General features: G+C 71.0%; 52 protein-coding genes (1 of these 52 running past the window's edge). 14 read left to right on the forward strand and 38 right to left on the reverse strand.

The annotated features are described in order from the left end of the window. Positions 1–17 precede the first annotated feature (17 nt). Positions 18–1,253: a sugar ABC transporter substrate-binding protein gene (locus QSV35_RS19665; protein ID WP_286290695.1), complete on the reverse strand. Its 1,236-nt coding sequence runs from the start codon at positions 1,251–1,253 to the stop codon at positions 18–20. A 408-nt stretch (positions 1,254–1,661) separates the two neighbouring features. On the opposite strand from QSV35_RS19665, the gene QSV35_RS19670 reads away from it, so the two are divergent. Further along, positions 1,662–2,150 (forward strand): YajQ family cyclic di-GMP-binding protein, encoded by a 489-nt coding sequence (locus QSV35_RS19670; protein ID WP_286290696.1) that lies wholly within the window; start codon positions 1,662–1,664, stop codon positions 2,148–2,150. A gap of 45 nt (positions 2,151–2,195) precedes the next feature. Then, positions 2,196–2,639 (forward strand): SRPBCC family protein, encoded by a 444-nt coding sequence (locus QSV35_RS19675; RefSeq protein ID WP_286290697.1) that lies wholly within the window; start codon positions 2,196–2,198, stop codon positions 2,637–2,639. 6 nt (positions 2,640–2,645) lie between these two features. Here QSV35_RS19675 and QSV35_RS19680 read toward each other — a convergent pair whose 3' ends face one another. After that, a complete protein-coding gene (locus tag QSV35_RS19680; RefSeq protein WP_286290698.1) occupies positions 2,646–3,503 on the reverse strand; it encodes a transposase in 858 nt (285 codons plus the stop codon). Positions 3,504–3,602: 99 nt separating this feature from the next. Beyond that, positions 3,603–4,094 (reverse strand): MarR family winged helix-turn-helix transcriptional regulator, encoded by a 492-nt coding sequence (locus tag QSV35_RS19685; protein WP_286290699.1) that lies wholly within the window; start codon positions 4,092–4,094, stop codon positions 3,603–3,605. 40 nt (positions 4,095–4,134) lie between these two features. Here QSV35_RS19685 and QSV35_RS19690 point away from each other — a divergent pair, with 40 nt between their 5' ends. From QSV35_RS19690 to QSV35_RS19700, 3 genes are all read left to right on the forward strand, one after another. Then, on the forward strand, positions 4,135–5,070 hold the full coding sequence (locus QSV35_RS19690) for a DMT family transporter (RefSeq protein ID WP_286290700.1): 936 nt from the start codon (positions 4,135–4,137) through the stop codon (positions 5,068–5,070). Between the two features lie 31 nt (positions 5,071–5,101). Beyond that, positions 5,102–5,860: a patatin-like phospholipase family protein gene (locus QSV35_RS19695; protein ID WP_286290701.1), complete on the forward strand. Its 759-nt coding sequence runs from the start codon at positions 5,102–5,104 to the stop codon at positions 5,858–5,860. 288 nt (positions 5,861–6,148) lie between these two features. Continuing rightward, entirely contained in the window at positions 6,149–7,549 is a 1,401-nt protein-coding gene (locus tag QSV35_RS19700) for an MFS transporter (RefSeq protein WP_286290786.1), read from the forward strand. Positions 7,550–7,900: 351 nt separating this feature from the next. Here the strand turns inward: QSV35_RS19700 and QSV35_RS19705 are convergent, their stop codons facing one another. The 7 genes from QSV35_RS19705 to QSV35_RS19735 form a co-directional block, all read right to left on the reverse strand. Then, complete coding sequence (locus tag QSV35_RS19705; RefSeq protein WP_286290702.1) at positions 7,901–11,026, reverse strand: alpha-mannosidase; 3,126 nt, start codon at positions 11,024–11,026, stop codon at positions 7,901–7,903. Positions 11,027–11,217: 191 nt separating this feature from the next. Further along, entirely contained in the window at positions 11,218–12,435 is a 1,218-nt protein-coding gene (locus QSV35_RS19710) for an ROK family transcriptional regulator (protein ID WP_286290703.1), read from the reverse strand. 26 nt (positions 12,436–12,461) lie between these two features. Continuing rightward, positions 12,462–13,442 (reverse strand): alpha/beta hydrolase, encoded by a 981-nt coding sequence (locus QSV35_RS19715; protein ID WP_286290704.1) that lies wholly within the window; start codon positions 13,440–13,442, stop codon positions 12,462–12,464. 6 nt (positions 13,443–13,448) lie between these two features. Beyond that, positions 13,449–14,822 carry an FAD-dependent oxidoreductase gene (locus QSV35_RS19720; protein WP_286290706.1) on the reverse strand — a complete coding sequence of 458 codons (1,374 nt, stop codon included), beginning with the start codon at positions 14,820–14,822 and terminating at the stop codon, positions 13,449–13,451. A 15-nt stretch (positions 14,823–14,837) separates the two neighbouring features. Beyond that, positions 14,838–15,899, reverse strand: coding sequence for a polyprenyl synthetase family protein (locus QSV35_RS19725; protein WP_286290707.1), 1,062 nt, complete (start codon positions 15,897–15,899; stop codon positions 14,838–14,840). Positions 15,900–15,908: 9 nt separating this feature from the next. Next, a complete protein-coding gene (locus tag QSV35_RS19730) occupies positions 15,909–16,652 on the reverse strand; it encodes a demethylmenaquinone methyltransferase (protein ID WP_286290708.1) in 744 nt (247 codons plus the stop codon). 61 nt (positions 16,653–16,713) lie between these two features. Then, a complete protein-coding gene (locus QSV35_RS19735) occupies positions 16,714–17,403 on the reverse strand; it encodes a TetR/AcrR family transcriptional regulator (RefSeq protein WP_286290710.1) in 690 nt (229 codons plus the stop codon). A gap of 196 nt (positions 17,404–17,599) precedes the next feature. Between QSV35_RS19735 and QSV35_RS19740 the strand changes: the two genes are divergently transcribed. After that, positions 17,600–18,976 carry a flavin monoamine oxidase family protein gene (locus tag QSV35_RS19740; RefSeq protein ID WP_286290712.1) on the forward strand — a complete coding sequence of 459 codons (1,377 nt, stop codon included), beginning with the start codon at positions 17,600–17,602 and terminating at the stop codon, positions 18,974–18,976. A 12-nt stretch (positions 18,977–18,988) separates the two neighbouring features. On the opposite strand, the gene QSV35_RS19745 is transcribed toward QSV35_RS19740, so the two are convergent. The 8 genes from QSV35_RS19745 to QSV35_RS19780 form a co-directional block, all read right to left on the reverse strand. Next, positions 18,989–19,486, reverse strand: coding sequence for a tetratricopeptide repeat protein (locus QSV35_RS19745; RefSeq protein WP_286290713.1), 498 nt, complete (start codon positions 19,484–19,486; stop codon positions 18,989–18,991). A 42-nt stretch (positions 19,487–19,528) separates the two neighbouring features. Then, positions 19,529–20,029, reverse strand: coding sequence for a 2'-5' RNA ligase family protein (locus QSV35_RS19750; RefSeq protein WP_286290715.1), 501 nt, complete (start codon positions 20,027–20,029; stop codon positions 19,529–19,531). Between the two features lie 9 nt (positions 20,030–20,038). After that, positions 20,039–20,602 carry a hypothetical protein gene (locus QSV35_RS19755; RefSeq protein WP_286290716.1) on the reverse strand — a complete coding sequence of 188 codons (564 nt, stop codon included), beginning with the start codon at positions 20,600–20,602 and terminating at the stop codon, positions 20,039–20,041. Continuing rightward, on the reverse strand, positions 20,599–21,996 hold the full coding sequence (locus QSV35_RS19760; RefSeq protein ID WP_286290717.1) for a DUF58 domain-containing protein: 1,398 nt from the start codon (positions 21,994–21,996) through the stop codon (positions 20,599–20,601). The genes QSV35_RS19755 and QSV35_RS19760 overlap by 4 nt, the downstream gene beginning before the upstream one ends. 8 nt (positions 21,997–22,004) lie before the next feature. After that, positions 22,005–22,928 carry an AAA family ATPase gene (locus tag QSV35_RS19765; protein ID WP_286290787.1) on the reverse strand — a complete coding sequence of 308 codons (924 nt, stop codon included), beginning with the start codon at positions 22,926–22,928 and terminating at the stop codon, positions 22,005–22,007. Positions 22,929–23,065: 137 nt separating this feature from the next. After that, positions 23,066–23,638 carry a hypothetical protein gene (locus tag QSV35_RS19770; RefSeq protein ID WP_286290718.1) on the reverse strand — a complete coding sequence of 191 codons (573 nt, stop codon included), beginning with the start codon at positions 23,636–23,638 and terminating at the stop codon, positions 23,066–23,068. Next, positions 23,635–24,348, reverse strand: coding sequence for a DUF4129 domain-containing protein (locus tag QSV35_RS19775; RefSeq protein WP_286290719.1), 714 nt, complete (start codon positions 24,346–24,348; stop codon positions 23,635–23,637). The genes QSV35_RS19770 and QSV35_RS19775 overlap by 4 nt, the downstream gene beginning before the upstream one ends. A 17-nt stretch (positions 24,349–24,365) precedes the next feature. Further along, on the reverse strand, positions 24,366–24,986 hold the full coding sequence (locus tag QSV35_RS19780; RefSeq protein WP_286290720.1) for a DUF402 domain-containing protein: 621 nt from the start codon (positions 24,984–24,986) through the stop codon (positions 24,366–24,368). Positions 24,987–25,010: 24 nt separating this feature from the next. Here QSV35_RS19780 and QSV35_RS19785 point away from each other — a divergent pair, with 24 nt between their 5' ends. Further along, the gene (locus QSV35_RS19785; protein ID WP_286290721.1) at positions 25,011–26,285 is read left to right on the forward strand and encodes an isochorismate synthase; all 1,275 of its coding nucleotides are present in this window, start codon (positions 25,011–25,013) and stop codon (positions 26,283–26,285) included. 54 nt (positions 26,286–26,339) lie between these two features. Here the strand turns inward: QSV35_RS19785 and QSV35_RS19790 are convergent, their stop codons facing one another. Together QSV35_RS19790 and QSV35_RS19795 are read right to left on the reverse strand one after the other, a co-directional pair. Next, complete coding sequence (locus QSV35_RS19790; RefSeq protein WP_286290722.1) at positions 26,340–27,659, reverse strand: cytosine permease; 1,320 nt, start codon at positions 27,657–27,659, stop codon at positions 26,340–26,342. Between the two features lie 183 nt (positions 27,660–27,842). Continuing rightward, on the reverse strand, positions 27,843–28,517 hold the full coding sequence (locus QSV35_RS19795; RefSeq protein ID WP_286290723.1) for a GntR family transcriptional regulator: 675 nt from the start codon (positions 28,515–28,517) through the stop codon (positions 27,843–27,845). 149 nt (positions 28,518–28,666) lie between these two features. Here QSV35_RS19795 and QSV35_RS19800 point away from each other — a divergent pair, with 149 nt between their 5' ends. After that, positions 28,667–29,455: an ankyrin repeat domain-containing protein gene (locus QSV35_RS19800; RefSeq protein WP_286290724.1), complete on the forward strand. Its 789-nt coding sequence runs from the start codon at positions 28,667–28,669 to the stop codon at positions 29,453–29,455. Between the two features lie 103 nt (positions 29,456–29,558). Here the strand turns inward: QSV35_RS19800 and QSV35_RS19805 are convergent, their stop codons facing one another. The 7 genes from QSV35_RS19805 to QSV35_RS19835 all read right to left on the reverse strand — a co-directional run bounded on the left by QSV35_RS19805 (position 29,559) and on the right by QSV35_RS19835 (position 36,379). Next, positions 29,559–30,371, reverse strand: a complete 813-nt coding sequence (locus QSV35_RS19805) for an ABC transporter permease (protein WP_286290725.1) — start codon at positions 30,369–30,371, stop codon at positions 29,559–29,561. Then, the gene (locus QSV35_RS19810) at positions 30,368–31,411 is read right to left on the reverse strand and encodes an ABC transporter ATP-binding protein (RefSeq protein ID WP_286290726.1); all 1,044 of its coding nucleotides are present in this window, start codon (positions 31,409–31,411) and stop codon (positions 30,368–30,370) included. Before QSV35_RS19810 ends, QSV35_RS19805 begins: the two co-directional genes overlap by 4 nt. Before the next feature lie 52 nt (positions 31,412–31,463). Next, positions 31,464–32,468 carry a permease prefix domain 1-containing protein gene (locus QSV35_RS19815; RefSeq protein WP_286290727.1) on the reverse strand — a complete coding sequence of 335 codons (1,005 nt, stop codon included), beginning with the start codon at positions 32,466–32,468 and terminating at the stop codon, positions 31,464–31,466. Then, positions 32,465–32,818, reverse strand: a complete 354-nt coding sequence (locus QSV35_RS19820) for a PadR family transcriptional regulator (protein ID WP_286290729.1) — start codon at positions 32,816–32,818, stop codon at positions 32,465–32,467. The genes QSV35_RS19815 and QSV35_RS19820 overlap by 4 nt, the downstream gene beginning before the upstream one ends. 135 nt (positions 32,819–32,953) lie before the next feature. Then, positions 32,954–33,811, reverse strand: coding sequence for a polyphosphate kinase 2 family protein (locus tag QSV35_RS19825; RefSeq protein WP_286290730.1), 858 nt, complete (start codon positions 33,809–33,811; stop codon positions 32,954–32,956). Between the two features lie 188 nt (positions 33,812–33,999). Beyond that, a complete protein-coding gene (menD, locus tag QSV35_RS19830; protein WP_419956877.1) occupies positions 34,000–35,808 on the reverse strand; it encodes a 2-succinyl-5-enolpyruvyl-6-hydroxy-3-cyclohexene-1-carboxylic-acid synthase in 1,809 nt (602 codons plus the stop codon). 112 nt (positions 35,809–35,920) lie between these two features. Then, the gene (locus tag QSV35_RS19835; protein ID WP_286290733.1) at positions 35,921–36,379 is read right to left on the reverse strand and encodes a PLD nuclease N-terminal domain-containing protein; all 459 of its coding nucleotides are present in this window, start codon (positions 36,377–36,379) and stop codon (positions 35,921–35,923) included. A gap of 87 nt (positions 36,380–36,466) precedes the next feature. On the opposite strand from QSV35_RS19835, the gene QSV35_RS19840 reads away from it, so the two are divergent. Together QSV35_RS19840 and QSV35_RS19845 are read left to right on the forward strand one after the other, a co-directional pair. After that, complete coding sequence (locus tag QSV35_RS19840) at positions 36,467–37,345, forward strand: LLM class flavin-dependent oxidoreductase (protein WP_286290735.1); 879 nt, start codon at positions 36,467–36,469, stop codon at positions 37,343–37,345. A 19-nt stretch (positions 37,346–37,364) separates the two neighbouring features. Then, positions 37,365–37,712: a DUF4229 domain-containing protein gene (locus tag QSV35_RS19845; protein ID WP_286290736.1), complete on the forward strand. Its 348-nt coding sequence runs from the start codon at positions 37,365–37,367 to the stop codon at positions 37,710–37,712. Between the two features lie 70 nt (positions 37,713–37,782). Here the strand turns inward: QSV35_RS19845 and QSV35_RS19850 are convergent, their stop codons facing one another. The 8 genes from QSV35_RS19850 to QSV35_RS19885 all read right to left on the reverse strand — a co-directional run bounded on the left by QSV35_RS19850 (position 37,783) and on the right by QSV35_RS19885 (position 47,843). Continuing rightward, positions 37,783–38,739: a 1,4-dihydroxy-2-naphthoate polyprenyltransferase gene (locus QSV35_RS19850; RefSeq protein WP_286290738.1), complete on the reverse strand. Its 957-nt coding sequence runs from the start codon at positions 38,737–38,739 to the stop codon at positions 37,783–37,785. 55 nt (positions 38,740–38,794) lie between these two features. Continuing rightward, on the reverse strand, positions 38,795–39,934 hold the full coding sequence (locus QSV35_RS19855; RefSeq protein ID WP_286290739.1) for an AMP-binding protein: 1,140 nt from the start codon (positions 39,932–39,934) through the stop codon (positions 38,795–38,797). After that, positions 39,934–40,833 (reverse strand): 1,4-dihydroxy-2-naphthoyl-CoA synthase, encoded by a 900-nt coding sequence (locus tag QSV35_RS19860; RefSeq protein ID WP_419956878.1) that lies wholly within the window; start codon positions 40,831–40,833, stop codon positions 39,934–39,936. Before QSV35_RS19860 ends, QSV35_RS19855 begins: the two co-directional genes overlap by 1 nt. 139 nt (positions 40,834–40,972) lie before the next feature. Then, positions 40,973–42,652 (reverse strand): dipeptide ABC transporter ATP-binding protein, encoded by a 1,680-nt coding sequence (locus QSV35_RS19865; RefSeq protein ID WP_286290742.1) that lies wholly within the window; start codon positions 42,650–42,652, stop codon positions 40,973–40,975. Next, on the reverse strand, positions 42,649–43,512 hold the full coding sequence (locus QSV35_RS19870; RefSeq protein WP_286290743.1) for an ABC transporter permease: 864 nt from the start codon (positions 43,510–43,512) through the stop codon (positions 42,649–42,651). The genes QSV35_RS19865 and QSV35_RS19870 overlap by 4 nt, the downstream gene beginning before the upstream one ends. Further along, positions 43,509–44,519, reverse strand: a complete 1,011-nt coding sequence (locus tag QSV35_RS19875) for an ABC transporter permease (protein ID WP_286290744.1) — start codon at positions 44,517–44,519, stop codon at positions 43,509–43,511. The genes QSV35_RS19870 and QSV35_RS19875 overlap by 4 nt, the downstream gene beginning before the upstream one ends. Then, on the reverse strand, positions 44,506–46,149 hold the full coding sequence (locus QSV35_RS19880; RefSeq protein ID WP_286290745.1) for an ABC transporter substrate-binding protein: 1,644 nt from the start codon (positions 46,147–46,149) through the stop codon (positions 44,506–44,508). Before QSV35_RS19880 ends, QSV35_RS19875 begins: the two co-directional genes overlap by 14 nt. Positions 46,150–46,184: 35 nt before the next feature. Then, positions 46,185–47,843 carry an amidohydrolase gene (locus QSV35_RS19885; RefSeq protein ID WP_286290747.1) on the reverse strand — a complete coding sequence of 553 codons (1,659 nt, stop codon included), beginning with the start codon at positions 47,841–47,843 and terminating at the stop codon, positions 46,185–46,187. 144 nt (positions 47,844–47,987) lie between these two features. Between QSV35_RS19885 and QSV35_RS19890 the strand changes: the two genes are divergently transcribed. The 3 genes from QSV35_RS19890 (at position 47,988) to QSV35_RS19900 (ending at position 52,385) form a co-directional block, all read left to right on the forward strand. Further along, entirely contained in the window at positions 47,988–48,683 is a 696-nt protein-coding gene (locus QSV35_RS19890; RefSeq protein ID WP_286290748.1) for a TetR/AcrR family transcriptional regulator, read from the forward strand. Between the two features lie 76 nt (positions 48,684–48,759). Next, a complete protein-coding gene (locus QSV35_RS19895; protein ID WP_286290749.1) occupies positions 48,760–49,299 on the forward strand; it encodes a hypothetical protein in 540 nt (179 codons plus the stop codon). Next, positions 49,296–52,385 (forward strand): ATP-binding cassette domain-containing protein, encoded by a 3,090-nt coding sequence (locus QSV35_RS19900; protein ID WP_286290750.1) that lies wholly within the window; start codon positions 49,296–49,298, stop codon positions 52,383–52,385. Before QSV35_RS19895 ends, QSV35_RS19900 begins: the two co-directional genes overlap by 4 nt. Positions 52,386–52,399: 14 nt before the next feature. Here QSV35_RS19900 and QSV35_RS19905 read toward each other — a convergent pair whose 3' ends face one another. Then, the gene (locus tag QSV35_RS19905) at positions 52,400–53,110 is read right to left on the reverse strand and encodes an NADPH-dependent F420 reductase (RefSeq protein WP_286290752.1); all 711 of its coding nucleotides are present in this window, start codon (positions 53,108–53,110) and stop codon (positions 52,400–52,402) included. A gap of 2 nt (positions 53,111–53,112) precedes the next feature. Then, the gene (locus tag QSV35_RS19910) at positions 53,113–54,144 is read right to left on the reverse strand and encodes an LLM class flavin-dependent oxidoreductase (RefSeq protein WP_286290753.1); all 1,032 of its coding nucleotides are present in this window, start codon (positions 54,142–54,144) and stop codon (positions 53,113–53,115) included. Positions 54,145–54,183: 39 nt separating this feature from the next. Here QSV35_RS19910 and QSV35_RS19915 point away from each other — a divergent pair, with 39 nt between their 5' ends. Further along, positions 54,184–54,717, forward strand: coding sequence for a MarR family winged helix-turn-helix transcriptional regulator (locus tag QSV35_RS19915; RefSeq protein WP_286290755.1), 534 nt, complete (start codon positions 54,184–54,186; stop codon positions 54,715–54,717). 103 nt (positions 54,718–54,820) lie between these two features. Here QSV35_RS19915 and QSV35_RS19920 read toward each other — a convergent pair whose 3' ends face one another. Then, positions 54,821–57,671, reverse strand: partial view of a methionine synthase gene (locus QSV35_RS19920; protein ID WP_286290757.1) — the 3' portion only. It continues 848 nt past the right edge of the window; 2,851 of the gene's 3,699 nt are visible here — the last part of the coding sequence; its start codon lies beyond the right edge, outside the window; it ends in the stop codon at positions 54,821–54,823.

The following is a 57,671-nucleotide window of genomic DNA, read 5'->3' on the forward strand; positions in this document are numbered from 1 at the left end:
CCCGCCGTGGAGAGGGATCAGCCTGCGGCGACCTTGCCCTGGATGGACGTGGCCATCTGCTGCCACGTGGAGACGGCCTCGCCGCCCTTCATGATGGCGACCTCGGACTTGCCCCAGTCGTCCCACACGGCACCCATCTGGGGGATGCTCGGCATCGGGACGGCGTCGGCGCCGACCTTGGCGAAGCCCGCGATGATCGGGTCGGACTGCGCCGCGGTGAAGGCGGTCGTCAGTGCCGGCGGGCGACCGCCGGCCTTGTAGAGCTCGGTCTGGACGGCCTCGGTGCCGATGTAGTTCACGAGGAACTCGTTGGCGAGCAGCTGGTTCTTCGACTTGGCGCTGATGAAGAAGGCCTGAACGCCGGCGAACGGACGAGCGGGCTGGCCGCCGGCCGAGGGGATCGGGTCGATGGCGATCTTGATGCCCTTGGCCTGCGCATCCGGCACGTTCCACGGGCCGGTGATGAAGTAGGGCGACTCGCCCGCGTTGAAGGCGGCCTTCGCGAGGTCACCGGTCAGACCCGGCTTGAAGATGCCCGCGGCGCCCTGCTGGCCGAGCCACTTCGCGAAGTTCTTGCCCGCGTCGTCGCCGATGGTGAGCTTCGAGGCGTCGTACGAGCCGTCGGCGTTCTGCGCGAAGACCGCGGAGCCGAACGACGTCTGGAACGGGTACGTGTGATACGGGTCGCCCGCGGTCGCGTCGAGGCCGATGAGGAAGGGGTACTTGGCGCCGGAGGCCTTGCCCGCCGAGATCATCTCGTCGTACGTGGCCGGAGTCGGGTTCGGCGCGAGGGCGGTGTTGCGCATGATCGCGATGTTCTCGATCGCGTACGGGAGACCGTACTGCTTGCCGTCATACGTCACGGCCTGGATCGCGATCTTCTCGAAGTCGCCGGACTTCGAACCGAGCTCGATGGGCGCGACGACGCCGTTCTTGACGAAGCCGCCGATCCAGTCGTGGCCGCCGATGGTGATGTCGGGGCCCTTGCCGGTCGGGACCTGAGCGGTGAAGTCCTGCTGGATCTTCCCGTAGTCCTTGATGACCAGGTTGACCTTGACGCCCTTCTCCTTCTCGAAGGTGGCGGCGACGTCCTTCATGGCGGCGGCGCGGTTGGCGTCGACCCACACCGTGAGCGAGCCGCCCGAGGTCGGGGTGTTGGCAGCGTTGCTGCTGCCCGAGCACGCGGTGAGCGCGACGGCGCTGCCCGCGAGGAGCGCCACGAGACCGAGCACGCCCTTCTTGTTCACCTTCATCGGTGTTTGCCTCTCTGATCGGGAGATCGGGGCGGAAGAGCACGTGCGGCGGCTTCATCGACCCCGGAGCTGAATTGCAAGCGCTTACATTCTGACCGATGGCGCTGTTCTGCGCAAGAGCGAGTTCTGTCGAGATGCAGAATCGTGATGCTTGCATGCGCTTGCAAGCGGCTGATCGGTCGGCCCGGTGTCTCTGTCGTCCGTCGCAAGCGCTTTCGGGAGATGGATGCGGCGGCCTCTCCTCCTCGAGACGCGCGCTTCTGTCCACGACACCCGGCATCGCCACGCGTCCTGGACGGCGCAGGGCGTCTCGGCGAGGGACGGACGCGGAGTGCGCTCTTCGCCGTCACCGGACGCCCTTGGTCGAATCGACTCCGCTGGTCGAGCGCCCGCCGGTAGGGTGGGTGGATGGCTGACTCCTCGTTTGACATCGTCTCCAAGGTCGACCACCAGGAGGCCGACAACGCGCTCAACCAGGCCCGCAAGGAGATCGAGCAGCGTTACGACTTCAAGGGCACCGGCGCTTCGATCGAGTGGAGCGGCGAGGCCGTGCTCATCAAGGCGAACAGCGAGGAGCGCGCGAAGGCGGTGCTCGACGTGTTCCAGACGAAGCTCATCAAGCGCGGCATCTCGCTGAAGAGCCTCGAGTCGGGCGAGCCGCAGGCGAGCGGCAAGGAGTACCGCATCTCGTCGACCATCAAGGACGGCATCTCGTCGGAGAACGCGAAGAAGATCTCCAAGATCATCCGCGACGAGGGCCCCAAGTCGGTGAAGTCGCAGATCCAGGGCGACGAGCTGCGCGTGCAGTCGAAGTCGCGTGACGACCTGCAGGAGGTCCAGCGTCTGCTGAAGGCCGCCGATCTCGACGTCGACCTGCAGTTCGTCAACTACCGCTGATCTCGGCGAGCCGGCCGATGGGCCGAGAGGCACCAGGATGGGGCTGTGCCTTCGACCTTCACGATCGTCACCGAGACTCCGCATCCGGCCGAGGCGCTCTTCGACGTCTCCCTCGACATCGACGCCCACATGGCCTCCATGGCGGCATCCGGTGAGCGGGCCGTCGCCGGCGTGACATCCGGGCGGATCGGACTCGGCGAGACGGTCACGTGGCGCGCCCGCCACTTCGGCATCTGGTTCACGATGACGTCGAAGATCACGGCTCTCGACCGACCGCACTCGTTCGTCGACCAGCAGGCGCGCGGTCCGTTCAAGGTCTTCGTCCACGAGCACCGTTTCGAACCGCTCGCCGAGGGCTCACGGATGACCGATCGGCTCACGGTCGGCTCACCGATCTTCGGGCGCCTGGCGGAGCGGATGGTGCTGGTCCCCTACCTTCGACGCCTCATCCGGAAGCGCAACGCGCACCTTCTTGCCACGCTCGCCTGACTCCAGTCAGTGGCCGAGGGCCTTTCGGGCATCGTCGAGGGCGCGCTCGGCGGCGCTGAACGCGGCCTCGGCAGCAGACCGACGCGACTCGGCATCCGGCACGCGCGACTGGGCGTCGTCGAGCTTGGCGCGGACCTCCACGAGCCCCGCCTCGAGCTCCCGTTCGCGCCGGGACAGTTCCTCGATGCGGCGGGTGAGATCGAGCGCATCCCCGTCGGCCTTCGACTGGTCGCGCTTCGCGCGCAGCAGCGCTTGCTCGGCATCCCGCAGCCCGACTTCGGCCGCGCGCCGCTCCCGGCGCGCCTGCATCTCGTCCGTCGGCGGCGCGGCCGCCATGGGGGTCGGCGGGCCGCCGCCCACCACCGCGTCCAGATCGATCGCGACCCCCGAAGCCTCGAGCTCACGCACCAGTCGTCCGGAGGCCACGGCGGCAGCAGCATCCGCATCGAAGAACGCTGCGGCGATCGTCTGCCGCACAGCCTCAGCCGTCGACGGGGTCACCTGCCCGCCGCGCGCCGACGCCAGCGCCACGGCATCCCGCGCCAGCTGGTCGGTGAGCGCGCGGCGCTGCCTGCCGAGCTCGGCGAGGGCCGGGGCGTCGAGGTCGGCCTGCGCCTCGCGCAGCTCTGCAGCGAGCTGCAGCGCCTCGCCGAGTCGTGCCCCGCGCTCCTGCGCGAAGACGTCGACGATCCACGCGGCGACGGACGGCTTGCGCAGCGCACGGATCTGCGCCGCGAGCTCGCGGTCGTCGGCGTGCTTGGCCTGCGCGTTCCGGGCCGAGACGAACTCGTCCAGAGGGCCGGCGTAGAGCTCGGCCGCGATCCGCGCCAGCGCGGCGTCGGGCGCCACGTCACTCCCGGCCATCGGCCCTCCGATCTGCTCCGTGCGGGATGCGGGGGCTCGTCCCCCTCGACCCCCTCCGCCATCGCAGGCTATCGGTGCGCACCCCCGCACCGGCAAGAGCTACTCGAAGTGCGCCAGCCACTTCGTGAGCACCGCCTCGAGCCGCTCGCGATCCTCCGCCGGCAACAGGTCGAGGAGCCTGCGTTCGTTGGCCATGTGGTCGGCGAAGGCGGTGTCGATCACCTCGCGGCCGTGGGCGGTCAGCGCCACGACACGCCCGCGCGCATCGGCCTCGCTCGCGCGGCGTGTCACGAAGCCCTTCTGCTCGAGCCGGTCCAGGCGTTTGGTCATGCCGCCGGTCGTGATCATCGTGCGCTCGGCAAGCTCCCCCGCGCTCCACTCGTACGGTGCTCCGGCGCGACGCAGCGTGGCGAGCACGTCGAAGTCGCCTTCGGTCAGGCCGTGCTCGGCATACACGGCGACGAGCTCGTCCGTCAGGTGCCCGGCCAGCCGGTGGAGCCGCCCGATGACCCCCACCGCGGAGACATCGAGGTCCGGGCGCTCGCGCGCCCACTCGGCCTGGATGTGTGCGACTCGGTCGATCTCCGCCATGTCGGGAATATACCTTGCTTGGAAGCTATTGTTGTCTTCCATGGAAGATATCCGCAGATGGATGCCGGTCGCCGCCATCGCGCCGATCGCCTGGGGCAGCACCTACTTCGTCACACGGGAGTTCCTTCCCGACGAGCCCCTGTGGGGCGCCGCGATCCGCGCTCTTCCGGCGGGGCTGATCCTCCTCGCCCTCGTGCGCCGGATGCCGCGCGGCTCCTGGTGGTGGAAGTCGTTCGTGCTCGGCACGCTGAACGTCGGCGCGTTCTTCGTCCTCGTCTACGCGGCCGCGCAGCTGCTGCCCGCGAGCATCGCCTCGACGATCATGGCCTTCTCCCCCGTGACCCTCGCGCTCGTCGCGTGGCTGCTCGTGCACGAGCGGCCGAACATCGCCCGCCTCGCGGGTGCCGCCATCGGCGTCGCAGGGGTGGCTCTCATGCTGCTGGGCGGAGGCGGCACCATCAACATGACGGGCGTCCTGGCATCCATCGCCGCGATGATCATGTCATCGTTCGGATTCATCCTCGCGAAGCGATGGAACCAGGATGTCGACGTCCTCGCGTCGACCGCCTGGCAGCTGGCCGCCGGCGGACTCATGCTGCTGCCGGTCGCGGCACTGCTGGAATGGCCGCCTCCGACGGTCGACGGTCAGGCCGTCGTCGCGTACGCCTACCTGACGTTGATCGCCACGGCGCTGGCCTACGTGACGTGGTTCTCCGCGCTCAAGCATCTGCGCGGAGACACGGTCGGACTCATCGGTCTGCTCAATCCCGTCGCCGGCGTGCTGCTCGGCGTCCTCGTCGCAGGCGACGTCCTCGGACCTCGGCAGTGGGCCGGCCTCACCCTCGTCCTCGTCGGCATCGCGGCACCGCTCGCCTTCCGAAGGTCGCCCACGAGCCCGCTCACAGCGGCGGCGAGGTCCGCTGATGGCGTTCCCGCATCGTCTGGTCAGCGCGTGCACAGGCGTGGAGTGTTCTAATTCTCGGAATGCCCCGACGACTGGAGAACCCGTGACCGACGACCCGACCCTCGGCCTCACGCTCGGTGGTGGCGGCGCGTACGGGGCCGCGCACGCGGGCGTCCTGCAGGTGCTCGAGGAGCGCGGGATCCGCCCCGGCATCGTCACCGGTACGAGCGCCGGCGCGCTCGTCGCCGCGGCCTATGCCTCGGGTCTCGACGCTGACGTGATCGAGGACGCCACCCGCGGTTTCCGCTGGGGCGCCATCGCGCGCTGGTCGCTCCGCCCGCGCTGGGGACTCCTCGACACGCACGCGGTGACGGATGCGGTGCACCGCATCCTCGGACACGACCCTCTCATCGAGGACCTCGACCGCCGATTCGGCGCGTATGCGACCGACCTGCGCACGCGCCGCGGCGTCATCCTCGACTCCGGTCCGCTGAGCACGGCGCTCCGCTCGACGATCGCGGTGCCCGGTCTCCTGCCTCCCGTGCGCCACGGCGCGGCGCTGCTCGCCGACGGCGGCATGATCGACAACGTCCCGGAGACGGCGACCCGCGCGCTCGGAGCCGAGCGGACGATCGTCGTCCGCCTGCACGCGAAGTGGGAGAACGTGCGGATGATGCGCACCGTCACCCGCACCGCCGACCTCGTCGAGGACCCCTCGGTCGTGCTGATCCAGCCCGAGATGGAGCGGATGGCGCAGTGGACGATGTCCGACGTGCCCCGACTCATCGACGAGGGCCGCCGTGCGGCCGAGCAGGCACTGGATGCCGCCGACCTGCACGAGAGCTTCCTGCTCGCCGCCTAGGAGCCCGGCGGGGCGTCGTCTGCATCTCCACGCTCCCGAACGGGAACGGGAAGGAGAACGTGTTCGGTCCCGTCGGCGTCCAATCGCCGATCGGGATCATGAAGAACCACACCTGGGCGACCACGATCGACACCACGACGAGGATGCCGATAGCCGCGGCCGTCCGGTCCGGGCCGGACGATTCGGCGTCAAGAGCCGGGAATACCCTGGGAACCGGCCGGGGTTGCACTCGGGGTGGCGAACGACATCGGTCTGAGATCTGAACGCGGTGCGATCCTTCTGGCGGTGATGATGGCGACGGGCCTCGTCGCCATCGATTCGACGATCATCGCGACGGCGGTCCCGTCGATCGTGAGCGACCTCGGCTCGTTCTCATCGTTCCCGTGGCTGTTCTCGGTCTATCTGCTGACGTCTGCGGTCACCGTTCCGGTCTACTCGAAGCTCGCGGACACCATCGGCCGCCGACCGGTACTGCTCTTCGGCATCGCTGTCTTCCTCGCCGGCTCCATCGTCGCGGGCGTCGCCTGGAGCATGCCGATCCTGATCATCGCTCGCGCGATCCAGGGCATCGGGGCGGGCGCCATCCTGCCGCTTTCGATCACGATCGTCGGCGACATCTACACGATCGAGGAACGCGCCCGCGTGCAGGGCTACATCGCGAGCGTGTGGGCGATCGCCGCGGTCGTCGGACCGACGCTCGGCGGCGTCTTCGCCCAGCTCGGGATCTGGCGCGGCATCTTCCTCGTCAACATCCCCCTCTGCATCGCCGCTGCCTGGCTCGTCATCCGCAACTTCCGCGAGACCGTGGAGAAGCGATCGCACCGCATCGACTACGCGGGCGCGGCACTTCTGACGGCCTCTATGACGCTCGTCATGCTGGGCGTCCTCGAGGGCGGCACGGCGTGGGCGTGGAACTCACCCGCGAGCATCGCGATCTTCGGTGCCGGCGCGGTGCTGCTGGTCGTCTTCCTGCTCGTCGAGCGGCGCGCGACGGAGCCGGTCCTGCCGCTGCATCTCTTCCAGCGCCGCATCATCTCGTCGACGACCGTCCTCGGCTTCGGGATCGGCGTCGGGCTCGTCGGGCTCACGGCGTTCATCCCGACGTACCTCGAGGTCGGCACCGGCGCGTCGCCCCTCGTGGCGGGCCTGGCCCTCGCGACCTTCACGATCGGCTGGCCGATCGCCGCTTCGCTCGCCGGGCGCTTCTACCTGCGGATCGGCTTCCGCACGACGACGATCATGGGCGGCGTCATCGTCGTCGCAGGAACCGTCGTGCTGGCCCTGCTGGCGCCGCATCCATCCATCGCCCTCGTCGCGATCAGCTGCTTCTTCATCGGCGCCGGATTCGGCTTCGCAGCCGTCCCCAGCCTCGTCGCCGCCCAGGCGAGCGTCGACTGGAACGAGCGCGGCGTCGTCACCGGATCGAACATGTTCGCCCGCTCGCTCGGCCAGTCGATGGGCGCGGCCGTGCTCGGCGCGATCGCGAACTCGATCATCGCGGGCATGGGCGGCAACGCGCACGACGCGCACACCATCGTGACGGCGTCCGTCGCGGTCTTCATCGCAGTCGCGGTGATCGCCGTCGGCATCCTGCTGTCGGCGATCTGGATGCCGCGGGTCGTCAAGGTCGTCCCGGTCGTCCTGGAGCCGGCGACGGATGCCACGGGCCCGCTGCCGACCGCGGGCTGACGCTCCTCGGAGCTCACCGCGTTTCGACTCGCTCCGCTCGCTCAACGACCCGCGAAGGGGAACTGCCCGCGACGGTCGTTGAGCGAGCGAGGAACGAGCGAGACGAAACGCAGCGGCACCTCGAGATCGGCTCACCGCGTTTCGACGCGCTCCGCTCGCTCAACGACCGGCGGCGAAGGGGAACTGTCCGCGCGGGTCGTTGAGCGAGCGAGGAACGAGCGAGACGAAACGCAAGGAGGCCGCGAGATCGGCTCACCGCGTTTCGACGCGCTCCGCTCGCTCAACGACCGGCGGCGAAGGGAGATGCCCTGGGGTACGACGCCTCGACGAGCTCGGCGACCGGGGTGAGTGTCAGGCGCGGCGGGCGCGCAGCGTGACGATCTGGAACGGCCGCAGCGACACGTCGATGGCGGACCCGTCCGACGCCGACGCCACAGGGTCTTCCAGGAGGTCGGTCGCGACCACCGACACGACGTCGGCGTCGAAGACGATGGATGCCTCCGCCCTCCGCCCGTACGCCTCGTACAGCCGGACGACCAGGTCGCCTGAGCGGTCCTCCGCGAGCTTGACGGACTCGACCAGCACGCCTGGGCCCACGCGCCCGGAGGCTCCGGACGACGCGCCAGCGGCGTCTGGAGAAGGCGTGGGGACGCCGTCGACGCGCACGATCGGCGCCACGACGGCGCCCGCGGTGCGGCGTCCGAGGTTGAGGCGATAGCCCTCGGCGACGGCCTCCGGGATGCCCGCGCCGACCGTCAGCGTCGACCGGAACACGTGCGCGCCCTGATCGGCCTCGGGGTCGGGGAAGAGCGGCGCCCGCAGCAGCGACTGACGCACGAGCGTCGTGGTGCCGCCGCCCGCGCGGGCGTGACGCGTGACGTCGTGACCGTAGCTGGCGTCGTTGGCGACGGCTGCCCCGAATCCGGGTTCGCCGACGTGCACCCAGCGGTGCGCGCTCGTCTCGAACCGCGCTTCGTCCCAGGACGTGTTGCGGGTGATCGGCCGCACGACATGCCCGAACTGGACTTCAGAGGTCGCCGTGGTGGTGTGGATGTCGAGCGGGAACGCGAGCTTCAGTAGCCGCTGCCGCTCGTGCCAATCCACCTCGGTCGTGATCGAGATGCGCGCCGACCCGGCGGAGACGGCGAACTCCTGCAGCACGCGCGAGTCGCCGAACTGCCGGGCGACCTGCACAGCGACGCGGTGCGGGGTGTCTTCGGTGACGGCGAGCGAGACGACGGATGCCACGACCTCGCCGTGGCGACGGTAGTTCTCGTCGACGTCCCACGCATCCCACTGCGCGGGCGTGTCACGGAACACCTGCAGCTCCCCCGCGGCTTCGCCGGGAGCGATCGCCTCGCGGCCGGTCGCCGCATCCACCGCCGACACGATGCGTCCCGATGCATCGAGGACGAAACGGGCGAGATCCGTGGAGAGCACCAGCCTGTCGCCGTCGCGCTCGAGCCGGGCGTCGTCGGCCACGACGGCCGCTCCGGCGCCCAGCGCGGGAACACCGGCCACCGCGAACGGGCTCGCGTTGAACCACCCGGCACCGTCTTCCGGCGCCGCGGCTTCGAGCGCCTCGAGGGCCCCCTCGATGACCCGTTCCAGCGCCGCCTCGACGCGCGCGTAGCCTGCCTCGGCCTCGCGGTGCACCCACGCGATCGACGAGCCCGGCAGGATGTCGTGGAACTGCTGCAGCAGCACGACCCGCCACGCCTCGTCCAGGACGTCGTACGGATAGTCGAAGCCCGCGCGTACATGGGCGGTCGTCGCCCACAGCTCCGCTTCGCGCAGCAGGTGCTCGCAGCGCCGGTTGCCGCGCTTCGTGCGGGCCTGCGACGTGTACGTTCCGCGGTGGAACTCGAGGTAGAGCTCCCCCGCCCACACCGGCGGATGCGGGTACTCGGCGCGTGCGCTCTCGAAGAACTCCTCGGGACCTGTGAGCTCGACGCGCGGCGATCCCTCGAGCGATTCGGTGCGGGCGGCCGCGGCGAGCATCTCCCGAGTAGGGCCCCCACCGCCGTCACCGAAGCCGAACGGGACGAGGGACGAGTTCGCGGCGCCCTTCTCCGCGTACTGGCGCTCGGCGCGCGCGAGGTCGGCGGCCGACAGATCCGAGGAGTAGGTGTCGACGGGCGGGAAGTGCGTGAACACGCGCGTGCCGTCGATGCCCTCCCACTCGAACGTGTGGTGCGGGAACCTGTTCGTCTCGTTCCACGAGATCTTCTGGGTGAGGAACGACCGGAGGCCGGCGCCCTCGAGGATCTGCGGCAACGCGCCGGTGTACCCGAACGAATCGGGAAGCCATCCGACGGACGCGCGGCGCCCGAACGCCCGCTCGAAGTACCTCTGGCCGCGTACGAACTGGCGCACGAGCGCTTCGCCGCCGGGCAGATTGGTGTCGGACTCGACCCACATGCCGCCGACGGGCACGAACCGGCCTTCCGCGACGCGCTCGGCGAGGCGGGCGAACAGGTCGGGGTAACGCTCCTCGATCCACGCGTACTGCTGCGCGGACGAGCACGCGAACGTGAACCGCGGATCGGCGTCCATGAGATCGAGGACGTTCGAGAACGTGCGGGCGCACTTGCGGACGGTCTCCCGCGTCGGCCACAGCCACGCCGAGTCGATGTGCGCGTGGCCGACAGCCGCGATGCGGTGCGCGCTGGCGTTCGCGGGAGCGGCGAGCGCCGGTGCGAGCGCGGCCCGGGCGGCGGACGCCGTGCCCGCGACGTCGTGCGGATCAGTCGCGTCGACGGCCCGCTCCAGAGCCCGGAGGATCTCCGCGGCACGAGGAGACGTGGCCGGCAGCTGGTCGTACAGCCCGCGGAGGGCCGCAGCATCCTGAGCCAGCTCCCACACCTCGCGGGAGCGCAGCACGATGTCGGCGCGGCGGAACACGTAGAGCGGCGCCGTGCCTGCCGTCGTCTTGTCGCCGAGCGGCGACGGCGCGAACGTCCAGTCACCGGCGATATCGGGGTTGGAGGCCGCCTCGACGTAGATGTCGATGTCCGCGCTGCACACGGGGACGTGCGTGTTGCGCGGCTCGAGGGCCTTCACGATGCGACCGTGCGGCGTGAAGACGAGCCCCTCGGCCTGGAATCCCGGCTGGGCCGTCTGGAAGCCGAGGTCGATCGCAAGCTCGACCCTCTGCCCCGTATGCCCCGCGGCCACGTGTCCTACGGCTCCGCGCGACGCCTGACCGGCCCCCGGAGACATCTGCGGCACGGTCCAGCCCTCGGGAACCTGTCCGCGCAGACGGAACCAGGTCGTGCCCCACGGCTTGCCCCACGCCGTACCGACCGCGAACGGCGCGAACTCCTGTGCGACGGCCTCGGAGAACGGCACGGGCTCGTCGGGCGCCAACCACGCCGACACCTCGAGCGGCACGGCGGCTCGCTCGACTCCGGGCGCGACGCGCTCCCGGAGGAAACGGTCGATGCGCGCCAGGACGAGCGCGGAGTCGTCGAACATCGGGTCCCTTCCGTCGCGCAGCCAGCGGGAGGCTGCGATATCGGGCGGGAATGCCCATCCCCCCGATGGTTCTGCGCTGCCCACCCATCCTCACAAAGAGGGGGACGCAACGCGCGCAGACCCGCCCGACACCGCGTGTTCTTGCTTCCGAAGCAATGCTACAGCGATTAGACGAATTAGGGAAGGGTTCGTCAGTGCGTGATGAGAAGCCCCTCAGGCCGCGGCGAGAAGGCGTGATCGAGGACCAGGGCCGCCGCGCCGACGGCGGCGACATCGTCGCCGAAGTCCGACGTCGTGAACTCGATCTCGTGCGGCACGACAAGGAGCGGATTGTCGTGGACGCGCCCTGGGACGCGGTCGAGCAGGAACCCGCTCGCCACACCGAAGAACGGGCCGCCGAAGACGACACGGTCGACGTCGAGCAGGTTGACGAGCTGCACGAGCCCGACCGCGATGTCGTCGGCGGCCGCATCCATGATCGCGACGGCTGCGGGATCGCCGCCGTCCGCGGCCTGCACGAGCTGCGAGAACAGCGCCCGGATCTCCTCAGTGCCGAGCGGTCCCGGCTCGTGCTGCAGCACGCCGGCCGCCATCGCGGCATCCACGAGCACGCTCGGCATGGCCGAGATCCCGACGCGGCGCACGTGACCGTCCGTCACGCCGACGGCGAGGGCGGCGACGTCACCGGCGTTGCCGGAGACACCGCGGATGACCTCGTTGCGCAGGATCACGCCGGTGCCGAGGCCTGTCCCGTAGTACAGGAACAGGGTGTTGCGATCGTCGGACGCGCCGGCGCCGGCCCACAGCTCGGCGACGGCCGCCGCCGTGACGTCCTTCTCGAGGAGGACCGGGATGTCGAGGGCATCCGCGAGGTCGTCGCGGATCGCGACATCCCTCCAGCCGTGGAGGAGCGGCGGGTTCAGCACCGTGCCCGCCTCGAGGTCGATCGGGCCCGGGGCCGCCACGCCCACGCCCATGACGCGCTGCGCGTCGACGGCGGACTCGGCGATGAGCTCTCGGACGACCTCCGCGATGCGCGCGATCGTCGAGGGCGCCTCCCCCGAAGCCGGCGTCGGGATCGTTCGGTCGGCGACGACGCGCGACGCGAGGTCGAGCAGGACGAGGGTGATGACCGTCGGGTCGAGGTGCACCCCGACCGCGAAGCGGCCCTGCGGCTCGAGGCGCAGGATCGTGCGGGGCTTGCCCACTCCGGACGGCACGGTGCCGGCGTCGACGATGAAACCCTCGTCGAGCAGCCGTCGCGTGACGTTCGAGACCGTCTGCGGGCTCAGCCCGGTGCGCTCGGCCAGCTCGACGCGGCTGACGCCGTCCGGCGACCGGCGCACAGCATCCAGGATCACAGCCTGGTTGTACCCGCCCACAGCGGGCAGATTGGCTCCTGCCTGCATGCGACCTCCCCGTCGTTGCGTTGACACTATCGCGCGGAATGCGCCAGTCCGCATACCCAACGCTCGACTATTTCATAGGCGCGCGCCCGCGGCTGCTCGCGCGACAGGAAAACGTCGTGGATCGCACCCTCGATACGGCCCACTGTGACGACCTCGCCGAGCTTCAGGGACGCCCGCGCGATGTCGTCGACGACGAGCACGGAGTCGGCGGACGTCATGTCCTCCGTCCACGTGAACGGCGAGGAGCTGCGGGCCGAGACGAGCACGAGGATAGGGCAATCGAGCGTGAGTCCCGCCGCCACCTTGGCGTGTCCGGCCAGGATGGCGCGCAGCCACCCTGGGCGCGTCGTGAAGCCCCGGCCGGGCCGCCAGTCCTCGCGATACCCGAGCGTCGGGATCGCCCCGATCTCGCGCTGTGCGCGGGTGTAGAACCCGTAGTCGACCTCGGGCTGGGCCGCGCGCGGGTCCAGCCGCGCCACCGCGCTCACGAACGGTGCGAGGGCCTGCCGTCCGAGCGACCCGATCTGGAGCTCGAGCCACGGGGAGTTGAGGATGACGGCGTCCGCCGCGCCCGCGTGCCGGTCCGCCCACAGCGAGAGGACCAGACCGCCTGTCGAATGCCCCTGCAGGATGAGGCGTCGGCTCTCACGCGGACCCATCGCCTCGAGCGCCGCATCGACGTCCTCGTCGTAGGTTCGGAGCGACTCGATGTCGCCGGGCGTCTGACCGTCGCGCAGGCTCCGTCCGTACTTGCGCAGGTCCAGGGCGTGGAAACGAGCGCCCAGGCGCGTCCAGAACCGGGCGACGTCGGCCTGGAAGAAGTAGTCCGACCAGCCGTGCACGTACAGCACGTCGACGCCGGCGAGCGGGCCGGTGCGTCCGCGCCACCAACCCGGGAGGCAGCGGACGATCGTCGCGACGACCGGGCCCTCGTCATCCGTCCCCAGCTCGAGAGTGCGCTGCTGGAACGGACCGCCGAGGATGTCGGGCACCCAGTCGCCGGCCACGGCGGCCTACTCGGAGCGGGATGCGGCGAGCATCTCCTCGCGCGGGACGACCTTGATGCGCGCGCGCTCCTGCGCGACGCCCAGCGACATCTCGTGGGCGTCGAGGCGGTGCCAGCCGTCGAGGTCGGTCCACTCGATGCCGCGCTCGCGCAGCAGGGCGGGGATCGCCGCTTCGGACGCATCCTCCGGGTCCCACCACGTGCCCTGGCCGTTGATCAGGTGACGGATCGTCTCCATCGCGTCGGACTTCGTGTGGCCGATGAGCCCCACGGGGCCGCGCTTGATCCAGCCGGTCGCGTACACGCCGGGCACGCGCTCGTTGGAGTCCTTGCTCAGCACCTGGCCCTCGCGGTTCGGGATGACGCCGTGCCGCTTGTCGAAGGGGACGCCGGGAAGGGGCGAGCCGAAGTAGCCGACGGCGCGGTAGATCGCCTGCATGGGCACCTCGCGGAGCTCCCCGGTGCCGACGACGCCGCCCTGCCCGTCCGGACGCGTGCGCTCGTACACGAGCGCGGACACGCGGCCGGAGTCGTCGCGCCTCACCTCGACCGGCTTCGCGTAGAAGTGCAGATGGAGGCGACGGGATGCCTCGCCCCCGGTGCCGTTCGCTGCGGGACGCTGGCGCCACGACTGCAGGACGCGGTCGATGACCATGACCTGCTTGTTGCTCGTGATCGCGGCACGGGCAGCCTCGTCGTAGTCGAAGTCCTCGTCGTAGACGACCATGTCGACGTCGCGCAGCTCGCCGAGCTCGCGGAGCTCGAGCGGGGTGAACTTGACGTTCGCCGGCCCGCGGCGCCCGAACACGTGCACGTCGGTGATCTCGCTCGCCGCGAGCCCGTCGTAGACGTTCGCGGGGATCTCCGTGGGCAGCAGGTCGTCCGCGTGCTTCGCGAGCATGCGCGCGACGTCGAGCGCGACGTTGCCGTTGCCGATGACGCCCACGGAGGCGGCATCCAGCGGCCACTCGCGCGGGAAGTCGGGGTGGCCGTCGTACCAGCTGACGAAGTCCGCCGCCCCGTACGACGCCTCGGAGTCGATGCCGGGGATGGCCAGGTCAGCGTCCTTGATCGCCCCGGTCGCGAAGATCACGGCGTTGTAGTGGCGCTTGAGGTCGTCGAGCGTGATGTCGGTGCCGAAGCGCACGTTGCCGAAGATGCGGATGTCGCCGCGGTCGAGGACTTCGCGCAGCGCCGTGATGATGCCCTTGATGCGCGGGTGGTCGGGCGCCACGCCGTAGCGAACCAGGCCGTAGGGCGCAGGCAGCTGATCGAACAGGTCGATCGAGACGTCGAACTTGCGCTCGGCCTTCAGCAGGATGTCGGCGGCGTAGATGCCCGCGGGGCCCGCCCCCACGATGGCCAGTCTGAGCTTGGTCATGTGTTCCTTCGGGTGTCAGCTCGATCGGTCGGCGACGGCCTCGGCGAAGAGCGTGAGCGCCTCGCGGACCGGTCCTTCCGGGAGAGGGGCGATCGCCGCGATCGCGCGCTTCGACCACTCGTTGGCGAGCGCGAGTGTCTGCGCGGTCGCCTCGTCGTCGCGCAGGGCGGTGAGATCGGCGTCGAGGATCGCGGAGTCGGCGCCCTCGGCGATGCGCGCGACGCCCTCGTCGATGCGCGCGCGCAGGGCTGCGGCCGCGGCATCCGTCCGCTGCGACAGCAGCAGGTACGGCATCGTGGGCACACCGGCGCGCAGGTCGGTCCCGGGAACCTTCCCGGTCTCGTCGGGGTCGTTCGAGAGGTCGATCACGTCGTCGAGCAGCTGGAAGGCGATGCCCGCCGCCTCGCCGAAGTCGAGCAGCGGCTGCGCGAACTCCTCGGGGCCGTTCGAGAACAGGACGCCGGCCTGCGCGGCCGCCGCGATGAGGGAGCCGGTCTTGTCGGAGAGCACCTGGATGTAGAACGCCACCGGGTCGTCGCCCTCGCGCGGGCCGACCGTCTCGTGCATCTGTCCGAGGACGAGCCGCTCGAAGGTGTCGGCCTGCAGGCGGATCGCCCGCTCGCCGTGGCGCGCCATGATCTGGCTCGAGCGCGAGAAGAGCAGATCGCCGGTCAGGATCGCGACGTTGTTGCCCCAGACCTCGTGGGCGCTCGGGACGCCGCGGCGCACGTCCGCGTCATCCATCACGTCGTCGTGGTACAGGGACCCGAGGTGGGTGAGCTCGAGCGCTGTCGCACCCTCGATGACGGCGTCCGTCGGCCCGTCGCCCAGCATCGACGCGATGATCGCGAGCATCGGGCGGACGCGCTTGCCGCCCGCCTCGTACAGGTAGCGGCTCGCTGCATCCGCGACCGGGTCGGCCACGGTGAGCTCTTCCGCGAGCTTCTTCTCGACGCGGGTGAGGGCCTCTTCGACCGTCTTGAGCAGACGACGCGACCGCACGCCCGCGAAGACGCGATCGGTGAGCCCCAGCCGGCCGGCGATGTGCGAGCCGGGCAGGGAAGGGCGCGGAGTCACGATCCCAGCCTACCGATCGCGCTCCGACCCTGCGGCCCGCGCGGGTTTCACAGCGCGGTGCAGGGCGACGATGCCGAAGGTGAGGTCGCGGTACGCGACATCCGTCCACCCGGCGTTCCGGATGCGGGCCATGAGCGCCCGCTGCGCCGGCCAGTCGCGGATCGACTCGTTGAGGTAGTCGTACGCCTCGGCGTTCGAGCTCACGAACTTGGCGACGACCGGGAGGATGCGATTGTTGTAGAACGCGTACAGCGCGCCGAACGCGCGGGAGCGCGGGTGGGAGAACTCGCAGATGAGGAGGCGCCCGCCGGGCTTCGCGACCCGCCTCATCTCCTGGAGCGCCTTGTCGACGTCGACGACGTTGCGCAGGCCGAACGAGATCGTGACGACGTCGAACTCGTCGTCGTCGAACGGAAGGGCCGTCGCATCCGCCTCGACGAACGAGAGGTTCGGGATGTCGCCGTGCCGGCGCCGTCCCTCCGCGATCATGCCCGGCGAGAAGTCGCCCGCGACGACCTCGGCTCCGCTGCGGGCGAGCGAGACGCTGGACGCGCCTGTGCCGGCAGCCAGGTCGAGGATGCGCTCACCAGACCGCGGGTCGATGGCGTTGCGGACGGCGATGCGCCACAGACGGTCCTGGCCGAGGCTCAGGATGTCGTTCGTCCGGTCGTAGGCCGCAGCGACCTCGTCGAACATCCCGCTGACGCGCTTCGGGTCCTTGTGCAGGTCGGCGCGATTCGGCTCGTGGCTCACGGTTCGAGTCTATTCAGCGCGGTGCGCCCGGCTGTGCTGGGCGCGGGACGCTCGGCCGCGGTCAGCGCGGTGCGCCCGGCCAGCCGCGGCCGGACCCCCACACCTGGTGGAGGCCCGTGAGGATCGCCTCCACCCCCAGCCGGAAGAGGGCGTCGCGGGGTCGCTCGCCGCGGTCCTCGACGGATGCGGAGAACGCGGCGTACGTGCGGGCGAGCAGCGGCTCCCGCGCCGAGCTGCCCGGCGCATACACGTCGTCCGGCGAGGGCGAGTCCAGAGCGGCGCCGAAGATGTAGGTCTCGAGGACGCTCATCGAGCCGATGATGCTCTCCTCGGGCCAGCCCGCCGCAGCGAAGCCGGCGATGACGCGCTGGTACATGAGCGACGTGTGCGGGGTCTGCGCGAGCGGCACCTCGACGATGACCGGGACGAGCTCGGGCTGCGCGCGCAGGAGGAGCAGATAGCTCCACGCCCAGCGGCTGAGAGCCTCGCGCAGCGGGAGCGTGCCGAACCCGGACGTGTCGAGTCCCGCGGCGAACCGCTCCTGGACGGCGGCGAGGAGCGCGTCGCGCGAGGGGACGTGGTGGTAGAGCGCACTGGGCGTCACGCCGAGTCGGGCGGCGACCCCGCGCATCGTGAGGCCGCGCAGGCCGTCCTTCTTCAGCACGGCGAGCGCCGCATCCGTGATGCGGTCGACATCGAGGACGCGCTCACGCGGTCTGCCGCGGGCGCGGCGCGCTGAGGGGTCGATCATGGGCTCCATAAATGAACAGTGGATGCGTTGCATCCACGATCATTCTGGTGCTGTTGCGACTGAAATTGAATATGGAGGCATCATCGCTCGCCGCTCGGCCCTCGCGGTTCCTACCATCGTCGGGCCGGGGCGACGCCGATGCCGCCGGTGAGGGCCGACGCACCGCAGCGTCGCCCCGCGCACGAAAGGACCTCCCGTGTCGTCAGCCTCCGCATCCATCGAACTCGATCGCGACGTCGTCGTCATCGGAGCCGGCATCAGCGGCCTCATGACCGCGCGCCGCCTCGCCGAAGCGGGCCACACCGTGGCGGTGCTCGAGGCGCGCGACCGCGTCGGCGGGCGCACGTGGTCGGACACGATCGACGGCTCGTTCTTCGAGATCGGCGGCCAGTGGGTCTCGAGCGACCAGGAGGCGCTCAAGGCGCTGCTCGTCGAGCTCGGCAAGGAGACGTTCGAGCGCTACCGCGACGGAGACTCGGTCTACATCGCGCGCGACGGCGAGCGCCGGCTCTTCCAGGGCGACTTCCCGGTCTCGGCCTCGACGCTGGCGGAGATCGACCGGCTCGTGAAGGCTCTGGATGCATTGGCCGCGGAGATGGATGTCGCCGCCCCGTGGGCGCACCCTCGTGCCGCCGAGCTCGACGCCATCCAGTTCGGAACGTGGCTCGCGTCGGAGTCGGCTGACGAGGAGGCGTGCCGGATCGTCGACCACTACATCGCCGCGGGCATGCTCACCAAGCGCTCGCACACGTTCTCGGTGCTCCAGGCGATGCTGATGGTCGCCTCCGCGGAGACGTTCGAGAACCTCATCGACGAAGGCATCCTGCTCGACGCCCGCGTCGTGGGCGGCATGCAGTCCGTCTCCGAGCAGATCGCCGACGAACTCGGTCAGGATGTCGTGCACCTGTCGACCCCTGTGCGCCGCGTCGCGTGGTCGTCCGACTCGGTCGTGGCCTACGGCGAAGGTGTGACCGTCCGCGCTCAGTACGCCGTCGTGGCCGTGCCGCCGCCGCTCTACTCGACGATCGAGTACACGCCCGCACTCCCCCGCCCGCGGCTCATCGCGCACCAGCACCAGTCGATGGGACTCGTCATCAAGGCGCAGGCCGCGTACGAGACGCCGTTCTGGCGCGAGGCCGGCCTGTCCGGCACCGGATTCGCGTCGCACGAGGTCGTCTGCGAGGTGTACGACAACACGACCCTGCACGAGGACCGCGGGACGCTCGTCGGCTTCATCGTCAGCGAGCGCGCGGAGGAGATCTGGGCGCTGGAGCCGGATGCGCGTCGTCGTGCCGTTCTCGACTCGTTCGCGGCGTACTTCGGTGAGGCCGCGCTCGAACCGGTCGCGTTCTACCTGTCGGACTGGGGTGCCGAGGAGTGGACGCGCGGCGCCTACGCGTCGAGCTACGAGCTCGGAGCGCTCAGCCGCTGGGGCCACCTGCAGAACGAGCCCGTCGGCCCGATCCACTTCGCGAGCTCGGACATCCAGGGCGCCGGCTACATGCACGTCGACGGCGGCGTGCGCATCGGAGATGCGACGGCCAAGCGCATCTCCGCGGAACTGCGCGCGTAGCGCGACGAGCGCTCAGTCTCGGCCGGCGAGCGACCGGATGTACTTGGCGTTGCCGCGGAGGGCGGGCTTGTAACGGTCGATGTCGGCCGAGTCGACGCCGTCCGCGATGACCTCGAGGAGCGAGGCGACGGCCTCATCCGAGCGGCCGTCGGCGTGAAGCGAGATCGCCTCCCACACGGTGAGCGATGCAGAGTCCGGGAACTCCCGACGGGCCTGCGCCAGCACATCGACCGAGCGCGCGTATGCACCGAGGTTCCGGAGGGTCGAGCCGTACTGGAGATAGCAGCGCCGCAGCAGGTCGCCGGACAGACCCGCATCCATCGCCCGCTCGTAGAAGGTCAGCGCGAGCTCTTCGTCGCCGTTCGTGTCGTACGCACCGCCGACCTCGTACAGGACTCGTGCGTTCGTCGGGTTCGCCTCGTAGATCGGCACGAGCGCGGCGATCGTCGGGCCCATGTCGTTGCGGTCGCGCGCGGCGAAGATCTCATCGAGCTGCTGATCGAGGGTCATGAAGCCAGTCTGGTCGCTGCGCGGTCGACCGCGGGCATGCGGTCATCGAACCAGATCGAAGGACGCCACGACCGTGGCGTGCGGCCCGCGCAAGTCGGCGAGGGCGATGGCTTTAACCGCCCGCCGATCACCCTCTGCAGCGGAGACGTCGGGACCGAGGGTCAGATGCGGGCGGTAGCCGTTCCGCATGTACCCCGGCTCGTCGGCGGCGTGGCCGTTCAGCGACGCCAGCTCATCGGCGAGCCGCTCGTGCAGCCGCACCGCTTCCTTCGACCGCACTAACAGCACCGGAACGTCGTGATGGCGTCCGAACCAGTCCGCAGCGCCGAGTTCGACGTCGAACGATGCGAGGTCCCCGACGGCATCACCCACGCGGGCGACGACATCCGCTTCATCCGCGATCGTCGAGAAGTTCGCGAGCAGCGTCACGTGCGCCGGCCATCTCCGGCGGTCGATCGTCGCGCCTGCCGGTATGGGGTCGAACAGGGCGACGATGACGTAGCGTCTGGGCTCCGGTGCATCCATCTCCTCAGTCTCGCTCACGGCTCCAGCTCAGCGGCGGGGCGAGGAGCGCACGAGGAGCACCGCGATCCCCGCGAGGAACACCGTCGCGACGATCCCGAAGAGGGCGGCGGTCGGCGCGTCCAGGATCCGCTCACGACGGAAGACACCGGACGCCAGCAGCACGGCCGCGAGCGCGGCCTGCGCCGGCACCTGGATCGCGAGCCACCGGAGGAGCGGGCGCCGCAGGGCCCGTGCCTCCAGGACGGATCGCCAGGGAACGACGATCGACAGTGCGCCCAGGACATGCAGCAGGTGCACCACCGCGAGCGTCACGTACGGCCGCCAGTCCGCGGCATCCTCCGGGCGCGAGAGCTGTGCGAACCCGATCACCATCGCGCACCCCCACGTCCCGAGCCAGCCGGGCACCAGCGCCCCGACCACCGCGAGCGCGACGGCGATGATCGCGTACGGCGGCGCCATCAATGCGAACGCCGACAACGCGAGCACCACTGATGCCGCCCGCGGCACCCAGCCCGGCATGCCGCCGTAGACCCGGAGACGACTGCGCGCAGCGCCCCCGTGGCCGAATCCCCGGATGTCGATCCAGCTCATCGCCGCCTCCGCACGCGTGCCATCGCGCGCAGCGCGGCGATCCGGTCGGCGTCGGGCGCATCCCACACGAGGAGATCCGCGCCGACCGCCCGGATGTCGGCGAGCCGATCCGCCCGTTCGCCGAGCACGACCCGCGCCGCCGCCCGCACCTCGCGGCGCATCTGCTGGGGAACGAGCCGCGGCAGCGTGTCGACGGCGAGGACGCGGTGGCCTGCCGCGCGCCACAGCTCCACGAGCCTTCCCGTGTCGTCGTCGAGGAACGTCGACAGCACGACGACGAGGGCCCCGGGCGCGACGTACGGCGTGCGCACGCGCGCGTACCGCCCCTGCGGCTCCGCGTGGAGGATCGCCGAGCGCAGCCGCTCGCGATGGCGTGCCCCCGAGCCGCGCGGCACCGCGCCCTGCAGGCGCGACAGCAACTGGAACGACACCTGGTCGGCCGTCGCCAGATACGCGGAGGCGATGCTCCACGCCGCTTCGCGCGACACATCCATCGACGTGTGCAGCCCGGTCAGGCGATCGCCGAGGATCCAGTCGCGCACCGCCCCGTCGACGTCGTCGCTGTCGTCGAACACGATGGCGACGTCGACGTCGGACGTCGCGTGCGTGCGACGGACGAACAGCTCGCCCGGTCGCCGCGCGAGCCGGGCGGTCGCCTTCCAGTCGATGCGCCGCAGGCGGTCTCCGGCCGCGTACGGATGGATGTCGCGGAACTCGCCTCCGTCTCCCGCGCGCACGGCGTCGTGCGCGCCGGTGAGGCCCCGCAACGCGTGCGGGAGCGGCAGGAAGGGCATCGGGACCGTGCGCGGCTGAACGGCGCGACGGATGCGGCGTGCGGCCGAAGGCTCGCCGATCCACACCGAGTCCGCGCCGACCGGCCGCGCCCCGACGGCGATGATCTCCTGCTCCCCCGAGTGGACGATCGGCACCCGTACGACCGCAGAGGCGAAGCGCCCGGCGAGCACGAGGCGCATCGTCTCCGCCTCCCGCGCGACCGCGGTCACGCGGACGACCTCGGCGTCGGGTGCGTCGACCGCGATGCGGATCCGCACGGCCGTGGGGTCGTCCGCATCCCTCGGCTCCTGCGTCAGCGTGATGTCGGCCTCCGCCGGGCGTCGTCGTGAGAGCGCGACGGCGACCGCGACGAGAAGCACGACGCCGAACAGGGCGACGTCGGCCCGCCCGGCGATCGCGCCGGTCGCGAACAGGATGACGCCCGCGCCGATCCCGACTCCGGGCGCCGGAGTCAGCGCGACGACCCCGCGATCGACCTGCGGGCCGACATGCCCGACGTCGATCTCGCTGCCGGCATGGGGCCCGCCCTGCGCGGCAGGCTCGCTCGAGGCATCCGGCCCGGTGCCCGGACCCGAGGCACTCTCACGGCGCGGCGACATCCCCGCCCCTACGCCCGGCCGACGGAGGCGGGGCCTGCGACCCGGGCGACGATGCCGGCGACGACGGCCGCCGCATCCGCCCCCGCCGCCCACGCCGCCGCCGTCAGCGTGAGCCGGTGGGCGAGCGCGGGAACCGCGACGCGCTTGACGTCCTCCGGCGTGACGTAGTCGCGACCGTCGATCACCGCGAGCGCCCGCGCGACGAGCATGAGCGACTGCGATCCGCGCGGAGATGCGCCGACCTCGACCGACCTGTCGATGCGCGTCGCGACGGCGAGGTCGACGCAGTAGCGGAGGATGTCGGGGTCCACGTGGATCCGCTCCACCCCTGCCTGCATCGCGAGCATGTCTGAGGCGTCCACGACCTGCGGCACCTCCGTCGCCTCGCGACGGCGTGCGATGCGGTTCACGAGGATCTGCTCCTCCCCCGCCTGATCCGGGTACCCGACTGCGAGTCGCACGAGGAATCGGTCGAGCTGCGCCTCGGGAAGGGAATACGTGCCCTCGTACTCGATCGGGTTCGCCGTCGCGATCACGTGGAACGGCCGCGGCAGCGGGAAGCTCGAGCCCTCGACCGTCACCTGCCCCTCCGCCATCGCCTCGAGCAGCGCCGATTGGGTCTTCGGCGCGGTGCGGTTCAGCTCGTCGGCGAGCAGGAGCCCCGTGAACACGGGCCCCGGCCGGAAGACGAACTCGCCGGTCGCCGGGGCGTAGACGAACGAGCCCGTGATGTCGGACGGAAGGAGGTCCGGCGTGCACTGCAGCCGCCGGAACGGCAGCCCCATCGCGGCGGCGAGACTGCGCGCGGCGAGCGTCTTGCCGAGGCCCGGCACATCCTCGAACAGGACGTGGCCGCCGGCGAGGATCGCCGCGAGCGCGATGCGCAGGGGCTCCTCCTGCCCGACGACGACCGTCCCGACGGCGGACAGGATGGCGTTCGCTGCGGCGGAGACCTCGGCCGCGCTGCGCGCCGCGGGACCGTCCTGCGACGAGACGGAGGCGGTCTCGGGCTCGGGCGTGGGCTCGGGCTCGGTTCCCGAGGCGAGACGGGAATCGGATGCGGGCTCAGTCACGGTGCGGGGTGTCCTTCCGAGTCACGGGGAGAAGAGGATGCAGGGATGCCCGCGGCCGCGCCGCTGACGACGCTCGGGCCACCGGCGGGGCCGGGACCGACCGCATCGAGCGCGTCGAGGCAGCGTTCGATCGACGAGAGCGACGGCCGTGCCCCGCCGCTGCCGACCAGCAGGGCGTAAGGGCCGTCGCCGATGAGCGAACGGATCCGCACGCCGTCCGCCGGGTCGTCCAGATCCAGGCCGAACCGCAGCAGCCGCGTCCGCGCGAATGCCCGCACACGCCGTTCACCGGGTTCGCTGACCTGGCCGTCACGGCCGCGCAGCGCCCACGACAGACGCGCGACGTCGGTGCGCACTCCGGGCCGCGGCGTCGCCCGCATGCGGGGCGCGGCCGGTGCCCGCGAACCCGCGAAACCGGCCCACGCGACCCCGATCGCGACGACCGTGACCGCGAACGCCAAGGTCGACGCGACCGAGATGCCGACGAACCACAGGAAGACGCTCGCGGGAAGCGCGATCGCGACCGCGGACCCGATGGGGGCGAGCGGGATGCGGCGCCGCCCGCTCATCCGGACATCCCGGTGTGCGCGGGCTCGGTCCACGACGCCTGGAGACGCAGCAGGCACGCGCGCGCGGTCGCGATCGTGTCGGCATCCGCCCGCCGCCCGCCGAACCGGACGTCCTCGTACAGCCGGACGAGCCGCTCGGCGGCGTCACGGTCGGCCTCGAATCGCGTGATGATCCGCACCGCGTACTCGGTCGGGGTCTCGGAGGCGCGGCGGGCGGCGCCGGCGGAGACCGCCGCATCCTCGAACCCCAGCCACGCCTGCACCACCGCATCCGACGGATCGCGCACCTCGTCGAGCGCCGCGAGCGCGCGCGCGATCCCTCGGCGCACGACGGGCGCCTCGATGACCCCGGCATCTCCGGCGGCGGCCGCGAGATCGTGCATCGCGGACGCCGGCGCGGCCGGGGCCGCGAGCCGGAGCCTGATCCGCATCAGCATCCGCACCACGAACACCAGCAGCAGGATGGCGACGAGGGAGAACAGCACATAAGCGATCGTCTGCATCAGGCGCAGCGCGCCGTCCGGCGGCGAACGGCCCACGTCGATCGCCCCAGGCGTGAGCGTCTCTCGGGGCGCGGGCGGCAATTCGAGGTGCCCGTTCCAACGCGGCTGCTCGATGTAGACGGGTCCGGCGACGAGCACGCCGAGCACCGCGCCCGCGCCGAGAAGCGCGACCGCGAGGATCAGACCGTTCGAGCGCCGTCGCCCCACGGCTTCACGCTACGGCCTCACGCGCCGGTATGCACCGGATCGTCATCGTCGCGCTCCACGCCGAACCCGTCCGTCGGCCCATGGTGCTCGACGGCGCGCTCGAGCCCGAGGGCGACGAGCCGGTCGAGCCACCCCTCGCGGACGGCGTCGTCGAACGGGGCCTCTCCCGTGCGCACGCGGCGCTCGAGATCGGATGCGAGCGCGTCCAGATGCGCCACGACGTCGTCCGGATAGCCGAACTGCACGCGGTGCTCGTCCCATTCATCGCGATCGTCGATCCAGATGCCGCGTCCGTCGTCGGCGCGCACGACATCCAGATCCATGTCGGTCGCCTCGGGCTCGCCCGCATCCGTCCACCGCATGTCCCATGCGAGGTCGATGTAGACCCAGAGCCGGCGCGGGTGATCGCGGTGGAAGGTCGGCACGTAGTCGCCGCTCGCCGGGATCAGCGTCACGTTGGGCGATTCGGCGATGAAGGACGCGCCGGGCCTGGCACTCCGCCATCCCACCGGCTGTCCCATCCAGTCGCCGTACTCATCGGCGCCGAGGTACACGCATTCGTTGACCCAGTGCGGCGATCCGTCCCACTTGCGCCAGCGGAAGGCGATGGGGGTTCCCGGCGCGGGCCTGTCGGTCATGGGTGCGAGTCTAGGCTGGAGGTCGTGCAGAACCTGGTGGTCGAGACCCGCGAGATCGCCCCGGCGGAAGACCTCCTCGAGTTCGCCGACCCGCGCGAGCCGCTCGCGTGGCTGCGCCGCTCGGACGGCTTCGTCGGCACGGGTCCCATCGTGTGGCGCGTGGATGTGGGCGGCGGCCTCCCGGCGGCCCGCACCCGGTTCGAGGCCCTCTCGCACTTCTGGTCCGAACTCGTGGATGCCGCATCGGTCGATGACGCGGTGCGCCTTCCCGGTACGGGACTCGTCGCGTTCGGCGCCTTCGCGTTCGACGAGGCATCGACGATGTCGTCATCGCTCGTGGTTCCGTCGGTCATCATCGGACGGCACGGCGGCCGCGGATGGATCACCCGCATCCACGTCGCCGGAGAGCCCGCACCCGGCGACCCGCACCCCACGACGTATGGACCCTACTGGGCGGGCACCGTCGGCCCTGGCGCGCTGAGCCCCGACGGCTACCAGGCGGCCGTTCGCGAAGGCCTCACCGCGATCGAGACCGGCGAGGTCGGCAAGGTCGTCCTCGCGCGCGACCTGGTCGGCAGCGTTCCGGTGGATGCGGATCTCCGCCGCCTCGCGCGGTCGCTGTCGAGCGGCTACCCCGACACCTGGACCTACGCCGTGGACGGCATCATCGGCGCGAGCCCGGAGACGCTCGTCACGGTCTCGGGCGGCACGGTCACGGCGCGCGTGCTCGCCGGGACCGCCCCGCGGGGTGCGGACGCGGACGCGGACGTCGCCGCATCCCTCGCCCTCGCGACGTCCTCGAAGGACCTCGACGAGCACGAATACGCGGTCCAGAGCGTGCTCGCATCCCTCCGCCCGCACACGACGGCGCTCGCCGCGAGCGAGCAGCCCTTCACGCTGAAACTGCCGAACGTGTGGCACCTCGCGACGGACGTCGAGGGCGACCTCGCCGACGGGTCGTCGGCGCTCGACCTCGTCCGCGCGCTGCATCCGACCGCCGCCGTCGCAGGCACGCCCACGGATGCGGCGATCGCCGCCATCCGGCGGATCGAGCCGTTCGACCGCGGACGCTACGCGGGACCGGTCGGTTGGATCGGCTCCGACGGCGACGGCGAATGGGCGATCGCGCTGCGCTGCGCCCAGTTCCCCGGGCCGATCCCGCGCGGGTACGCGGAGTACACCGCGGGGCGCCGCGTCGTCGCGCACGCGGGCGCCGGCATCGTCGCGGGCAGCGACCCGGAGTCGGAGCTCCTCGAGACGCGGGTCAAGTTCCGCCCGATCGTCGACGCGCTGGCCTGACAGACGAACGCGCCGCCCCCGGAGGAGCGGGAGCGGCGCGTTCGGGCTCGGGAATCAGGCCGGGACGTCGGCGGTGCCACGAGCGCGCAGCAGCTCGATCGCGAGGTACACGACGAGACCGACGACGAGACCCGTGACCGCGTCGGAGAAGCTCGGCGCGAACAGGTGCACGAGGAGCGCGACCGCGGCACCCGCCGCCCATGCGACGAAGGCGCTTCCGCGCACCTTCGCCTCCGCACGGCCGGCGTTGCGCTTGCGCAGGATCACCTGGTCCGCGATGAGGACGGCGCCGAGCGGCGGCACGAGGACGCCCAGCAGTGCGAGCCAGTTCACGAACAGGCTCCACGCTCCGAGGAGCGCGACGACGACGCCGATGACACCGAGGATCAGCGTCAGCAGGCGCATCTTCGACCGCACGAGGTGCGACCAGCCGAGCGCGCCGTTGTAGAGGCAGTGCGTGCAGACGGAGCCGAGGTTCACCACGACGAAGACGAGCACGAGGATGTCGAGGACGACGTTGTGGGTGCCGGTGAGGATCGGCGTGAAGTCGCCGCCCGCCGTGCCCGGGTTGGCGATGGCGCCGGCGGCGACCAGCACGCCACCCGTGAGCTGTGCGATGACGCTCGCGACGGGGAAGGCCGTGGAAGTCGCGACGACGGCCTGCTTGCCGTTCTTCGACCAGCGTGTGAAGTCGGCGGTCATCGTCCCGGAATCGGCGAAGGTGGCCATGATCGCGGTGACCGCGATGCCGAACGTCATCGTGCTGCTGCTGCCGACGCCCTGGTAGTCGACGATGGCGCCGAGCCCGGTCGTCTGGGCGGCCGTGATGACGGCGGCCGCGGCGGCGATGAGGAAGAGGGGCGCGGCGATCGCGCCGATCCACGACAGGGCCTTGATGCCGAGGTACGTGAGTCCGATGAACAGCGCGCCCGCGACGGCGACGATCAGCGTCTCGTTCCAGCCGAAGGCCTTGTTGAGGCTCGCTCCGGTCGCACCGGTGTTGAACGCGAACCACCCCACGACTACGGTGGAGAGGAAGCCGGAGGCGATCGCGTAGCCGCGCGTCCCGAAGGTCTCGGTCGCCTGGAGCGCGAAGCTCTTGCCGGTCTCGCCCGCGCGATAGCTCAGCAGGCTCACGTAGACGAACATGATCAGGTTCGCGACAAGGATGGCCGCGAGCCCCTGCCAGAAGCCGAGCATCGCGACCACGAGACCGCCGGGCACGGCGTTCGTCAGGATCATCGGGAAGCCGAACCAGACGGCCGACACCGTCAGGAGCGACTTGCGGTGGGATGCGGGTACCGGAGTGTGTTCGAACTCGGACTCGAGCTCGAGTCCGGTACCGGCGTCCTCAGCGGTGCGTTCGGTTGTCATGTGTGTCCTTCGGCGCGGGAATCGGGCCGGCGCCGCTCCGCGCGCGACGGTCGCCACAGGAATGGTATTCCATACGCGCGCGTTGGTATACCCGCAATCGACACATGCTCACGCTGGGAACGACGGCGGCGTCGCGCGCCGGGACGTCGCGGGGCTGCAGTCAGTCGCGCTGCAGAGAGCGCGTCAGCCGACCGCCGGGCTCCCGAGGGACGGGTCGTCCTCGCGCCACGTCGGGTCGTCGAGGAACCGCTCGTTGCCCATATGCGCGAGGATCAGCCGGCTCGCCCGGGCGACATCGCGCTCGGCGATCGCGTCGTAGAGGGCCCCGTGCTCAGCGGCGACCTGCTCGAAGTTCTCGTGCTGCTGCAGGAGCCACCGGATGCGGCTGCGGAGCACGTCGTCGATCTCGACGAGGAGGTCGTTGCCCGCGATCGAGGTCACCGTCGCGTGGAAGTCGGCGGCGGCGTGACGCGCCGCGAGCACGTCTCCAGCCTTCACGGCCGCGATCTCGACGTCGAGGACCTCGCGGAGGCGTGCGAGGCCGTCACGCGTGCGGCGACTGGCCGCCAGCCGGAACGTCAGCACCTCGAGGGCCGAGCGCACCTCGTTGAGATCGGCGACATCGGCGGGCGAGAACTCGCGCACGATCGCCCACGTGCGGGGCCGCGGCGTCACAAGCCCCTCGGAGACGAGGATCTTCAGCGCCTCGCGCACCGGCACGCGGCTCACACCGAGCTCGGCCGCGAGGTCGCGCTCGACGAGACGGCTGCCGGGCTGGCGCACGCCGTCGAGGATGTCGTCGCGGATGGCGCGCGTCGCGCGCTCCACCTCGGATTCGTACTCGCCGTCAAGGGTCACGGGGTCATTCTCGCATCCGACCTGCCATTCCCTGCACCATCCCAGGCTTCCGGCATACCATCGCGGGACAGTCTGACCCGAACTCGCGCACATCCCGCCGGCTCGCAATGCAGGAAATCCGTATCGGGAACCACGTTGAAAGGACAGCGATGCCCAGCAGCATCCCCGAGCACCGCTCCGCCCGCACGGGCCGTTCGTCCCGCGCGCGCCGGCTCCCCGGCCGTGCCGCCGCGGTCGCGGCGGTCGCCGTCGCCGCCGCGACCTTCCTGAGCGCGTGCACCGCATTCGTCTCGCCGCGCGGGGGCGCCGCATCCACCCCCTCGTCGTCCGCGCATTCAGCCGAAGCCACGGCGCGACTGCAGGACGCCGTCGCGCGGCGCGACGCCGCTGCCGCGCGCGATGCCATCGAAGCGGGCGCCGACGTCGAATCCCGGGGCGGCCGCGGCCGCACACCGCTCATCGCGGCGACGAAGGCGAACGACATCGAGGTCGCCCGTGTGCTCCTGGAGGCCGGCGCCGATCCGAACGCGAAGGACGACATCCAGGACTCGGCCTACCTCTACGCGGGTGCCGAGGGACTCGACGAGATCCTGCGGATGACCCTCGAGCACGGCGCGGACGTCCGGAGCACGAACCGGTACGGCGGCACCGCCCTCATCCCGGCGAGCGAGCACGGGCACGTCTCGACGGTGCGGATCCTGCTGGATGCGGGTGTCCCGGTGAACCACATCAACAAGCTGCACTGGACGGCCCTGCACGAGGCCATCGTCCTCGGTGACGGGTCGAGCGACCACGTCGAGGTCGTCAGGATGCTGCTCGCAGCCGGCGCCGATCCGAACCTGCGCGACGGCGACGGCGACGGCGTGCTCCCCCGCGACCTGGCGCTCGAACGCGGCTACCGCGAGATCGTGCAGGCGATCGACCGCGCCGACGGCTGAGTAGGCGGAGCATCCCAGACGCGGCCCGGTCCCCGAGCTTGTCGAGGGGTCGCACTGCCCAGCGGAGGTGCGACCCCTCGACGAGCTCGGGGACCTTTGCGGCCTACAGCGCGCGCTGGTAGGTGCGCAGCGACCGCACCGCCCACGTGAACGCGAGCACCGCGAGCACGAACAGGCCAGCAGCCTGCCACCACGCGGCATCCGGGTACGAGCCGCTGAGGCCGCCCCGACCGAGCTCGACCGCCCAGTTCATCGGGTTCCACTTCGCCGCGTTCGCCACCCACTCCGGCATGAGGGATGCGGGCATCATCGTCGTCGACAGGAATGTCGCCGGGAGGACGATCAGCTGCGACAGGCTGATGAGCGCGATCTGGCTGCGCGAGATGAGCGCGACCGCGGTCGAGCAGCAGCAGAAGATCGTCGCCAGCAGGGTCGCGACGCCGATGGCGACCAGCATCCCGCCGACCCCGCCCGGGTACCGCGCGCCGGCGAGCCAGCCGATCCCGAGCACGACGAGCGACTGCGCGACGTTGATGATCAGCTGCTGGACGAGCTGGCCCGTCACGATCGCCGACCGCGAGATCGGCGAGGTCAGGTACTGGTCCATCACACCGGAGTTGATGTCGTCGATGTACCCCGTGCCGGCCCACGCGCCCGAGTACAGGACGGTCATCATGAGGATGCCCGGGACGAGGTACTGGATGTAGCCGTCGCCGCCGAACTGCGGAAGCGCGCCGAGGGAGTGGAACACGCTGCCGAACAGCACGATCCAGATGATCGGCTGCACGAGCGACATGACGGGGCCCCACACCTGGCGGAGCACCGCGATGAGCCAGCGGCGCAGGACCTGCCCCGTCTGGGTGAACCAGCCCGCGGTAGCCGCGTGGCGAACCGTGGGCGCAGTGATGGTGGTCATGCTGCCTGTCCTTCCAGGACGTCGTCTTCTCCGGTCCCCGAGCTCGTCGAGGGGCCGTCGAAGGTGTGGCCGACGAAGTGCAGGTACACGTCGTCGAGGGTGGGGTGGGATGCCGCGACCTGCCCGTAGCGGATGCCGGCGGCATCCAGCGCGGCGATGACCGAGCCGACCGCGGCGGAGGCGTCGTCCGTGCGGGCGGCGAGGACGCCGTCCACTCCGGATGCCTCGACCACGACGTCGCGGAGGCCGGCGACCTGCGCGATCGCCTGCCGCACGCGTGCGGGGTCGGGCTCGACGAGGCTCACGCGCACGGAGTCTCCGTGCAGCGCCGCCTTCAGCTCATCGGGCGTGCCCTGCACGACGGCCCGGCCACGGTTGACGATGAGGAGTTCATCCGCGAGGCGATCCGCCTCCTCCATGTAGTGGGTGGTGAGGATGACGGTGAGTGCCTCCTCCCCCGACAGCCGCCGGATCTCCGCCCACATCGCCGCGCGCGCCTCCGGGTCGAGGCCGGTCGTCGGCTCGTCGAGGAACAGCACGCTCGGCCGGTGGACGAGGGCAGCCGCCACATCGAGGCGGCGCCGCATCCCTCCGGAGAAGGTCGACACCGGGCGCTTGGACGCCTCGGCGAGCCCGAACTCGTCGAGCAGGCGCTGGGCGCGCTGCGCGGCATCGGCGGCGCCGATCCCCCGCAGACGAGCGGCGATCTTCAGGTTCTCGGTCGCCGTCAGGAGCGGGTCCGTGCTCGCGCCCTGCGAGACGTATCCGATCGCGGCGCGAACCGAGTCCGGGCGCTTCGCGACGTCGTGGCCGGCGACCGCGGCACGGCCGGAGGTCGCCCGCGACAGCGTCGTGAGGATCTTCGTGGTGGTGGATTTCCCCGCGCCGTTCGGACCGAGAAGTCCGAAGACCCGACCGGCCGGAACCGTGAAGCCGAGTCCGTCGAGGGCGCGGACGGCGGGCCGGCGCCCCCGTCCCGGGTAGACCTTCACGAGGTCTTCGGCCATGATGGCCGGGCTGTTTCCAGTGTTTTCAGGCATGGCGAAGCATCCCTTCCTTCGATTGGTCGTGTTGAGAGGTGGCGGGGTGCTGTCAGCTCTTGTGGCCGAACAGCATCCGCGCGAGGACGAGCATCATGACCGCGAACCCGCCGAGGAAGGCGAGCGGCGCCCACCACCAGCCGACCGTGAAGACGAGCACCGCGATGACGGCGAAGGTCACGAGCCAGATGACGGCGGTGTAGATCCCGAATCGTGCGGCGGAGTCGGGGTCGGTCTCGAACCGGTTGGGCGGCATGTTGCGGACGAGCTCGCGCGTCCACGCCTTGTGCCGGTTGGTCTGGGTCGCCCCGAGCCACGAGAACAGGGCGATGGATGCCACGAGCAGGAGCGCCGCGACCACCACGAGCCAGACCGCGCCGAGGTTCACCGCGAACATCGCGCCGAACGCGAGCCCGGCAAGGGTGCCTCCGGTCGCGAGCCCGAACCCGGTTGCGCGTGCGGCCGGCAGCGGGTGGTTGGAGGTCGTCTCCTGCATCAGTGCGTCACCCGTGACGAACCCGAGGGCGACAGCGAAGACGAGCCCTGTGGCGATGAGCCCGCCCATGCCGAGCGGCACGACACCGAAGACGCCGAGGACGAAGACGGCGAGGGATGCCGCGGCCACGATGCTCAGGAGCACCGTCCGCACCACGAACGCCGGCTTCGGCCGCACCCGGCGCATGCCGTACGCGGCGTAGTCGTGGCCGCGGACCGCGCCGGCTCCCGAGCTCGTCCCGGTCCCCGAGCTCGTCCCGATCCTCGAACTCGTCCCGGTCCCCGAACTCGTCCCGGTCCCCGAGCTTGTCGAGGGGTCGTCATTGCGTTCCGTCTCGCTGCGCTCGCCCGACGGACCGCTCTCGTCGAGGAGCTCCCGCACGTCGCCGAGCTCGGCGATGGCGCGGTGCGCCGCATCCGTCGACGAAACCCCGGAGGCTTCCAGCTCTTCGACCCGCGCGATGAGGTTGGCGCGGATCTCCTCCTTCAGGTCCTGCGCGTCGGGGGTCATCTCGACGCCGGCGAAGGCCTCGTCGAGGAGGCGGTGGATGTCGGTGTTCATTGCTGGCTCTCCTTCACGTCGAGCAGGGAGTCGATGATGGTGCGCGTGGCGACCCACGCGGCGACGTTGTTCTTGTAGACCGCGCGACCGGCATCCGTGATGCGGTAGTACTTGCGCCGGCCACCCTGAGTCTCGTCGCCCCAGTAGGACTCGACGAGTCCGTCCTTCTCGAGGCGCCGGTAGGTGGCGTAGAGGGTGGCTTCCTTGATCTCGCGGTCGCCTCCGGTGGCATCCCGGATCGCCTTGTAGATCTCGAAGCCGTAGCGGTCGCCGCGACGCAGCACACCGAGCACGATCGTGTCGGTGTGGCCGCGCAGCAGGTCGGCTGCGAAGGCGTCGTCCTTATTCATGTCAAGTACTGTATCAGATCAAGTACTCAACCGCACCAATTACTTTGCCTGCGTGATGCACCGGCCCCCGAGCCCGTCGAGGGGTCGCGCCTGAATCAGAGGATGCGGCGCCTCGACAGGCTCGGCGACCGTGGATCAGGATGCGGCGAGGCGCGCCCTCTCGGTCTCGACGTCGAACGTCGCGGCGGGCCACTGCGGGTCGATGTCGTCGAGCGCCCGAATCAGCAGCTGCTGCACGGCAAGGCGCGCGTACCACTTGTGGTTCGCCGGGACGACATGCCACGGGGCGTCCGTCGTCGACGTGCGATCGAACGCGACCTGGTAGGCGTCCATGTACGCGGGCCACCGCAGGCGCTCGTCGACGTCGCCCGGGTTGTACTTCCAGTGCTTGTCCGGGCGGTCCAAGCGCGCCATGAGCCTGTTGCGCTGCTCGTCGTGCGAGATGTGGAGCATGACCTTGACGATGCGGGTGCCGGCATCCGTCAACCGCTTCTCGAAGTCGACGATCGCGCCGTACCGGCGTTCGATCTCCTCGGCCGGCGCGAGCTCGCGGACGCGCCCGATGAGGACGTCCTCGTAGTGCGAGCGATCGAAGACGCCGATGAACCCCGCCTCCGGCGTGCGCTTCTCGATGCGCCACAGGAAGTCGTGCGCGAGCTCCTCCGGCGTCGGCTTCTTGAACGCGGCGAGTGCGATGCCCTGCGGATCGACCGATCCCATCACGTGCCGGACGATGCCGCCCTTGCCTGCCGAGTCCATCGCCTGGAGCACGAGGAGGACCGACGCGTGCGTCGCATCCGATCGGCTCGCCGCATACAGGCGCTCCTGCAGCTCGTCCATGCGCGCGGCGCCTGCCGTGAGCTCCGCCTCTCCGGCCTTCTTGTGCCCGTCGTAGCCGGGGGTGGCGGCCGGGTCGACCTCCGCGAGACGGAATCCGTGGTCGACGCGCAGCAGCTCGGCGACGTCGCCGGTCCAATGACTCTTGTCTGACATGCCCACATCATGGCGGATGCAGCGTCCCTGCCCTCGCGCGCACCGCCGAGACCGCCGCGTCCGTCGACGGATGTCGCACGTCTCGTCGAGGCGACGTCTGCTGTCCACGACACCCGGCGCCGCCGGGCGTCGGGGACGAGAGCGAGAGTCTCGACGACGGGCGGGACGGGTGGGATGGATGCCGGACGTCAGCGCTCGAGCGGGACTTCGACCAGTTGCGGCCCGCGCACCGGCGATGTGAGCGCCTGATCGAGCGCAGAGCGGGTCGACACGACGACGTGCTCCCACCCGTACGCCGCGGCGAGCTGGGCGAGGCTCACGCTCTGCGGCGTGTACATCACGCGGTCCATGTCGTCGCGCGACGCGACGCCGGCGACCTCGAGGTCGTCGAAGATCGTGCCCCCGCCGTCGTTGCCGACGATCACCTGGATGCGGGGAGTCTCCTCGGCGGCGGGCTGCAGCAGCGCGCCGACGTCGTGGAGGAGTGCGAGGTCGCCGAGCAGCACCCGCGTCACTCCGGAGGCTCCGCCGGCCTGCGAGGCGATCGCGACGCCGACCGCCGTGGCGATCGTGCCATCGATGCCCGCGAGGCCGCGGTTGGCGTGCACCGGCACCTTCTTCCCGGGAAGGACCGCGTCCGCGACCCGCACGAGTCGCGACGACCCGAACACGAGCCGGTCGTGCGGCCACGACGCGCGCCACACCGCGTCGACGAGCGCGGCACGATCGACGGGCGCGCGGATGACGCCGAGCTCGGTCGCGATCGCACCGAGCCGCGTCTCCGGGACAGCCGAGGCGAGTCCGTCCGCGTCGGGCGCCGGCGGGGCGAGATCGACGGATGCATCGCGGGATGCCCGCATCCACTCCCCCAGCCACTCCCGGTCCGGAGCGCCTCGTCCGACGGCCACGCGCGCGACGGATGCCGTCTCCCCGTTGAGGTTGAGCGGCTCGCCCGGGCCGCGCAGGGCGATGACCTCGACCTCCGGACGGGAGAGCAGGGCCGTCACCTCGCGACTGAGCGTCGGGTGCCCGAAGACGATCGCACGCTGGATGCGGCCGCCGAGCTGCGGATCGCGCAGCAGAGCGCGGTATCCGTGGACGAGGCGGCGTCCATACCGGGCGCCGCTCACGATCTCCGCGACGAGCGGCCAGTCGCCGACGTGGGCGAGCTCCTCGGCGTCGGGGCCGGCATCCGCCCCGGCGACGACGATCGTCCGCGGACCGCGTGGGAGGACGAGCGTCGCGTCGTCGGCGGGCTCGTCGGTCTCGCCGACGCCGCCCCCGCCTTGATACAGGGCGCCGGAGGCGTCCTCCGACATCCCGTCGAGCGGGTCCGGCTCGCTGTGCTCGCGCGGGTCGTTGAGCGAGCGAAGCGAGTCGAAACGCGGTGAGCTGTCGAGATCGGCTCCCTGCGTTTCGTCGCGGTCGTTCCCCCCTCGCGGGGCGACCGGGACAGCCTTGAACCACTCCGGCAGCACCCCCGCGAGCGGCTCGCGGTACGGGAGGTTGAGGTGAACGGGGCCGGCGGGGATCTCGTCGGTGCCGAGCGCCGCCGCGAGCGCCTCCGCCGCGACCGAACGGAGGAGAGCGGTCTGGTCGCCGTCGCCCTCCGGGTCGCGCTCCGCGGGCACGGGCAGGTCGGCCTCGAGCCGCACGACCCCGGCGAACAGTCCGGGCTGACGCGTGGTCTGGTTGGCTCCGACCCCGCGCAGCTCCGGAGGGCGGTCGGCGGTGAGCAGCAGCAGCGGCACGCCGGCATGGTGGGCTTCGAGCACCGCCGGCAGGAGGTTCGCCACGGCGGTGCCGGACGTGCACACGACCGCCGCAGGCATCCCCGACTCGCGTCCGACGCCGAGCGCGGTGAAGCCCGCGACGCGCTCGTCGATCCGCACGCGAAGATCGATGTCGCCGCGGCGCGCGAGGGCGGCCGCCGCGAGCGCGAGCGCCTGCGAACGGGAGCCCGGGCTCAGGACGACGTGGCGCACTCCCCCCTCCACGAGGGCGAGGAGGAGGGCCGCCGCCGCGTCCGAGGCAGGCGCGGCGTGCGCGGCGTGCGCGGCGGACGGAGTGTCCGACGCGGGCGCGCCGGGATCGTTCGGGTCGCCCACGTCAGCCGATCGCCCCGTGGCGTCCGCGGCCGTCGGCGTCTCCGTCGCGGTGCGGGGCCGGGTCGTCGGTCGACTTCTCCGGATCGTCGGCGCGGCGCGGCTTCTTCTCAGGCTTCTCAGGCTTCGCGGGCGGCGGCGGCGCCTGGTCTTCGGCATCGAGCTTCGCGAGCTCCTCCTCGAGCTGGCGGATGCGCTCGTCCTGCGCGGAGTGGGAGTTGAGCGTGCCGAGGAAGGCGGGGTCGTCGTCCGGCGCGGGGGATGCGGCGAGCTTCTTCGCGCTCACACGGCCCACCGCGAACCACAGGACGCCGCCCAGGATCGGGATGAGGACGACGATGAGGATCCACACCGGCTTCGGAACCGCGCGATGGCGGATCGCCGGCTGAGCGGCGCAGTCCACGATGCTGAAGACCCAGAAAGCCAGGGCCAACGGCACCAGGATGATCAGCGCCCTCGTCACACCCCCATCCTAGGCGCGACGCGCCCACGCGGCCCCGGTCGTCATCCAACTGTGAGGCGGCGCACAGGCCGCCGATACCCTGGGGCCATGCGCGTGAGCACCTGCATCCTTCCCGTCTGGCGCTGGACGGAGGCCGCCGCGGTCTGGCGCGCCGCCGACGACCTCGGATTCCATGCGGCGTACACGTACGACCATCTGTCGTGGCGCGAGTTCCGCGACGCCACGTGGTTCGGGGCGGTGCCGACGCTCGCTGCCGCGGCGGCCTCCACATCCCGCGTGCGGCTCGGGACGCTCATCACGTCGCCGAACTACCGCGAGCCGGTGCTGTTCGCGAAGGACGTCATGACTCTGGACGACCTGTCGGGCGGGCGGATGACGGTCGGTCTCGGCGCCGGGACCACCGGGTTCGACGCGTCGGTGCTCGGCCAGGAGCCGTGGTCTGCGCGCGAGCGGGCCGACCGGCTGCGCGATTTCACCGTGCTCCTCGATCGGCTTCTGACCGAACCGGCGGTGACGCACGACGAGGGCGCCTACCGCGCACACGAGGCCCGCAACATCCCCGGCTGCGTGCAGCAGCCGCGCGTGCCGTTCGCGATCGCCGCCACCGGTCCGCGCGGCTACCGCCTGACGGCGCGGCACGGACAGGCCTGGGTCACGACGGGAGGCGGCGACACGGCCGCCGCGTCGCGCGCCCTCGTGCGCGACCAGATCGCACGGCTCGACGATGCGTGCGCAGACGCCGGCCGCGATGCCACGGAGGTGGACCGCATCCTCCTCACCGGCTTCACGCCGGACGAGCCGCTCTCCTCCGTCGACGCGTTCCTCGAGACCGCGCACGCCTACCGGGAGGCCGGGATCACCGAGATCGTCGTGCACTGGCCGATCGCCGATTCGCAGTTCGCGGCCGACCAGGCGGTCTTCGAGCGCATCGCGCTGGAGGCCGGCCCTCAGCTCGCCTACGCCTGACCCCGCCTAAACTGGGGGCATGCGCATCCGCTCCACCCTCGTCTACACGGTGCTGCGGCTCCTGGCTTTCCTCGTGCCGTTCGGCATCATGATGCTGTTCCCAGTCTTCCAAGAGCTGTACTGGCTCGCCGCCGTCTTCGCGGCCATCATCGGGCTCAGCCTGTCGATGCTTTTCCTGCGCCGACCGCTGAACGACATGTCGAGCGGCATCGCCGAGCGCCGCGACGCGCGCGCCGCGACCCACCCCGCGAAGGTGACCGACGAGGACGTCGAGGATGCCGCGGAGGACGCGGCCCACGACGAGCCGGCAGGGCACGACGAGCCGACGGATGCGGGAGCGCCCGCCCCGCGCGACGACCAGCGCTGACCTGCTTCAGCCGAGCGTCCCCCCCGTGGCGCTCGGCCGGCCGGGCGTTGTCAGCCGCCGACGTCCGCCGTCAGCCGAAGAACGCCCACGCGAGCAGCAGCGCGTAGGTCAGCGAGCCGAACGACGTCAGCGACAGCGCGACGACGAGCTCGCGCGGCGCCTTGTACATCCAGACCACGATGAGCGCCGGACCGAGCAGCAGCAACGACATGAGCGTCAGCCACGCGATCGGGTAGAACACCGCGATGAAGACGCCGATGCCGAGCGCGACCGCGACGAACACGGTGTAGAGGATCTGGGTGCCGCGGCGGCCGATCCGCACCGACAGCGTGAGCTTGCCGGCCTGGCGGTCCTGGTCGATGTCGCGCAGGTTGTTCGCCAGCAGCACCGCGCAGGCGAAGAGGCCTGCGGCCACCGCGCCGAACCATGCCTCCTGCGGCAGCGCGCGCACCTGCACCCACGTCGTGCCGAGCGTCGCGACGAGCCCGAAGAAGACGAAGACGAAGATCTCGCCGAAGCCGGAGTAGCCGTAGGGGCGCTTGCCGCCCGTGTAGAACCACGCGGCCACGATGCACACGACGCCGACGAGGATCAGCCACCACTGCTGCGTGCGGATGACGAGCGCGAGGCCCGACAGCGCGGCGAGGCCGAAGAACACCATCGCGACCGTGAGCACTGTGCGCGGCTTCGCGCGGCCGGCGCCGGTCAGCCGGGCGGGCCCGACGCGGAACTCGTCCGTGCCGCGCACGCCGTCGCTGTAGTCGTTCGCGTAGTTGACGCCGATCTGGAGGAAGACGGCGACGGCGAGGCATCCGAGTGCCAGCAGCCAGTGGAAGAGCCCGTCGACGAGGTGCGCCGCACCCGTGCCGATGACGACCGGCGCGATCGCCAGGGGCAGCGTGCGCAGGCGGGCTGCGCCCACCCAGTCGCGGAACGTCGCCGGCTTGACGACGAACTCGGGGGCTTTCGCGGGGTTGCCGCTGCGCCCGCGGGCGGTGCGGTTCTTCGTGCTCCTGGATGCTGCCACCCCCGCATCCTACGGCCCGCGGCGGTGGCGCCCGCGTGCGGGCCGTCTGCGGAGCTCAGGCGAGCAGCTCGCGGCGGATCGCCTCGCGGTCGGGCTTGCCCGACGTGAGCCGCGGCAGCTCGTCGACGCGCACGAGCCGAGACGGGCGGGCGGGGGTTCCGACCTCGTCGGCGACGGCGGCGCGCGCTGCGGCGAACAGGGCCTTGTCGCCCTCGCCCCATCCGGGGACGACGATGACGGATGCCTCGCCCCACCGGTCGTCGGGGATGCCCACGACGACCGCGTGCTCGAGACCCGCCACCGTCTGCACGGCCCGCTCGACGCGGTCGAGGGAGATGTTGACACCGCCGGAGACGATGACGTTGTCGATGCGGCCCCGGACCCGGAGGACGCCGTCCTCGATCACGCCCGCGTCACCCGTGCGGTACCACCGGGTGCCGTCGGCATCGCGGGGGAACGCCGCATCCGTCAGCGCCTCGTCGCCGAGGTACCCGTCGGCGAGCGTCGCGCCCGACAGCTGCACCTCCGCGTCGACGATGCGCGCCTCGACTCCTCGGAGGGGCACGCCGTCGTAGACGCATCCGCCGCTCGTCTCGGTGGAGCCGTAGGTCCGCACGATGCGGGCGCCGGCCTGCCGCGCGCGGTCGAGCACGACCGGCGGCAGCGCCTGTCCGCCGATGAGGATCGCCTCGAACGAACGCAGTGCGCGGGCCGTGTCGGGGACGGTGTCGGCGTCGTCAAGGAGACGTGCGAGCTGCGCGGGAACGAGCGACGTGTACGTCGGGATGCGCTGGCCCCGCTCGCTCGACGCCATCGACAGCGCGGCCGCGGTGAACGCCGCGGGCGAGAAGGAGCCCGACACGATCGCGGGCTCGCGGCCGCCGACGAGGCTGCGCACGAGCACCTGGAGCCCCGCGACGTAGCTCGCGGGCAGCGCCAGCAGCCACGAGCCCTCGCCGATGCGCGCGGCCGTCGCCATCGCGGACGCGGTCAGCGCGTTGCGGCTGAGGACCACCGACTTCGGGACGCCGGTCGACCCCGACGTCGTGACGACGACGGCGGTCCCAGCCGGAACGACCCCGTGCGCCGGCGCCAGCATGCCGAGCCCGAGGGCGGGCCCGCTGCCGTTCAGGGCAGCGCGCAGCTCGCGCAGGATGTCGCGCGGGTCGTCACCGGAGACCGGCTCCAGTCGCATCAGAAGTGCCAGGGGTACGGCGACCAGTCGGGATCGCGCTTCTCCAGGAACGAGTCGCGCCCCTCGACCGCCTCATCGGTGCCGTATGCGAGACGAGTCGCCTCCCCCGCGAAGACCTGCTGGCCGACGAGCCCGTCGTCCACGGCGTTGAAGGCGAACTTCAGCATCCTGATGGCCGTCGGCGACTTCGTGAGGATGGTCCGGGCCATGGCGATCGCCTCGCGCTCGAGGTCGGCGTGCGCGACGACGCGGTTGACCGCCCCCATCTCGTACGCGCGCTCGGCGGAGTACTCCTCCGCGAGGAAGAACACCTCGCGCGCGAGCTTCTGCCCGATCTGGCGGGCGAAGTACGCAGAGCCGTAGCCGGCGTCGAAGGAGCCGACATCCGCATCCGTCTGCTTGAACCGGCCGTGCTCGCGCGACGCGATCGTGAGGTCGCACACGACATGCAGCGAATGTCCACCGCCCGCCGCCCAGCCCGGGACGACGGCGATCACGACCTTCGGCATGAAGCGGATGAGTCGCTGCACCTCGAGGATGTGGAGGCGCCCGAGGGATGCCGCGGACGGCGACTGCGCGGGCTCGGACACGGGGCTCGGGCCCGTCAGCGCCGGCGCCGGCTCGTACTGATAGCCGGAACGCCCGCGGATGCGCTGGTCGCCGCCCGAGCAGAACGCCCAGCCGCCGTCCTTCGGGCTCGGCCCGTTCCCGGTGAGGAGCACCACGCCGATCTTCGCGTCCTGCCGCGCGATGTCGAGCGCGCGGTACAGCTCGTCGACCGTGTGCGGACGGAAGGCGTTGCGCACTTCGGGCCGGTCGAACGCGATGCGCGCGATGCGGCCGTCGCGAGACACGTGCGCCGTGATGTCCGTGTACGCGTCGGCGCCGGGCGCCGGCATCCATTCCGCTTCGTCGAAGAGCTCCGAGACCGTCACCCTTCCAGCCTACGGCGAGTCCCATTCGCCGACTTGCGGCGAACGGGGGGAATCAGTCCGTCGATTCACGCAGTTCACCGCAAGTGAGCGGAGAGGATGACCGTCACGCCGCGACGGGTTTCGGGACGCTGTCCAGGAGCAGCCGCGTGTAGTCGTGCTGCGGATCGCTGAGCAGCTGCACGGTCGGACCCGCCTCGACGATCTCGCCGCGGCGCATGACGACCGTCCGCTCGCACACGCGCCGGACGACGCCGAGGTCGTGGCTGATGAACAGCACCGTCAAGCCCCGTTCGCGTCGCACCTCGGCGACCATGTCGAGCACCTGTGCCTGCACCGACACGTCGAGAGCGCTCGTGGCCTCGTCCATGACGAGCACGTCCGGCTCGATCGCGATGGCGCGGGCGATCGCGACGCGCTGCCGCTGACCGCCGGACAGCGTCTTCGGCCGCGCCTGCGCGTGCCGCTCGTCGAGGCCCACGGCATCCAGCAGCTCGAGCACGCGCTTCTTGGCGTCCGCAGCCGACAGCGTCGTGTGGAGGGCCAGGACGTCCTGGATCGCCCGCCCCGCAGGGATGCGCGGATCGAGCGACAGGTACGGGTCCTGGAACACCATCTGCACCGACTTCGCGTGCGCGAGACGCTCCGCGCGACTCTTCGCGGCGCCCGTGCGCTCGCGCCCGGCGATGCGGATGTCCCCCGCATCCGGGTGCTCGAGACCCACGATCATGCGCGCGAGCGTCGACTTGCCGGAGCCCGATTCCCCCACGACGCCGAGTGCGCCGCCGCGCGGGATGTCGAGTTCCGCGTCGATGACGGCCCGGACCGGCGTCTTGCCGCGGCGCACGTACGTCTTGGACACGCCCTTCACGGACAGCGCCGGCTGCGGCTCGTTGAGCGAGGGAGGAACGACCGAGTCGAAGCGCACGGAGCCTTCGAGATCGGCTTGCTGCGTTTCGTCTCGTTGCGCTCGCTCGACGACCGGATCCACCGAGACCGTCGGCGTCGCCTCGACGAGCCGCTTCGTGTACGCACGCTGCGGGTCGCGGAAGACCTGCACGGCAGGCCCCTGCTCCTCGATGAGCCCCTTGCTCATGACGTACACGCGGTCGCAGATGGATGCCGCGAGGTTCAGGTCGTGCGTGATGAAGAGCATCCCCATCCCCCGCTCCTCACGCTGCTCGGCGAGGACCTGGATGATGCCGGCCTGCGTCGTCACGTCGAGCGCCGTCGTCGGCTCGTCGCAGATGAGGAGCTTCGGTGCGGACGTGAGGGCACCTGCGATCATGACGCGCTGCAGCATCCCGCCGGAGAACTCGTGGGGATACTGCCCCAAGTGCTCCTCGGGGTTCGGGAGCTTTACCGCGGCGAGCAGCTCGATCGCGCGGGCGCGCGCCTCGGCGGGGCTCTTCCGTTCGACGAGCCGCAGCGTCTCGGTCATGTGGTCGCCGATCGTCCGCATCGGGTTGATGCCGGCGCGCGGGTCCTGGAAGATCATCGCCGCGCGGTGGCGGCGGATGTCGAGGATGCCGGCTCCCTCGTCTCCGACGACCGCGACGCCGTCGACCGTGACCGATCCGCCGAGGACCGACCCATCCGGGAACAGGCCCAGTGCCGTGCGCGCGGTGAGCGACTTGCCGGACCCCGACTCGCCGACGAGGCCGACGGTCTCCCCCGCCTCGACGTGCAGCGTGATGCCCCGCAGGAGCTCGGTGCCGTTCGGCAGGGTGAGCGTGAGGTCCTCGATGTCCAGCAGAGGGCCCACTGGGGTGGACGTGGGGATCATGCCGGCACCTCTCCGCCGATCCGTTCGGAGAGCTCTTCCCCGATGATGTTGACCGCGACGACCGTGAGCACGACGGCGATCGCGGGGACGAGCGCCGGCAGGAACACGCCCGCGACGAGACCGGGCTGGGCCTCGTTGATCATGGCGCCCCAATCCGGGGTGGGCGGCTGCACGCCCAGACCGAGGAACGACAGACCGGCCAGCTCGGCGAGCACGTAGCCGAAGTTCAGCGTCGACTGCGCACCGACGACCGGCGTGATGTTCGGGGTCACGCGCCGCAGCGCGATCCACGGGCCGGAGAAGCCCTGCACCCCGTACGCCGACACGTACGGCCTCGTGCGCTCCGCCTGCACGAGGGCGCGGGTGAGCCGCGCGACGTACGGCGTGTAGGCGATGCACATCGCGATCACCGGGGCGATGAGCCCCTTGCCGAACAGGGCGACCGCCATGATGGCGATGAGCAGCGACGGGAAGGCGAAGAGTACGTCGAACGCGCGCCCGAGCACCGAGTCGATCCATCCGCCGCGCCATCCGGCCGCAAGTCCCAGGAGCATGCCGAGGATCGTCGAGCCGACGACGACCGCGAGCGGTCCGAGCAGGGCCGTGCGCGCGCCGTAGATCGTGCGCGACAGCGTGTCGCGGCCGAGCTCGTCGGTGCCGAGCCAGTGCGCGGGCGACGGCGGGGCGTTGACCGCGAGGAAGTCGATCTGGTCGGGCGGGTACGGCGCGATCCACGGCGCGAACACGGCGGCGAGGACGAAGGCCGCGAGGACGCCGACGGCGATCCAGAAGGTCAGGCTCGCGACCGGGACGCGGGGCGCCCGGAGAACCCGCAGGGCGGTGGTGGGCGAAGCGGTCATCGGGCGGCCTCCCCCGCGGCGGATCGCGGATCGATGAGGGGTTCGAGGATGTCGATGATCGCGTTGATCACGAGGAAGGCGGTCACGACCAGCAGGATGATCGCCTGGACGACCGGGAAGTCGAGCCGGTCGACGGACTGCACGAGGAGTGAGCCGATCCCCGCGATGCCGAACGCGGACTCGACGATCGAGGTCGCCACGAGGAGCCCCGCGATGAGGGGTCCCGCGACCGTGACGATCGGCCGCAGCGAGTTGCGGAACACGTGCCGGCGGACGACCGCACCGCTGCTGATGCCGCGGCTGCGGGCGACCTCGACGTGCTCGCGCCCGAACTGCTCGACCATCGCCGAGCGGGTGACCTTGCCGACCACGACGACGAAGACGATCGTCAGCGCGATGGCCGGGAGGGTCAGGTGGTAGACGGTGTCGAGGAAGCCCTCGCCGGACCCGAACGTCGGGAACCAGCCGAGCTCGACGGCGAAGATCGCGATGAGCACGATCGATCCGACGAACGACGGGATCGCGCTCAGCACGGTGAGGCCCATGAGCGTGAAGCGGTCGGCGGCCTTGCCGCGCTTGACCGCGGCGAGGATGCCGGCGGCGAGGCCCAGCACGATGATGAGCACCGCGGACATCATCACGAGCATCAAAGTCACCGGGAGCCGGCCGCCGACCACCGTCGTGACCGCCTCGCGGTACTGCAGGGAGCGGCCGAAGTCGCCGTGCAGGATGCCGGCGAGCCAGTTGACGTACTGCTGCCACGGCGGCAGGTCCAGTCCGTACTCCTTGGTGATCGCGATGACCGCCTCCGGGCTCGGCCGACGCCCGCGGAGCAGGAACCGCACCGGGTCGCCCGGCACGAGGAACCGGGAGAAGAAGACGAGCAGCGTCACCAGCCAGAGGGTGAACAGCAGGCTGCCGAGCTTGCCGGCCAGCCGCCGGAGGAAGGCCGCAGCGCGGCTTCCTCCGGCGACGGGCGCCGCGACGGCGAGGTCAGCGCTTGCCAATGGTCGCCGCCCACGGGTAGTACAGGAACGCCACCGAGGGGGCCACTCCCGTGATCTTCTTTCCGAGGAACACCGACATCGGGCCGTCGTAGAGGGGCAGCCACGGCAGCTGCTCGTTGGCGATCTTCTGCGCCTTGCCCGAGAGCAGCGCGCGCTGGTCGGGGTCCTGCGTGGCGATGGCCTCCTGCACGACCTTGTCGAACTCCGGGTCGCTCCAGTTGCCGTAGTTCGAGAACTGGCCGGTCTGCAGGACGGCGTACATCTCCAGCGGGTCGGGCGATGACAGGTACCAGCTCGTGTAGAAGAGGTCGATGCCCTTGCGCGCGCTCGGGTCGCTGAACAGCGCGCTGAACTGCGACGGCGTCACGGTCACGATCTTCGGCTTCATGCCGATCTCGGTGAGAGCCGCTGCGGTCCCCTGCGAGATGATGTTGAAGTCGTTGCCCATCGGGGCGGTCGCGATGACGACCTGCTTGCCCTCGGCGCCCGCCTCCTTGACGAGCTTCTTCGCCGCGGCCACGTCATGCGGGTACGGGTTCAGGCCGGTGAACGCGGCCTTCGTCGTCGCCGCGGATGCCTCGGACCACACCGACTGGGTGGTCAGCGCGTTCGAGATGGAGCCGATGCCCTTGCCCGCCGCCTGCAGCATCCCCTGCCGATCGATCGCCATCAGGAGCGCCTTGCGCACCCGGAGATCGCCGAGCGGACCCTGGAGATCGGAGATCACGAGGTCGTTGACCGCGGTGTTCAGGCCGAAGTACATCGAGCCCGCCGACGAGCTCTGCAGCTGCGAGATCGCCTCGGCCGGGATCATCCAGCTGCCGTCGACGGCACCGGACTTCAGCGCGTTCACGCGAGCCGTGGAGTCCTGCAGGAAGACGAACGAGAAGGTCTTGTTCTTGGCCTGCAGGCTCTTATCCCAGTAGTTGTCGTAGCGCTCGAGCGTGATCGACTCGCCGGACTGCCACTGCTTCACGGAGTACGGACCGGTGCAGTCGACGAGGCCCGTCGAGTTGCCGTAGTTCTTGCCGGCCTTCGCGATGTACGCGGCGGAGTCGACGACGCCCGCATCCCCGCCCATGCTCAGGTTGAACTGCGAGTCGGGCTGGCTCTCGGTGACGGTGACTTCGTTGGGGCCGGTCTGCGCGACCGACGTCACGTACTTGTAGACGTCCGCCCACGACGAGCCCACGTTCGGGTCGAGGTGACGGTTCATGGATGCCACGACGTCGGCCGCGGTGAGCGGCGTGCCGTCGTGGAACGTCACGCCCTGGCGGATCTCGTAGACCCACGTGGTCGGATTCGGGTGGGAGAACGACGTCGCGAGCCCCGGAGACAGGGTCCAGTCCGGGTTCAGGCGCAGCAGCGACTCGCAGACGTTCGACAGCACCTGATTGTCGGGATAGTCGAACGCGTACGCGTAGTCGAGCGAGGTCGGCTCGGCGTACACGGCCCACTTGACGGAGTCGATGTCCCCGGAGGGCTTCGGCGTGTTCGCGGTGAGCTGGTAGCTCGGGTCGGAGGGCTTCGCGCTGCCCGCGCCGGAGCAGCCGGCGAGGGCGAGTGCTGCCGCGACGCCGCCCGCCAGGACGGCGAGGGCGCGGGCGGAGCGGTTTCGGGTTTCGGTCATGGTGTCCTCACTGCGGTGTGATCGACGTCGGATATTCAGTTGGCTGCGGTGTAGACGGGCTCGCCCTCGATCCACGTCGAACGCACACGAGCGGTGTGGATCTCGGACGGGTCGAGTTCGAACGGGTTCGGCGAGACGACGATGAGGTTCGCGAGGTAGCCCTCGCGGACGTATCCCGTGTCGTGGTCGCGGTGGTTCACGTACGCGCTGCCGGAGGTGTAGGCGGCGAACGCGGTCGCGAGGTCGAGGCGCTGGCCGTCGCCGCCGAGGGGCTCGTAGCCCGAACCCGGCGCGACCCGCGTGACGGCGATGTGGATGCCGGCGATCGGGTCGGCGCTCGAGACCGGCCAGTCGCTCCCGCCGGCGAGGCGCGCGCCGTCTCTCTGGAGCTCGCCGAACGGGTACTGGCGCGCCTCCTGGCCGTCCTGCAGGAACGGCAGGGTGAGGTTGTCGAGCTGATCCTCGTGGGTCGCCCACAGCGGCTGCATGTTCGCCACGGCGCCGAGTCCGGCGAAGCGGGCCGCATCCTCTTCCGTCACCACCTGGATGTGCGCCAGGTGCGGGCGGCTGTCGGTGTCGCCGTTCGCGGCGCGCGCCGCCTCCACGGCGTCGAGCGCCTCACGGACGGCACGGTCGCCGAGCGCGTGGAAGTGCGGCTGGAAGCCGGCCGCATCCGCCGCCACGACATACTCGCGCAGGGCCTCGGGGGCGATGAACGAGAGGCCGCGGTTGTCGGTGTCGTGACCGCACGCGTCGCGATACGGCTCGAGCATGGCCGCCGTGTGGTTCTCGGCGACGCCGTCGACCATGAACTTGATCGTGCCGACCGACAGCCGCTCGGTCATGCCGAGCGCCGCGACCTGGTCACGCGTTCGGATCATGCCTTCGAGCTGCTCCAGGCCCTGTCCGCGCTCCCACCACTGGGCTCCGACGACGTGCGCACGAAGAGTGCCTTCGCGCAGCGCCCGCAGGTACGAGTCGAGGTTGCCGGGTACGCCGGGCATCGCTCCGATCAGCGCATCCTGCCAGCCCGTGATGCCGACGGCGAGGAGCTCCTCCTGCGCGCGCAGCAGACCGAGGTAGGCGAGATCCGCATCGGACTCCGGGAGGACAGCGTCGAACAGCCCCGACGCGCCTTCGTGGAAGGTGCCGGCGGGGAAGCCGTCCGCTTCGCGCTCGATGCGGCCGTCCACGGGGTCGGGAGTGGATGCGTCGAGCCCCGCGGCGCGGATCGCGGCGGTGTTCGCCCACGCGCTGTGGTGGTCGCGGCTGGAGATCAGGATCGGCCGGTCGGGCACGACGCCGTCGAGAAGCGTGCGCACCGGTGCACCGCCCGGGAAGTGGTCCATCGACCACCCGCCGCCGAGGATCCACTCGGCATCCGGGTTCTCGGCCGCGTACCGCGCGACCGTCGCGACCGCCTCCTCGGCGTTCTCGGCCTCTGTGAGGTTGCACTGGAGGAGCTCGACCCCGCCGCCGACCGGGTGGACGTGCGCATCCTGGAATCCAGGGCTGAGCAGCGCGCCCTCGAGTGCGATGACCTGCGTGTCCGGGCCGCGCAGCGCGGCCGCCTCGGCATCTGGAACGACGGCGGAGATCCGGCCGTCCGTCACGGCGACGGTCAGGCCTGCGACCGCATCGCCCTCTCCTGTGAACACCGAACCTCCGGTGAACAGCACATCTGCAGCGGGCACCCTCGACCTCCTCGTCGTCGTCTTCGGCGCCGGGCTCGGGACGCCCGGGGCTCGCGGTCGAGGTTAGGGCGGATCCACGGCGTTGTCAACAGTGTTGACTACAGTGTTGACAACGGTATGCCGAACGCTGATACCGTGAAGACCATGAGCACCGCCGCTTCCTCCACCGGACGCGCCCGCCGCGCGCCACGGCGCGCGCGACTCGACCCCGACACGATCGTCGCCGCGGGCCTCGATCTCGCCGCCACGCCCGGCGTGGGAAGCATCTCTGTGCGCGATCTCGGTGCGCGCCTCGGTGCCGATCCCACCGCGATCTACCGCCACTTCCGCAGCAAGGAGAGCCTCATGGAGGCCCTCCTCGATGAGCTCATCACCCGGACGCTCGAGCGCGTCACCGCGGACCCCGCCGAGTGGCGCGACCGCCTGCGACAGCTCGCCGACGCGACCCTCGAGCTGTTCGCCGAGCACCCCGCAGTCGGCGTCGAAGCGACTGTCCTCACGACCCATGGTCTCGGCGAGCTCGGCGCGGTGGAGTTCATGCTCGACGCCTTCGCACACGCCGGCCTCGACGGCGACGAGCAGGTGCGCCACTACGCGCTGTTCGCCTCGCACGTGCTGACCGGCTCCGCCGGGATCGCTCGGGCGCGCGCCGAGCGCGCAGCCCTCGGCGATACGTCGACCCGCTGGTTCGACGGGCCGATCGCGGCCGACCCGGAACGGTTCCCACGGGTCGCTGCGCTCCTGCCCGAACTCATGCAGCTCGAAGACCACACACTGTATGCGCTCGGGGTGGAGGCCATCATCCAGTCCGCCGAGCGGGCCGCGGGCCTGGCTTCGTAGGACCGACGTACCGAACGGCCCGACGCGGCGCGTCACACACTCCGGACGGTCCGCGGCGAGCGCCTACGCTGGAGAAGTGAACCCGACGCGCCTCCGCCCCGCCGCCTTCGCGACCGCCGCCGCAGCCCTGCTCCTCGCCCTCGCCGGGTGTTCCTCGACCGCCTCGCCGGCCGCCTCGCCCGTGGCGACGTCGACCGCCTCGGCGGGCGTCTGCTCCGGCATCACGGTCATCGTGGACCCCGGCGAGCTCAAGGTTCCGGCATCCGCGAAGAAGACGACGTGCGTGCCCGCGACGTCGACGATGACCGCCGCTGAGGCGCTGAAGGCCGCCAAGGTGGCGACCGTCGGCACCAAGCAGTACGGCGACCAGGTCGTGTGCCGCGTCAACGGCGTCCCGTCCGCCGACCTCGACATCCCGGGGAAGGACGGCAGCGTCTACCACGAGGCGTGCGAGGGGATGCCGGCCGCGTTCGCCTACTGGGCGCTGTGGCTGAAGCCCGCCGCCGGCGAGTGGGCGTACGCCCAGGAGGGCGCCGCGACGCAGAAGGTCGCCCCCGGCGAGTCGATCGAGCTCCTGTTCTCCCTGAACGGAAAGCCTGCAGGCCCGACGACATGACGTTCCGGCCCGCGCCCCTGCGGGCGGCGGCGATCCTCGCTGCCGTCTTCATCGGGGCACGGGTCGTGTACCGGTTCCTGTTCGACGGGATGGATGCCGGCGGCCCGGTGCTGTTGCCCCTCCCCTCGTTCCGCCTGCCTGAGCCCTTCGCGCACGTCGTGCTGCTCGGGCCGGTCACGACAGGCGGACTGTGGGATGCGGTGGCCTCCGCCATCCCCATCGCCGCGATCATCCTCGCCTTCGGAGTGCTCAACTCTCTCGTCGACGTGTCGCGGGGTTTCGCCGCGCTCGCGCGCCACGGGCCGTTCCGCGGCGTCGCGCGGATGCTCGCGATCGCGTGGGCGACGCTTCCAGCGCTCGCAGACTCCGTGCGCTCCGTGCGGTTCGCGTTCCGGCTGCGGGGCGAGCGGTTCGGCGCGCGGGCCCTCGTCCCGGTGCTCGAGCGGACGCTCGAGCGCGCGTCCGCGATCGCCGCGGCCCTGGAACTGCGAGGGCTGGGTGCTACGGTGCGTCACGCAGTCGATCCCGACTGCGAACACCCCGTCGTCGTGCGCGACGCGGTGTTCTCGTACGGCCCCCGCGGGCTCACCCGTCACGAGCCGGTATCCGCGTCTGCGCCTCGCTGGCTCATCCGTCACGAACCGGCACCCCCACCCCCAGAACGTGACGGACGAACCGGGGATGCCGTGCCCGTCGGCGTAGCGGTCGCCGGCTTCGCGCCCGGGACGGCCACGCTCACCGTGATCACCGGAGCGACCGGCGCCGGGAAGTCGACGGTGCTGCGCGGCCTCGCCGGGCTCCTGTCGCACGTCGACGGCGGCTCGCTCGACGGGCTGGTTGATATCGCCGGCCTCGATCGCGCGCAGCTGCCCCCGCGCGAGACGGCACGATTCGTCGGCGTCGCGCTGCAGAATCCGCGTGAGGCGTTCGCGACCGAATGCGTACGCGACGAGATCGGCCTCGCGCTGGAGCTGCGGGGCGTGGCATCCGTCATCGTCGCCGCGCGGGTGCGGGAGGTCGCGGAACGGATCGGGATCGAGCGTCTCCTCGACCGGCCGGTCCGCGGGCTCTCCGCAGGCGAGGCGACACTGGTCGCGATCGCCGCGGCCGTGGTCGAGCATCCGATCCTGCTTCTCGTGGACGAGCCGCTCGCCGACCTCGACACCGAGGCGCGCGCCCACGTCGTCCAGGTGCTCGACGCGCTCGCGCACGACGCCGGGGTGTGCGTCGTCGTCGCGGAGCATCGCGCCCACGCGTTCGCCCCCGTCGCCGACGCCTGGTTCGCGATCGCGGAAGGAGTGTTCCAGCCCGCGACCGGACCGGCCTCATCCGTCACGGGCTCGGCACCCGATGCCTCCCGATCCGACGCACCTGCACCCGCCGCATCCCGTGCGCTTGCCCCGGGCCCCCCACCGGCGTTGACCGCACGCGCCGTCTCGGTGCGACGAGGCGATGCGACGCTCGTGCGATCGGCGGACCTCGATCTGCACCCCGGTGAGATCGTCGCTCTCGTCGGCCCGAACGGTGCCGGGAAGTCCAGTCTTCTCGCGGCTCTCACGCTGCCCGAGCGCGGTGCCGACGTCACCCCTGCGGGCCGAGTGGCTCTCGTCCCGGACGCCTCCGACGACCTCTTCACGCGCGACACCGTCGCGGCCGAGCTGCGTGCCGCCGATCGCCGATCCACCGGCGCTTCCGCACGGTTCTCCGCATACCTCGGGCGGGACGAGGTATCCGTCGCAGCTCTGCGTCCACGGCATCCCCGTGACTTGTCGCTCGGAGAGCGCCGCTGTCTCGCCCTCGCCCTGCAGTCGGCCGGGGATCCGGCGGTGCTCATGGTCGACGAGCCCACCCGCGGGCTGGATGCGGCGGCCCGCGGTCTCGTCGCGCGAGCGCTGCGTACGGCGGCGGACACCGGCACCGCCGTGATCGTCGCGACGCACGACGCGGCGTTCGCCGCAGCGCTCGGCGCCCGCATCCTCCCGATGCGGGACGGAGTGGCACCTGCGGAACTCCCACCGCGTCTCGGCTCGCAGGGAGAAGCCGAGTCCCCGCTCGTTGAGCGAGCGAGGAACGAGCGAGCCGAAACGCCGCAAGCCGACCTCACGACGTCACCGCGTTTCGACTCGCTTCGCTCGCTCAACGACCCGCGGGTAGAAGCCGAGATCCCGCTCGTTGAGCGAGGGAGGAACGACCGAGCCGAAACGCCGCAAGCCGACTCCGAAACCCCACCACGTTTCGACTCGCTGTCGAGACACCGCGCCGGACGCATATTGCCGGTCGCGGCCCTGGCTGCGGCGAACCTCGTCGCGCTAGCCGCCTTCTGCTGGCCGCTCCTTGCCACGGCGCTGCCGGACGATGCACAGGCCGCCGCCCCCTTCGCCGCGATGGCACTGGCTCCGCTCGCGGCGATCGCGGTCGCCGCATCCCTCGACGGGACCGTGCGGTCCGCGCACACGATCGCACTGCTCGGCGTCCTCGCCGCCGTCGGCGCCGCGGTGCGTATGGCCAGCACGGGAGTCGGCGGCGTCGAAGCCGTCTTCATCCTGCTGATCCTCGCGGGGCGGGCGTACGGCGCGCGGTTCGGGCTGCTCCTCGGGGTCGCGACGATCGCGATCTCGAGCGTGCTGTGGGGCGGGATCGGGCCGTGGACGCCGTTCCAGATGTTCGCGTGCGCGTGGGTCGGCGCCGGCGCCGGACTCCTGCCCCGGCGCGTGCGGGGCTGGGCGGAGGTCTGGATGCTGTGCGCCTACGGCGTCGTCGCGTCGTACCTGTTCGGGCTCCTCATGAACCTGTGGTTCTGGCCGTTCGCGGTCGGCGCCGGCACAGGGATCTCGTACACGCCGGGCGGTCCGCTGGGCCAGAATCTCGCGAGCTTCCTCGTCTACTCGCTCATCACGTCGACGGCGAGCTGGGACACCCTGCGCGCGATCACGACCGTCGTCGGGATCGTCCTCGTCGGCCGTGCCGTGCTGGCGGCCCTGCGCCGTGCGAAGCCGGTCGCTGCACCGGCCTCACCGGCGCGCACCACGATTCAGGACATGCGACCGACCGACCGCATATCCGGCGTGAGCAGCCGCATATCCTGAACCGCGGTCTCCGCTCAGGCGACGCGCTCGCGCGCGGCGGCGACGAACAGCCCCCGCTGCGAGCGCGGGAACCGCTCGATCATGGCGGTGAGCTCGGCCGCGTCGACGTCGGCGCCGAAGGGCTCGGTGCCGGGCTCCAGCCGCATCCCATCCGCGAGGCGTCCCGCGACGACGGCGTCGAATCCGAAGGCGTCGACGAGGGTCGCGACGCGCGCGACATCCCGCGCGTCGTCGCCCGCGATCGCGATCGCCTTGCGGCCCTCGGCGTCTGCGGGGCGGGCTTCGTCCTCGATGTCGTGGTAGCCCATGTGGTTGAACGCCTTGACGATCCGCGACTCGGGCATGAACGCCTGCACCGTCTCGCTCGTCGAGGTGGTGGGGTCGTCGAGGTCCGCGCGCAGGCCGTCGACCTCCCACCAGTAGTTCATGGCGTCGACGACGAGCTTCCCGCGGAGCGCGTCCACCGGGATGCTGCGGTACTTGCCGAGCGGGAGGGCCAGGATGACGATGTCCGCACGCGTCGCGACATCGTCCGCCGTCGCCGAGTGGGCCCCAGGGGCGAGCACGTCGACGGTCAGCGCGATGCGCGACGGGTCGCCGGACCCGGCGACGAGCACCTCGTATCCGGCCGCGACGGCGAGGCGCGCGAGGACCGTGCCGACCTTCCCTGCCCCCAGGATGCCGATCACCGGACGCTGCTCTTCCACGATTCCGAGCGTACGCATGTTCACCTTCCCAGGATGTCCCGCACCATCGGCACGACCTTCGCGCCGAACAGCTCCACCGCGTGCAGGCGCGCGGCGGCGGGCACCGCGCCCTGCGTGTAGATGAGGTCGAAGCGCTCGACGTCGAGCGAGCCGATCGCGCCGGCGATGCGGCGCGCGACCGTCTCGGGCGAGCCCACGTACAGGGACCCGGCGCGCACCTCGTGGTCGAACTGACCGCGGCTGATCGGCGGCCAGCCGCGCTGCGCGCCGATGCGGTCGTGCATCACCTTGTAGGCGGGCCACACGGTCTCGCGCGCCTCGTCATCGGTGTCCGCGATGAAACCCGGCGAGTGCATCCCGACGGGGTGCGCAGTCGTCCCGAACTGATCCGCGGCGCGCTTGTAGAGGTCGATGTACGGGGCGAACCGTCCCGCCTGACCGCCGATGATGGCCAGCATGAGCGGGAACCCGTACTTCGCGGTGCGCACGACCGACTGCGGCGAGCCGCCGACGCCGACCCACGTGTCGAGCTGACCGGACTCGGTCTTCGGGAAGACATCGGCGTCCTGCAGGTCGGCGCGATGGCGTCCGCTCCAGGTCACCGGCGACTCATCGCGCAGCTGCGCGAACAGCTCGATCTTCTCCTCGAAGAGCTCGTCGTAGTCGTTGAGGCTGTACCCGAAGAGCGGGAACGACTCGGTGAACGAGCCGCGGCCGAGGATCACCTGCGCGCGTCCGTTCGAGAGCGCGTCGACCGTCGCGAAACGCTGGAAGACCCGCACAGGATCGTCGGAGCTCAGCACCGTCACGCCCGACGCGAGTTTGATGCGGGATGTGCGTGTCGCGATGCCGGCGAGCATCGTCTCCGGCGACGAGATCGCGTACTCCGGACGGTGGTGCTCCCCGACCGCGAAGACGTCGATGCCGAGTTCGTCCGCGAGAACAGCCTCGTCCAGCACCTGCCGGATGGCGGCGGCGTGCGAGACTGGCAACCCGTCGGCATCCGTCGGCACATCGCCGAACGTGTCGAGTCCGAACTCCAGCGCGGTCATGGTTCTCCTTTGTGCGAGCTGTGCCAGAATGTCATTGATATGTCAATCAGCCACTCCAACGGTGCAGGGCAAGATTCCATTCCCGCCCCTCGCGCCCGCAAATCGCCCACCGCGGCAGAGCTTGCCACGTGGCGCGACTTCATCGAGACGACCGAGGCGCTGCGCGCGGCGGTCGCCTCGCGCATGCAGACGACCTCCGGCCTGTCGATGGGCGACTACGGGGTGCTGCTGGCGCTCAGCGAAGCGCCTGCCACGTGCCTGCGTTCCTCGGCGCTCGCGGCGCGCATCGGCTGGGAGCGCAGCCGCCTCTCCCACCATCTCTCGCGGATGCAGCAGCGCGGACTCATCGTGCGCCGGGGCACGGCGGAGGACAGCCGCGGCATCGAGGTGGAGCTGACGCGGGACGGAGCGGATGCCTTCCGCCGCGCCTCCGCGCCGCATCTGCGCCTCATCCGCGAGCTCTTCATCGACGCGTACGACCCGGCTCAGCTCGCCCAGGTGGCCGAGCTCACCGCAGCGCTGCGCCTGCACCTCGACGCCCTCGGCTGCGCGCCAGCGGAGATCGCCGACTGAGCCTCTGCGTTTCGACTCGCTTCGCTCGCTCAATGACCCGCGGGTATCAAACCTGCGCCGGTCGTTGAGAGAGCGAGACGAAACGCAGCGGGCCGCCGCCGACTCACACGGAGAAGTACTTCGCCTCCGGGTGGTGGAAGACGAACGCGTCCGTGGACTGCTCGGGGTGCAGCTGCAGCTCCTCGCTGAGCTCCACACCCATCCGCTCGGGACGCAGGAGCTCGACGACCTTGCGGCGGTCCTCCATCTCCGGACACGCGGGGTAGCCCAGTGAGAAGCGCGCGCCGCGGTACTCCAGCTTGAACAGACCCGCCTTCTCGACCGGCTCCTCCGCGGCGAAGCCGAGCTCGGAGCGGATGCGAGCATGCCAGAACTCCGCGAGCGCCTCGGTGAGCTGCATCACGAGTCCGTTGAGCTCGTAGTAGTCGCGGTACCGGTCCTCGGCGAAGAGCTTCGCCGTGACCTGGTCGATCGCCGCCCCCGCGGTGACGAGCTGCACCGGCAGCACGTCCACCGCGCCGGATTCGCGCGAGCGCACGAAGTCGGCGAGGCACAGGTGACGGTCACGGCGCTGACGCGGGAACGAGAAGCGGAGGCGGTCGGTGCCGATCGGGCCGCCCGAGCCCCCGTCGGGGGCCAGCAGACCCGGCGTGCCGAGCACCCCGGTCGGATCGTCCGCGTGGTGCAGCACCACGACGTCGTCCCCCTCGGACACCACGGGGAAGTAGCCGTAGGCGACGGAGGCATCCAGCATCCCCTCCGACAGGATGCGGTCGAGCCAGTACCGCAGGCGCGGCCGGCCCTCCCGCTCGACGAGCTGCTCGTACGTGAGGCCGTCCTCGCCGCGGCCGGGCTTGAGGCCCCACTGCCCCATGAAGGTCGCGCGCTCGTCGAGGAACGCCGCGAAGTCCGCGAGCGCGAGGCCGCGGACGATGCGCGTTCCCCAGAAGGGCGGCGCGGGCACGATGTTGTCGGCGGCGACATCGGAGCGGGCCGGCATCTCCTCGGGCTCGGTCAACGTGAGCAGAGTCCCGGAGCGATGGATGCGCTTCTTCAGCGGCGGCAGGCCGACCTCTGCAGGGTCCGACCCGCGCGCGATGCGCACGAGCGGCTCCATGAGCGCGAGGCCCTCGAAGGCGTCCTTCGCGTAGCGGACCTCTCCGTCGAACAGCGAGGCGAGGTCGTCCTCGACGTACGCGCGCGTCAGGGCGGCGCCGCCGAGGATCACGGGCCAACGACGGCCGAGCCCGCGCGCCCGCAGCTCCTGCAGGTTCTCCTTCATGACGACGGTCGACTTCACGAGGAGGCCCGACATCCCGATCACGTCGGCGTCGTGCTCCTCCGCGGCCGCGATGATGTCGGCGATCGGCTGCTTGATGCCGAGGTTGATGACCTCGTAGCCGTTGTTCGTGAGGATGATGTCGACGAGGTTCTTGCCGATGTCGTGGACATCGCCGCGCACGGTCGCGAGGACGATGCGGCCCTTGCCCGACGCATCCGACTTCTCCATGTGCGGCTCGAGCAGCGCGACGGCGGTCTTCATGACCTCTGCGGACTGCAGCACGAACGGCAGCTGCATCTCGCCGGCGCCGAAGCGCTCGCCGACGACCTTCATGCCCTCCAGCAGATGGTCGTTGATGATCGCGAGAGGCTTCATCCCGTCCGCACGGGCGAGGTCGAGGTCGGCCTCGAGCCCCTTGCCCTCGCCGTCGATGATGCGCCGCTGCAGGCGCTCGCCGACCGGGAGCGCCGCGAGCTCCGCCGCACGCTGGTCGCGCAGGGCCGCGGTGTCGACGCCCGCGAACAGGTCGAGCATCGTCGAGAGCGGGTCGTAGGTGACGTTGCCCTCGGCGTCGTACTCGCGGCGGTCCCACACGAGGTCGAGCGCGACCTGCCGCTGCTCGTCGGGGAGGGAGGCGAGCGGCACGATCTTCGCCGCATCGATGATCCCGGACGACAGCCCCGCATCGGCGGCCTCATGGAGGAACACCGAGTTCAGCACGATGCGCGCGGCCGGGTTGAGCCCGAACGACACGTTCGAGACGCCGAGGGTGGTGTGGATGCCGGGGTACTTGCGCGTGATCTCGCGGATCGCCTCGATCGTCTCGATGGCGTCGCGGCGCGTCTCCTCCTGGCCGGTGGCGATCGGGAACGTCAGGCAGTCGACGATGATGTCCTCGACCCGCATCCCCCATTCGCCGGTGAGCGAGTCGACGAGCCGGGATGCGATCGCGACCTTGCCCTCGGTCGTGCGCGCCTGGCCGTGCTCGTCGATCGTGAGCGCGACCACGGCGGTGCCGTGCTCCTTGACGAGCGGCATGATGCGGCCGAAGCGGCTGTCGGGGCCGTCGCCGTCCTCGTAGTTGACCGAGTTGACGACAGGGCGCCCGCCGATGAGCTCGAGGCCCGCCTGCACGACCGGCGGCTCGGTCGAGTCGATCACGAGCGGGAGCGTGGATGCCGACGCGAACCGCGAGACGACCTCCCTGATGTCGGCGACCCCGTCGCGTCCGACGTAGTCGACGCACACGTCGAGCAGGTGCGCGCCGACGCGGATCTGCTCGCGCGCGATCTCGACGCAGTCGTCCCAGCGCTCCTCGAGCATCGCCTGGCGGAACGCCTTCGACCCGTTCGCGTTGGTGCGCTCGCCGATCGCGAGGTACGACGCATCCTGATCGAACGACACGTGCTGGTAGAGGGATGCGACGCCCGCGTCGATCTCGACCGATCGGTCGTTGAGCGAGGGAGGAACGACCGAGTCGAAACGCAAGGAACCGTCCGCAGGCTCATCGCGTTTCGTCTCGCTTCGCTCGCTCAACGACCCGTCAGGATTGATCCGCTCGACCACAGCTGCCAAGTGTTCGGGCGTCGTGCCGCAGCATCCGCCGATGAGCCCCAGTCCGAACTCGCGCACGAACTGCTCGTGCGCGGTGGCGAGCTCGGCGGGAGTGAGC

Source organism: Microbacterium candidum, assembly GCF_030315975.1.
In the GTDB taxonomy this organism is placed as follows: Bacteria; Actinomycetota; Actinomycetes; order Actinomycetales; family Microbacteriaceae; genus Microbacterium; species Microbacterium candidum.

Coding starts and splice junctions, on each gene's coding strand:
- QSV35_RS19800 (WP_286290724.1), top strand. CDS start 28,667: ATGCCCAGCAGCATCCCCGAGCACCGCTCCGCCCGCACGGGCCGTTCG.
- QSV35_RS19755 (WP_286290716.1), bottom strand. CDS start 20,602: ATGAGCTGGATCGACATCCGGGGATTCGGCCACGGGGGCGCTGCGCGC.
- QSV35_RS19870 (WP_286290743.1), bottom strand. CDS start 43,512: ATGACCGCTTCGCCCACCACCGCCCTGCGGGTTCTCCGGGCGCCCCGC.
- QSV35_RS19670 (WP_286290696.1), top strand. CDS start 1,662: ATGGCTGACTCCTCGTTTGACATCGTCTCCAAGGTCGACCACCAGGAG.
- QSV35_RS19690 (WP_286290700.1), top strand. CDS start 4,135: ATGGAAGATATCCGCAGATGGATGCCGGTCGCCGCCATCGCGCCGATC.
- QSV35_RS19805 (WP_286290725.1), bottom strand. CDS start 30,371: ATGACCACCATCACTGCGCCCACGGTTCGCCACGCGGCTACCGCGGGC.
- QSV35_RS19820 (WP_286290729.1), bottom strand. CDS start 32,818: ATGAATAAGGACGACGCCTTCGCAGCCGACCTGCTGCGCGGCCACACC.
- QSV35_RS19900 (WP_286290750.1), top strand. CDS start 49,296: ATGACGTTCCGGCCCGCGCCCCTGCGGGCGGCGGCGATCCTCGCTGCC.
- QSV35_RS19680 (WP_286290698.1), bottom strand. CDS start 3,503: ATGGCCGGGAGTGACGTGGCGCCCGACGCCGCGCTGGCGCGGATCGCG.
- QSV35_RS19810 (WP_286290726.1), bottom strand. CDS start 31,411: ATGCCTGAAAACACTGGAAACAGCCCGGCCATCATGGCCGAAGACCTC.
- QSV35_RS19770 (WP_286290718.1), bottom strand. CDS start 23,638: ATGAGCGGGCGGCGCCGCATCCCGCTCGCCCCCATCGGGTCCGCGGTC.
- QSV35_RS19710 (WP_286290703.1), bottom strand. CDS start 12,435: ATGCAGGCAGGAGCCAATCTGCCCGCTGTGGGCGGGTACAACCAGGCT.
- QSV35_RS19685 (WP_286290699.1), bottom strand. CDS start 4,094: ATGGCGGAGATCGACCGAGTCGCACACATCCAGGCCGAGTGGGCGCGC.
- QSV35_RS19815 (WP_286290727.1), bottom strand. CDS start 32,468: ATGAACACCGACATCCACCGCCTCCTCGACGAGGCCTTCGCCGGCGTC.
- QSV35_RS19745 (WP_286290713.1), bottom strand. CDS start 19,486: ATGACCCTCGATCAGCAGCTCGATGAGATCTTCGCCGCGCGCGACCGC.
- QSV35_RS19865 (WP_286290742.1), bottom strand. CDS start 42,652: ATGATCCCCACGTCCACCCCAGTGGGCCCTCTGCTGGACATCGAGGAC.
- QSV35_RS19705 (WP_286290702.1), bottom strand. CDS start 11,026: ATGTTCGACGACTCCGCGCTCGTCCTGGCGCGCATCGACCGTTTCCTC.
- QSV35_RS19845 (WP_286290736.1), top strand. CDS start 37,365: ATGCGCATCCGCTCCACCCTCGTCTACACGGTGCTGCGGCTCCTGGCT.
- QSV35_RS19735 (WP_286290710.1), bottom strand. CDS start 17,403: ATGATCGACCCCTCAGCGCGCCGCGCCCGCGGCAGACCGCGTGAGCGC.
- QSV35_RS19720 (WP_286290706.1), bottom strand. CDS start 14,822: ATGACCAAGCTCAGACTGGCCATCGTGGGGGCGGGCCCCGCGGGCATC.
- QSV35_RS19700 (WP_286290786.1), top strand. CDS start 6,149: ATGATGGCGACGGGCCTCGTCGCCATCGATTCGACGATCATCGCGACG.
- QSV35_RS19915 (WP_286290755.1), top strand. CDS start 54,184: ATGTCAATCAGCCACTCCAACGGTGCAGGGCAAGATTCCATTCCCGCC.
- QSV35_RS19780 (WP_286290720.1), bottom strand. CDS start 24,986: ATGACCGACAGGCCCGCGCCGGGAACCCCCATCGCCTTCCGCTGGCGC.
- QSV35_RS19665 (WP_286290695.1), bottom strand. CDS start 1,253: ATGAAGGTGAACAAGAAGGGCGTGCTCGGTCTCGTGGCGCTCCTCGCG.
- QSV35_RS19880 (WP_286290745.1), bottom strand. CDS start 46,149: ATGACCGAAACCCGAAACCGCTCCGCCCGCGCCCTCGCCGTCCTGGCG.
- QSV35_RS19890 (WP_286290748.1), top strand. CDS start 47,988: ATGAGCACCGCCGCTTCCTCCACCGGACGCGCCCGCCGCGCGCCACGG.
- QSV35_RS19760 (WP_286290717.1), bottom strand. CDS start 21,996: ATGTCGCCGCGCCGTGAGAGTGCCTCGGGTCCGGGCACCGGGCCGGAT.
- QSV35_RS19910 (WP_286290753.1), bottom strand. CDS start 54,144: ATGACCGCGCTGGAGTTCGGACTCGACACGTTCGGCGATGTGCCGACG.
- QSV35_RS19825 (WP_286290730.1), bottom strand. CDS start 33,811: ATGTCAGACAAGAGTCATTGGACCGGCGACGTCGCCGAGCTGCTGCGC.
- QSV35_RS19905 (WP_286290752.1), bottom strand. CDS start 53,110: ATGCGTACGCTCGGAATCGTGGAAGAGCAGCGTCCGGTGATCGGCATC.
- QSV35_RS19855 (WP_286290739.1), bottom strand. CDS start 39,934: ATGCGACTGGAGCCGGTCTCCGGTGACGACCCGCGCGACATCCTGCGC.
- QSV35_RS19790 (WP_286290722.1), bottom strand. CDS start 27,659: ATGACAACCGAACGCACCGCTGAGGACGCCGGTACCGGACTCGAGCTC.
- QSV35_RS19860 (WP_419956878.1), bottom strand. CDS start 40,833: ATGCCGGCGCCCGGCGCCGACGCGTACACGGACATCACGGCGCACGTG.
- QSV35_RS19840 (WP_286290735.1), top strand. CDS start 36,467: ATGCGCGTGAGCACCTGCATCCTTCCCGTCTGGCGCTGGACGGAGGCC.